The sequence below is a fragment of the Rhizobium sp. BK399 genome (genome assembly GCF_014194695.1).
GTDB lineage: Bacteria > Pseudomonadota > Alphaproteobacteria > Rhizobiales > Rhizobiaceae > Rhizobium.
In genome coordinates this window covers 1-55,706 of the sequence record NZ_JACIAH010000005.1, presented here as the reverse complement: position 1 = coordinate 55,706, position 55,706 = coordinate 1, and the positions used below count along the sequence as shown (strand labels likewise).

Annotated in this window: 58 protein-coding genes and 2 riboswitches (1 of these 60 running past the window's edge); of the genes, 29 read left to right on the top strand and 29 right to left on the bottom strand. The window is 59.9% G+C overall.

Translation table 11 applies throughout. The features are described 5' to 3' along the window. Nucleotides 1-1,870, bottom strand: the 5' portion of a protein-coding gene (gene purL / locus FHT97_RS12820) for a phosphoribosylformylglycinamidine synthase subunit PurL (protein WP_183862617.1). Its footprint begins 365 nt before the window's first position; the window shows 1,870 of its 2,235 coding nt (coding positions 1-1,870); the start codon lies at nt 1,868-1,870; its stop codon lies off the left edge, out of view. 314 nt (nt 1,871-2,184) lie between these two features. Continuing rightward, a complete protein-coding gene (locus tag FHT97_RS12815) occupies nt 2,185-3,603 on the bottom strand; it encodes a PLP-dependent aminotransferase family protein (RefSeq protein WP_016554130.1) in 1,419 nt (472 codons plus the stop codon). A gap of 78 nt (nt 3,604-3,681) precedes the next feature. Here FHT97_RS12815 and FHT97_RS12810 point away from each other — a divergent pair, with 78 nt between their 5' ends. Further along, nucleotides 3,682-3,939 carry a DUF1127 domain-containing protein gene (locus FHT97_RS12810; RefSeq protein ID WP_183862615.1) on the top strand — a complete coding sequence of 86 codons (258 nt, stop codon included), beginning with the start codon at nt 3,682-3,684 and terminating at the stop codon, nt 3,937-3,939. On the opposite strand, the gene FHT97_RS12805 is transcribed toward FHT97_RS12810, so the two are convergent. The 7 genes from FHT97_RS12805 to FHT97_RS12775 all read right to left on the bottom strand — a co-directional run bounded on the left by FHT97_RS12805 (nt 3,940) and on the right by FHT97_RS12775 (nt 9,845). Beyond that, nucleotides 3,940-4,338, bottom strand: coding sequence for a hypothetical protein (locus FHT97_RS12805; RefSeq protein ID WP_183757452.1), 399 nt, complete (start codon nt 4,336-4,338; stop codon nt 3,940-3,942). Nucleotides 4,339-4,385: 47 nt separating this feature from the next. Beyond that, nucleotides 4,386-5,057, bottom strand: coding sequence for a phosphoribosylformylglycinamidine synthase subunit PurQ (gene purQ / locus FHT97_RS12800; RefSeq protein WP_183862613.1), 672 nt, complete (start codon nt 5,055-5,057; stop codon nt 4,386-4,388). A gap of 8 nt (nt 5,058-5,065) precedes the next feature. Continuing rightward, complete coding sequence (locus tag FHT97_RS12795) at nt 5,066-5,311, bottom strand: hypothetical protein (RefSeq protein ID WP_183757450.1); 246 nt, start codon at nt 5,309-5,311, stop codon at nt 5,066-5,068. 21 nt (nt 5,312-5,332) lie between these two features. Continuing rightward, nucleotides 5,333-5,575 (bottom strand): phosphoribosylformylglycinamidine synthase subunit PurS, encoded by a 243-nt coding sequence (gene purS, locus FHT97_RS12790; RefSeq protein ID WP_007789552.1) that lies wholly within the window; start codon nt 5,573-5,575, stop codon nt 5,333-5,335. Between the two features lie 34 nt (nt 5,576-5,609). Continuing rightward, entirely contained in the window at nt 5,610-6,374 is a 765-nt protein-coding gene (purC, locus tag FHT97_RS12785; RefSeq protein WP_007532892.1) for a phosphoribosylaminoimidazolesuccinocarboxamide synthase, read from the bottom strand. 230 nt (nt 6,375-6,604) lie between these two features. Then, on the bottom strand, nt 6,605-8,899 hold the full coding sequence (locus FHT97_RS12780) for an EAL domain-containing protein (protein ID WP_183862611.1): 2,295 nt from the start codon (nt 8,897-8,899) through the stop codon (nt 6,605-6,607). 391 nt (nt 8,900-9,290) lie between these two features. Beyond that, a complete protein-coding gene (locus tag FHT97_RS12775; RefSeq protein WP_183757448.1) occupies nt 9,291-9,845 on the bottom strand; it encodes an alpha/beta hydrolase in 555 nt (184 codons plus the stop codon). A 158-nt stretch (nt 9,846-10,003) separates the two neighbouring features. On the opposite strand from FHT97_RS12775, the gene FHT97_RS12770 reads away from it, so the two are divergent. Together FHT97_RS12770 and FHT97_RS12765 are read left to right on the top strand one after the other, a co-directional pair. Further along, complete coding sequence (locus FHT97_RS12770; RefSeq protein WP_183862609.1) at nt 10,004-10,807, top strand: DUF2189 domain-containing protein; 804 nt, start codon at nt 10,004-10,006, stop codon at nt 10,805-10,807. Between the two features lie 70 nt (nt 10,808-10,877). Further along, on the top strand, nt 10,878-11,366 hold the full coding sequence (locus FHT97_RS12765) for a low affinity iron permease family protein (RefSeq protein WP_183862607.1): 489 nt from the start codon (nt 10,878-10,880) through the stop codon (nt 11,364-11,366). Between the two features lie 6 nt (nt 11,367-11,372). Here the strand turns inward: FHT97_RS12765 and purB are convergent, their stop codons facing one another. The 4 genes from purB to FHT97_RS12745 form a co-directional block, all read right to left on the bottom strand. Then, nucleotides 11,373-12,680 (bottom strand): adenylosuccinate lyase, encoded by a 1,308-nt coding sequence (gene purB / locus FHT97_RS12760; protein ID WP_183862605.1) that lies wholly within the window; start codon nt 12,678-12,680, stop codon nt 11,373-11,375. A 63-nt stretch (nt 12,681-12,743) separates the two neighbouring features. Then, a complete protein-coding gene (locus FHT97_RS12755) occupies nt 12,744-13,235 on the bottom strand; it encodes a hypothetical protein (protein ID WP_183862603.1) in 492 nt (163 codons plus the stop codon). A gap of 16 nt (nt 13,236-13,251) precedes the next feature. Next, nucleotides 13,252-13,932: a ribulose-phosphate 3-epimerase gene (rpe, locus tag FHT97_RS12750; protein ID WP_183862601.1), complete on the bottom strand. Its 681-nt coding sequence runs from the start codon at nt 13,930-13,932 to the stop codon at nt 13,252-13,254. Nucleotides 13,933-13,971: 39 nt separating this feature from the next. Continuing rightward, nucleotides 13,972-15,054, bottom strand: a complete 1,083-nt coding sequence (locus tag FHT97_RS12745; RefSeq protein ID WP_183862599.1) for a branched-chain amino acid ABC transporter substrate-binding protein — start codon at nt 15,052-15,054, stop codon at nt 13,972-13,974. Nucleotides 15,055-15,223: 169 nt separating this feature from the next. On the opposite strand from FHT97_RS12745, the gene FHT97_RS12740 reads away from it, so the two are divergent. The 7 genes from FHT97_RS12740 to FHT97_RS12710 are packed head-to-tail and all read left to right on the top strand — an operon-like array spanning nt 15,224 to nt 20,914. Then, the gene (locus tag FHT97_RS12740) at nt 15,224-15,718 is read left to right on the top strand and encodes a flavin reductase (RefSeq protein WP_183862597.1); all 495 of its coding nucleotides are present in this window, start codon (nt 15,224-15,226) and stop codon (nt 15,716-15,718) included. Nucleotides 15,719-15,739: 21 nt separating this feature from the next. After that, nucleotides 15,740-16,669, top strand: a complete 930-nt coding sequence (locus tag FHT97_RS12735) for a MoxR family ATPase (RefSeq protein ID WP_183862595.1) — start codon at nt 15,740-15,742, stop codon at nt 16,667-16,669. A gap of 3 nt (nt 16,670-16,672) precedes the next feature. Continuing rightward, the gene (locus FHT97_RS12730; RefSeq protein ID WP_183862593.1) at nt 16,673-17,932 is read left to right on the top strand and encodes a VWA domain-containing protein; all 1,260 of its coding nucleotides are present in this window, start codon (nt 16,673-16,675) and stop codon (nt 17,930-17,932) included. Beyond that, nucleotides 17,929-18,258, top strand: a complete 330-nt coding sequence (locus tag FHT97_RS12725) for an XdhC family protein (RefSeq protein WP_183862591.1) — start codon at nt 17,929-17,931, stop codon at nt 18,256-18,258. Before FHT97_RS12730 ends, FHT97_RS12725 begins: the two co-directional genes overlap by 4 nt. Next, on the top strand, nt 18,258-18,962 hold the full coding sequence (locus FHT97_RS12720) for an XdhC family protein (protein WP_183862589.1): 705 nt from the start codon (nt 18,258-18,260) through the stop codon (nt 18,960-18,962). The genes FHT97_RS12725 and FHT97_RS12720 overlap by 1 nt, the downstream gene beginning before the upstream one ends. Then, nucleotides 18,959-20,593, top strand: coding sequence for a molybdopterin-binding/glycosyltransferase family 2 protein (locus tag FHT97_RS12715; RefSeq protein ID WP_183862588.1), 1,635 nt, complete (start codon nt 18,959-18,961; stop codon nt 20,591-20,593). Before FHT97_RS12720 ends, FHT97_RS12715 begins: the two co-directional genes overlap by 4 nt. Before the next feature lie 3 nt (nt 20,594-20,596). Then, nucleotides 20,597-20,914, top strand: a complete 318-nt coding sequence (locus FHT97_RS12710) for a TfoX/Sxy family protein (RefSeq protein WP_016554111.1) — start codon at nt 20,597-20,599, stop codon at nt 20,912-20,914. A gap of 3 nt (nt 20,915-20,917) precedes the next feature. Here the strand turns inward: FHT97_RS12710 and FHT97_RS12705 are convergent, their stop codons facing one another. The 5 genes from FHT97_RS12705 to FHT97_RS12685 form a co-directional block, all read right to left on the bottom strand. After that, complete coding sequence (locus FHT97_RS12705) at nt 20,918-21,340, bottom strand: NUDIX domain-containing protein (protein WP_183862586.1); 423 nt, start codon at nt 21,338-21,340, stop codon at nt 20,918-20,920. 7 nt (nt 21,341-21,347) lie between these two features. Beyond that, a complete protein-coding gene (locus tag FHT97_RS12700) occupies nt 21,348-22,835 on the bottom strand; it encodes a DEAD/DEAH box helicase (RefSeq protein WP_114712783.1) in 1,488 nt (495 codons plus the stop codon). A 157-nt stretch (nt 22,836-22,992) separates the two neighbouring features. Continuing rightward, nucleotides 22,993-24,291: a M23 family metallopeptidase gene (locus FHT97_RS12695; protein ID WP_183757434.1), complete on the bottom strand. Its 1,299-nt coding sequence runs from the start codon at nt 24,289-24,291 to the stop codon at nt 22,993-22,995. Nucleotides 24,292-24,387: 96 nt separating this feature from the next. After that, on the bottom strand, nt 24,388-25,212 hold the full coding sequence (locus FHT97_RS12690) for a ferritin-like domain-containing protein (RefSeq protein ID WP_183862584.1): 825 nt from the start codon (nt 25,210-25,212) through the stop codon (nt 24,388-24,390). Then, nucleotides 25,209-25,682, bottom strand: a complete 474-nt coding sequence (locus FHT97_RS12685; RefSeq protein ID WP_183862581.1) for a peroxiredoxin — start codon at nt 25,680-25,682, stop codon at nt 25,209-25,211. The genes FHT97_RS12690 and FHT97_RS12685 overlap by 4 nt, the downstream gene beginning before the upstream one ends. A gap of 119 nt (nt 25,683-25,801) precedes the next feature. On the opposite strand from FHT97_RS12685, the gene FHT97_RS12680 reads away from it, so the two are divergent. Further along, the gene (locus FHT97_RS12680) at nt 25,802-29,194 is read left to right on the top strand and encodes a DUF3971 domain-containing protein (RefSeq protein WP_183862579.1); all 3,393 of its coding nucleotides are present in this window, start codon (nt 25,802-25,804) and stop codon (nt 29,192-29,194) included. Nucleotides 29,195-29,245: 51 nt separating this feature from the next. Here FHT97_RS12680 and tyrS read toward each other — a convergent pair whose 3' ends face one another. Beyond that, nucleotides 29,246-30,502: a tyrosine--tRNA ligase gene (gene tyrS, locus FHT97_RS12675; RefSeq protein WP_183862577.1), complete on the bottom strand. Its 1,257-nt coding sequence runs from the start codon at nt 30,500-30,502 to the stop codon at nt 29,246-29,248. A 116-nt stretch (nt 30,503-30,618) separates the two neighbouring features. Here tyrS and FHT97_RS12670 point away from each other — a divergent pair, with 116 nt between their 5' ends. Further along, the gene (locus tag FHT97_RS12670) at nt 30,619-31,737 is read left to right on the top strand and encodes an anhydro-N-acetylmuramic acid kinase (RefSeq protein ID WP_183862575.1); all 1,119 of its coding nucleotides are present in this window, start codon (nt 30,619-30,621) and stop codon (nt 31,735-31,737) included. Nucleotides 31,738-31,775: 38 nt separating this feature from the next. Beyond that, nucleotides 31,776-32,258: a GNAT family N-acetyltransferase gene (locus FHT97_RS12665; protein WP_183863012.1), complete on the top strand. Its 483-nt coding sequence runs from the start codon at nt 31,776-31,778 to the stop codon at nt 32,256-32,258. On the opposite strand, the gene FHT97_RS12660 is transcribed toward FHT97_RS12665, so the two are convergent. After that, nucleotides 32,255-32,932: an alpha/beta hydrolase gene (locus FHT97_RS12660; protein ID WP_016554101.1), complete on the bottom strand. Its 678-nt coding sequence runs from the start codon at nt 32,930-32,932 to the stop codon at nt 32,255-32,257. The genes FHT97_RS12665 and FHT97_RS12660 overlap by 4 nt on opposite strands. Before the next feature lie 203 nt (nt 32,933-33,135). On the opposite strand from FHT97_RS12660, the gene FHT97_RS12655 reads away from it, so the two are divergent. From FHT97_RS12655 to FHT97_RS12615, 9 genes are all read left to right on the top strand, one after another. Beyond that, nucleotides 33,136-34,302, top strand: a complete 1,167-nt coding sequence (locus FHT97_RS12655) for a cysteine desulfurase family protein (protein ID WP_183757428.1) — start codon at nt 33,136-33,138, stop codon at nt 34,300-34,302. Nucleotides 34,303-34,446: 144 nt separating this feature from the next. Then, nucleotides 34,447-35,916, top strand: a complete 1,470-nt coding sequence (gene sufB, locus FHT97_RS12650) for a Fe-S cluster assembly protein SufB (protein WP_183862573.1) — start codon at nt 34,447-34,449, stop codon at nt 35,914-35,916. A 73-nt stretch (nt 35,917-35,989) separates the two neighbouring features. Beyond that, a complete protein-coding gene (sufC, locus tag FHT97_RS12645; RefSeq protein ID WP_114713814.1) occupies nt 35,990-36,745 on the top strand; it encodes a Fe-S cluster assembly ATPase SufC in 756 nt (251 codons plus the stop codon). 23 nt (nt 36,746-36,768) lie between these two features. After that, on the top strand, nt 36,769-38,043 hold the full coding sequence (gene sufD / locus FHT97_RS12640) for a Fe-S cluster assembly protein SufD (protein WP_183862571.1): 1,275 nt from the start codon (nt 36,769-36,771) through the stop codon (nt 38,041-38,043). Nucleotides 38,044-38,055: 12 nt separating this feature from the next. After that, nucleotides 38,056-39,297, top strand: coding sequence for a cysteine desulfurase (locus tag FHT97_RS12635; RefSeq protein ID WP_183862569.1), 1,242 nt, complete (start codon nt 38,056-38,058; stop codon nt 39,295-39,297). Between the two features lie 11 nt (nt 39,298-39,308). Next, nucleotides 39,309-39,689 carry an SUF system Fe-S cluster assembly protein gene (locus FHT97_RS12630; RefSeq protein ID WP_016554095.1) on the top strand — a complete coding sequence of 127 codons (381 nt, stop codon included), beginning with the start codon at nt 39,309-39,311 and terminating at the stop codon, nt 39,687-39,689. A 77-nt stretch (nt 39,690-39,766) separates the two neighbouring features. Further along, nucleotides 39,767-40,159 (top strand): Fe-S cluster assembly scaffold SufA, encoded by a 393-nt coding sequence (gene sufA / locus FHT97_RS12625; protein ID WP_016554094.1) that lies wholly within the window; start codon nt 39,767-39,769, stop codon nt 40,157-40,159. A gap of 135 nt (nt 40,160-40,294) precedes the next feature. Beyond that, nucleotides 40,295-40,912, top strand: a complete 618-nt coding sequence (locus FHT97_RS12620; protein WP_183862567.1) for a LysE family transporter — start codon at nt 40,295-40,297, stop codon at nt 40,910-40,912. A 311-nt stretch (nt 40,913-41,223) separates the two neighbouring features. Beyond that, nucleotides 41,224-42,006 carry an alpha/beta hydrolase gene (locus tag FHT97_RS12615; RefSeq protein WP_183863010.1) on the top strand — a complete coding sequence of 261 codons (783 nt, stop codon included), beginning with the start codon at nt 41,224-41,226 and terminating at the stop codon, nt 42,004-42,006. Nucleotides 42,007-42,062: 56 nt separating this feature from the next. Here the strand turns inward: FHT97_RS12615 and FHT97_RS12610 are convergent, their stop codons facing one another. The 5 genes from FHT97_RS12610 to FHT97_RS12590 all read right to left on the bottom strand — a co-directional run bounded on the left by FHT97_RS12610 (nt 42,063) and on the right by FHT97_RS12590 (nt 47,421). Next, entirely contained in the window at nt 42,063-42,335 is a 273-nt protein-coding gene (locus FHT97_RS12610; RefSeq protein WP_183757422.1) for a DUF982 domain-containing protein, read from the bottom strand. A 70-nt stretch (nt 42,336-42,405) separates the two neighbouring features. Next, nucleotides 42,406-45,270, bottom strand: a complete 2,865-nt coding sequence (gene gcvP / locus FHT97_RS12605) for an aminomethyl-transferring glycine dehydrogenase (RefSeq protein ID WP_183862565.1) — start codon at nt 45,268-45,270, stop codon at nt 42,406-42,408. Then, nucleotides 45,270-45,632, bottom strand: a complete 363-nt coding sequence (gene gcvH / locus FHT97_RS12600; protein WP_183757420.1) for a glycine cleavage system protein GcvH — start codon at nt 45,630-45,632, stop codon at nt 45,270-45,272. The genes gcvP and gcvH overlap by 1 nt, the downstream gene beginning before the upstream one ends. A gap of 23 nt (nt 45,633-45,655) precedes the next feature. Continuing rightward, complete coding sequence (gene gcvT, locus FHT97_RS12595; protein ID WP_183862563.1) at nt 45,656-46,792, bottom strand: glycine cleavage system aminomethyltransferase GcvT; 1,137 nt, start codon at nt 46,790-46,792, stop codon at nt 45,656-45,658. A 74-nt stretch (nt 46,793-46,866) separates the two neighbouring features. Beyond that, nucleotides 46,867-46,947: riboswitch (glycine riboswitch) on the bottom strand. 3 nt (nt 46,948-46,950) lie between these two features. Beyond that, nucleotides 46,951-47,038, bottom strand: a riboswitch (glycine riboswitch). A gap of 113 nt (nt 47,039-47,151) precedes the next feature. Then, nucleotides 47,152-47,421: a hypothetical protein gene (locus tag FHT97_RS12590; protein ID WP_183757418.1), complete on the bottom strand. Its 270-nt coding sequence runs from the start codon at nt 47,419-47,421 to the stop codon at nt 47,152-47,154. 118 nt (nt 47,422-47,539) lie between these two features. On the opposite strand from FHT97_RS12590, the gene crcB reads away from it, so the two are divergent. The 7 genes from crcB (at nt 47,540) to FHT97_RS12555 (ending at nt 53,049) form a co-directional block, all read left to right on the top strand. Further along, nucleotides 47,540-47,917, top strand: a complete 378-nt coding sequence (gene crcB, locus FHT97_RS12585; RefSeq protein ID WP_183862561.1) for a fluoride efflux transporter CrcB — start codon at nt 47,540-47,542, stop codon at nt 47,915-47,917. 89 nt (nt 47,918-48,006) lie between these two features. After that, nucleotides 48,007-49,002 carry an RluA family pseudouridine synthase gene (locus FHT97_RS12580; RefSeq protein ID WP_183862559.1) on the top strand — a complete coding sequence of 332 codons (996 nt, stop codon included), beginning with the start codon at nt 48,007-48,009 and terminating at the stop codon, nt 49,000-49,002. Beyond that, on the top strand, nt 48,999-49,667 hold the full coding sequence (locus tag FHT97_RS12575; protein ID WP_183862557.1) for an HAD-IA family hydrolase: 669 nt from the start codon (nt 48,999-49,001) through the stop codon (nt 49,665-49,667). Before FHT97_RS12580 ends, FHT97_RS12575 begins: the two co-directional genes overlap by 4 nt. Beyond that, nucleotides 49,660-50,445: an ATP12 family chaperone protein gene (locus tag FHT97_RS12570; RefSeq protein WP_183757415.1), complete on the top strand. Its 786-nt coding sequence runs from the start codon at nt 49,660-49,662 to the stop codon at nt 50,443-50,445. The genes FHT97_RS12575 and FHT97_RS12570 overlap by 8 nt, the downstream gene beginning before the upstream one ends. 70 nt (nt 50,446-50,515) lie before the next feature. Further along, nucleotides 50,516-50,971: a hypothetical protein gene (locus FHT97_RS12565; protein WP_183862555.1), complete on the top strand. Its 456-nt coding sequence runs from the start codon at nt 50,516-50,518 to the stop codon at nt 50,969-50,971. A 32-nt stretch (nt 50,972-51,003) separates the two neighbouring features. Next, nucleotides 51,004-52,536, top strand: coding sequence for an acyl-CoA carboxylase subunit beta (locus tag FHT97_RS12560; protein WP_183862553.1), 1,533 nt, complete (start codon nt 51,004-51,006; stop codon nt 52,534-52,536). A 126-nt stretch (nt 52,537-52,662) separates the two neighbouring features. Further along, on the top strand, nt 52,663-53,049 hold the full coding sequence (locus FHT97_RS12555) for a DoxX family protein (protein ID WP_183862551.1): 387 nt from the start codon (nt 52,663-52,665) through the stop codon (nt 53,047-53,049). A gap of 41 nt (nt 53,050-53,090) precedes the next feature. Here the strand turns inward: FHT97_RS12555 and FHT97_RS12550 are convergent, their stop codons facing one another. From FHT97_RS12550 to gfa, 4 genes are all read right to left on the bottom strand, one after another. Continuing rightward, nucleotides 53,091-53,405, bottom strand: a complete 315-nt coding sequence (locus tag FHT97_RS12550; RefSeq protein ID WP_183757411.1) for a multidrug efflux SMR transporter — start codon at nt 53,403-53,405, stop codon at nt 53,091-53,093. A 133-nt stretch (nt 53,406-53,538) separates the two neighbouring features. After that, nucleotides 53,539-54,372, bottom strand: a complete 834-nt coding sequence (gene fghA, locus FHT97_RS12545) for an S-formylglutathione hydrolase (RefSeq protein ID WP_183862550.1) — start codon at nt 54,370-54,372, stop codon at nt 53,539-53,541. Then, nucleotides 54,369-54,836: a YaiI/YqxD family protein gene (locus FHT97_RS12540; protein ID WP_183862548.1), complete on the bottom strand. Its 468-nt coding sequence runs from the start codon at nt 54,834-54,836 to the stop codon at nt 54,369-54,371. The genes fghA and FHT97_RS12540 overlap by 4 nt, the downstream gene beginning before the upstream one ends. A gap of 103 nt (nt 54,837-54,939) precedes the next feature. Next, nucleotides 54,940-55,518 (bottom strand): S-(hydroxymethyl)glutathione synthase, encoded by a 579-nt coding sequence (gene gfa / locus FHT97_RS12535; RefSeq protein WP_183862546.1) that lies wholly within the window; start codon nt 55,516-55,518, stop codon nt 54,940-54,942. Nucleotides 55,519-55,706 lie beyond the last annotated feature (188 nt).

The window sequence follows — 55,706 nt, the reverse complement described above, 5'->3', positions numbered from 1 at the left end:
CATTACGGATGACCGAGCGTACGAAGTCGCCATTGCGGCGCTCCGCAAAGAGATCGACCTCAGGGGCCGGGCCTTCAATGGTGCCAACGATATCCCGCAGATAGGCCGACGAGCCGAGATGGCTGCCGTCCGTACCGATCATGATGACCTTGTCGCCATTGGAGGCGCTGCCGATACGCGCCATCTTCTTCCAGTCAGGCAGAAGACCGACGCCGGCGATCGTCGGGGTCGGCAGGATCGCAACGCCATTGGTTTCGTTATAGAGCGAGACGTTACCCGACACGATCGGGAAATCGAGGACGCGGCAGGCTTCGCCGATGCCTTTTACTGCCAGGACGAACTGCCCCATGATTTCCGGCTTTTCAGGATTGCCGAAGTTCAGGTTGTCGGTGGCCGCCAACGGCTCTGCCCCTGTGGCGGTGATATTACGCCAGCACTCTGCGACTGCCTGTTTGCCGCCTTCAAAAGGATCGGCCTCGACATAGCGCGGTGTGACGTCAGAGGAGAACGCGAGGGCTTTGGTCGGATGGTTCTCGACGCGAACGACGCCGGCATCGCCACCCGGAAGTTGGAGCGAATTGCCCTGGATCAGGGTGTCGTACTGTTCGTAGACCCAGCGGCGGCTTGATTGATTCGGAGAACCGACAAGCTGCAACAGCGCCTGACCGTAGTCTGCCGGTTCGGCCACGAGATTTGCGGGCAGGGGCGCGCGTTTATCCGACTCGCGCCACGGACGATCATATTCAGGCGCCTGGTCGCCGAGATCCTTGATCGGCAGGTTTGCAACTTCCTCGCCCTGATGAACCACGCGGAAACGAAGGTCGTCGGTCGTCTTGCCGACGATCGCGAAATCGAGGCCCCACTTGACGAAGATCGCCTTCGCGACGGCTTCCTTTTCCGGTTCCAGAACCATGAGCATGCGCTCCTGGCTTTCCGACAGCATCATTTCATAGGCCGTCATCTGCTCTTCACGCACCGGCACGGTATCGAGATCAAGGAGAATACCCAGATCGCCCTTGGCGCCCATTTCGACGGCCGAGCAGGTGAGGCCCGCAGCACCCATGTCCTGGATGGCAATAACGGCGCCGGTCTGCATCAGTTCGAGGCAGGCTTCCAGCAGGCACTTTTCGGTAAAGGGGTCACCGACCTGGACGGTCGGGCGCTTTTCGTCGATCGACTCGTCGAATTCGGCCGAAGCCATTGTCGCCCCGCCGACGCCATCGCGGCCCGTCTTTGCGCCGAGATAGACGACCGGCAGGCCGACGCCCTTGGCTTCTGACAAGAAGATCGCGTTCGACTTTGCGAGGCCAGCCGCGAAGGCGTTGACCAGGATGTTGCCATTGTAGCGGGCGTCGAATTCGACTTCGCCGCCGACCGTGGGCACACCGAAGGAATTACCATAACCGCCGACACCCGAGACGACACCGGAGACGAGGTGACGAGTCTTCGGATGGTCCGGCTCGCCGAAGCGCAGCGCATTCATTGCAGCGATCGGGCGTGCACCCATGGTGAAGACGTCGCGCAGAATGCCGCCGACGCCGGTTGCCGCGCCCTGATACGGCTCAATGTAGGAGGGGTGGTTGTGGCTCTCCATCTTGAAGACAACGCAGTCGCCATCATCGATATCGACCACACCGGCATTCTCGCCGGGCCCCTGGATGACGCGCGGGCCTTTGGTCGGCAGGGTACGCAACCACTTCTTGGAGGATTTATAAGAGCAGTGCTCGTTCCACATCGCCGAAAAGATGCCGAGCTCCGTGAAGGTCGGTTCGCGGCCGATCAGGTCCAATATCCGCTGATACTCGTCTGGCTTCAGGCCATGGGCGGCAATCAGTTCGGAGGTGATCGGGCGGGTATTGGAAATGGTCATGAGCTCTCGGAAGTCCCTGCCGTTGCGCGATTGCGGTGTCTTTAGCCTAACTGGATGGAACGCGCGACAGGAAAATGCCCGCTGTTAACAGACAGCGGGCACCGAATGGTAACTACCATGGTAGCTTAGAACTTGTAGCCGACCTGAATACCGGCGCGCGTCATGCCGTTGGAAATTCGATCGCCATTCAGATTCCCTCATCCGACTCGCGTCAGGGTCCGTCTGAATTCGTAGCATCGATCGGGGCTTGATAAAGCGAGTTTGAGAGGGGCTTGGGCCTTTTACTTCGGATGTGCGGCTAATCTAGCGCAGTCTCAGATCTCACCGTCATAACCCGCGCCGCCGCTTTCTAGCAGGCGTCGCAATGTCGTGAGGCCCGCAACCAAATCGTCGCGGTTTCGGGGCGAGGAGAAGCCTACTCGAACGCGATGATAGACTTTCTCGGCTCGCGCAGCCTTGAATTCGTCCTCGTCGTCGATCAGCACTCCCTCTCCGTAAGCAGCGTTCTTGAACGTTCCCGACAGCCAGGGATCCGGCAGCTTCAGCCACAGGAAGGGGACATGCGGATGCGATACGAAGTCGTATCCTTGCAACTGCTCCCGTGCGAGACGCTCACGGACGGCGAGTTCCACCGTGCTGGCCTTACGGATTTCGTGCGCCTGACCGCTCTCGACGAGACGCGCGCAAGCCTCGGCCAGAATGAATGGTAGTCCGCCGGTGATCATCTTGTGTGTCACCTTGATCCGCTGAGCAAAATGCGGCGGGCAGGCGACCCAGCCGCCCCGCACGCCGGCAGCCACCGATTTCGAAAGGCCACTGATCAGGAACGTGCGATCGGGTGCGAGCGACGCAAGCAAGGGGTTTTCGTCGCCAGTCATACCACCGTAGAGATCGTCTTCGATTAGCCAGACACCGTGGCGGCGCGCTATCTCGGCGACGCGTGCCCGGCGCTCGTGCGGCATCGTCGCCAGGGTGGGATTGTGCGCGGTCGGCATGAGGAATGCGAGCTTTGGGTGCTGCTGAAGGCACAGGCGCTCGAAGTCATCAGGAATCACGCCATTTTCGTCGGACTCGACGGTGATCGTACGGCGGCCGAGAATACGTGCGCTGCGGCTCACCTGCGTATAGCTCAACTCTTCGAAGACGATCTTGTCACCGGGCGACGACACCGCTGAGATGACGGCGACAGCAGCCGCGTGGGCTCCAAGGGTAGGGACGATGTTTTCCGTTTCCGGCATCCAATCGTTTCTGGCGAGCCAACGCCGGCCGGCCGCGTACCAGTTCTTGGGAAACACACGCGAATAGGACGAAATCTCGGAGAGCTGCTCCTCGCCGATCGCGGCAAGAACACTGCCGATAATCTTGCCCTGGCCAAGATCCGGCGCAGCCGTGGTGTCGAACCGTATCTTACCGGCGGGCGCATCGATCGGGCGTGTTCCGCCGAGCGCAACCGTCAGCGGGTCCGGTTGATTCCCGGGTGCTGTCTCGGCGCGATCGAGCACGTAAGTGCCGCGGCCGACTTCTCCGGCGACGAGGCCGCGCTCGTGCACGAGCGCATAGGCTCGGCCGATTGTCCCAATTGTTACGCCGATATCATAGGCGAGGTTTCGTTGCGGCGGCAATTTGCTGCCAGCTGCCAAGGTGCCACTGGCTATGGCTGATTCAATGCTGTCCGCGATCCGGAGGTAAACCGGGCCTGAGCCGCGCGAAACATCTGGGAGCCAATTTGTCATCATGACAATTATCTATATTGTCACCCTCCATACGTCAACATTATCTCCACGACAGATACAATTCATTTGGAGAATGATATGTCTGTCGTTCCAGAAAGCGAGACCCGGATTGCATCTCTACCTTCCGGGGTGCAATCGATTCAATACCGTGTTTCGCGAGAGTTGCCTTTTGGCCGGGCAGTGCTTCAATCCACATGGCGATGGCTCTTATATCGACATGAGAAACGGCAAAGCCGTAGGGCTCTGCTCGATCTGACGGATGACGCGCTGTTAGATATTGGCGTCACGCGTGCGGACGCGCGTAAGGAAGCCGGCAAGTCGTTCTTTTGGGACTGATCAGCCGCAGGCCTTGTTGCCCGAGGCCCAGCGGGTGACATCGTTGACAATGCGCGGTCCGGTGGCGCTTTGCATCATCGGACCAAAGGCGTCGAGCTTTGAGGGATTGCCTTCCGCTTGAACGACGAGCAACGGGCGGCTCTCGGGGCTTCCCTTGTGCACGACGAGAATGCGAGGGCGACCGGAAAAGGAATTCAATTCCGGCGCCAGCCTGTATGCGGCGAAGGCCGCGTCGCCGGATTTGAACCAGCAGGAGTTCGCCCCAAGAGCAACGCGCTCCATGGTAGACAGCGCGCTGCGGTCAGGACCCTTCGCCGGCGTATTCGATTGGCAGGACGCAACCAGCGCCGCGGTTGCGGCAATCGCGAAAACACGTGTCGTCGTAAGGCGAGGGCGCATCAACTTGCTCCAATGGATCGGATGAATGGCCTCTTACGTGCCGAAGGTTAAGCAGCGATTACCTCGAGAGCAGAAGCGAACAGGCCACGGCCGTCGGAACCGCCATGTGCTGCTTCGATGAGGTTTTCCGGGTGCGGCATCATGCCGAGGATGTTGCCTTTGTCGTTCATAACAGCGGCAATATCGTTGAGGGAGCCGTTCGGATTGGTGCCTTCCGCATAGCGGAAAACGACCTGGCCGCTGCCTTCGATCGTTGCCAGGGTCTCGGCATCGGCGAAGTAGTTGCCGTCGTGATGGGCGACTGGGCTACGAATGATCTGGCCCTTGGAATAGGCGCGGGTGAAATCGGTGTCTGCGTTGACAACTTCGAGCTTGATCTCACGGCAGACGAACTTGAGGGAGGCATTACGCATCAGCGCGCCGGGAAGCAGACCGGCCTCGAGAAGGATCTGGAAGCCGTTGCAGACTCCGAGAACCTTGACGCCCTTGTTTGCCTTTTCGATGATTGCCTGCATGACCGGCATGCGCGCAGCGATGGCACCGCAACGGAGGTAGTCGCCATAGGAAAAGCCGCCGGGGATGACGATGAGGTCGACGTCTGGAATGTCCGTCTCCGTTTGCCAGATGGTCACCGGCGCGTGACCGGAGATTTTCGTCAGTGCAGCGATCATGTCGCGATCGCGATTGAGACCCGGAAGTTGAACGACGGCTGATTTCATGAGTGCGACTAAAACCTTGTTTGTGCTTCTGCAAGTTCTCGAAGGACGAGACGCTTTTCAATTCGCTCCAGCCGGCCTTCATGCCGGCCGAGGACGCCGTAAATACTATGTATTTCCTGCTGCATCGAGGTCATCGTGTCGCGCATGCAGTGCATTTCGCTCCGGATTTCGTCGAGTGATGCATCCAGCGTATCGATGTGCTCGTGCATTTTCGTCAACAACTCAAGCACGAGCTCTTGCGTCAATTCAGCCATCGAGTGCGCTCCACGACTAGGTTAGTCGACGGAAATATTATAGTTCTCGATCACCGTATTTGCGAGGAGTTTTTCACACATTGCCTTGAGGTCACTCTCCGCTTTCGCCTTGTCAGCGCCTTCGAGTTCGACGTCAAAAACCTTGCCCTGACGAACATGGCCCACACCATCGAAGCCGAGTGCGCCAAGGGCGCCCTCGATTGCCTTGCCCTGCGGATCGAGAACGCCGTTCTTCAGCGTGACGGTTACACGAGCCTTGATCACTTTATCGTCCCTGTCTTTGCTTAGCCTGAAAGTCTTACTTCACGAGCACCGGACCGGTGCCGCGCACAGGTTCGTTCTCGTTGATGATGCCGAGGCGGCGCGCAACTTCCGAATAGGCTTCGAGAAGTCCACCCATGTCGCGGCGGAAGCGGTCCTTGTCCATCTTTTCGCGGGTATCGATATCCCAAAGACGGCAGGAATCCGGCGAGATCTCGTCGGCCAGGATAATGCGCATCATGTCGCCTTCATACAGGCGGCCGCATTCGATCTTGAAATCGACAAGCTGGATGCCGACGCCGAGAAAGAGACCGGTCATGAAGTCGTTGACGCGGATGGCGAGCGCCATAATGTCATCGAGCTCGGCGGGGTTGGCCCAGCCAAATGCCGTAATGTGCTCTTCGGAGACCATTGGATCGTCGAGCGCGTCGGACTTGTAGTAAAACTCGATGATCGAGCGCGGCAGCACTACGCCTTCTTCGATGCCGAGGCGCTTCGACAGCGAGCCCGCGGCAACGTTGCGGACGACGATCTCAAGCGGGATCATTTCCACTTCGCGGATCAACTGCTCGCGCATGTTGAGACGGCGAATAAAGTGCGTCGGAATCCCGATCTTGTTCAGATGGCTGAAGATGTATTCCGAAATGCGGTTGTTCAGGACGCCCTTGCCATCGATGACTTCGTGCTTTTTCTTGTTGAAGGCGGTGGCATCGTCTTTGAAGAACTGGATCAGCGTGCCCGGCTCCGGGCCCTCATACAGAATCTTTGCCTTGCCCTCGTAAATACGGCGGCGACGGTTCATTGCAATTGTTCTCTATCGTTGGCGCTCTTGGGATAGCGCGAGTGGATCGATCTCGTGGCGTCCCCTTAAAGGAAAAGCGAGGGTTTCACAATCCGCCTGTCACTCCTTCCCCGGAATCCGGATTGCCGGAGTGCCGCTAAGAGAATCGAAGACTTTCTGCGAAGGAGTTTACAGGTTTTTTGCGATCAACGGAATGTGAGCCGCCCCCATCGAGGCAGTCATGCAGACCTTTATCTTTGGCCGGAGCCGTTGACCGACTTGCGCAGATCCTGCTGGAGGCCCCTGGCAGGGCCTTCCACGCCCCGCCAGGACGCTGCTCGTACGAAAGGAGCTATCTGCATCGCGGGCATGGGACGGGCCAGCGCATAGCCCTGAAGCATATCGCAGCCGAGGTCGTAGAGAATGCGGACGTGATCCATCGTCTCGACGCCCTCGGCCGTGACCAGAATGTTCAGCGAGCGGCCGATATCGATGATCGAACGGACCAGTTTTCGCTGCTCTGCCGAATGCGGCAGCATGCGGATCAGTTCGCGGTCGATCTTCAAGGTCTTGGGGCTCAGCTTCAAAAGGCTGACGATCGACGCGTGGCCCGTGCCGAAGTCATCGATCTCGATATCGATGCCGAGCCGGCGCAGGTGCCGGAGGTTGGCGATCACAGCATCGTCGCAGTCGTCCAGCGAGATCGATTCCAGCAGTTCAAATGAAATCGTCCGAGGTTCGATCTTCAGGCCACGAAGCTTCTTCGCGAGGTTCGGATCTGCGAGACGACGTGACGAGACGTTGACTGCGATCTTGGGGATGCGGAGGCCTTCATCCGTCCATCGCTTGCGATCAGCCAGCGCCTGCTCGAGGATAAGGCCGTCGATCGTCGAGACAACATCCAGATCCTCGGCGATCGCGAGGAAGCGATCGGGCGCCAGCAAACCATGTTCCCGATGCTGCCAGCGCGCCAGGGTCTCGACGCCAGCAACTTCTAGCGTTCGGGCATGGAACTGCAACTGGTAAAACGGAACAAACTCGCCGCGTTCGAGGCCCAACAGGATTTCATCAGCCAAGCGCTTGCTGGCGATGATGCGCCGCCGCTCATCGGTCGAGAAGAATTCGTGCCGGTTGCGGCCGCCACTCTTGGCGCGGTAGAGGGCAATATCTGCATTCAGCAGAAGCTGCTTGGCGTCGAGTGTCGGGCCGCTATCCGTCGCAATGCCGATGCTTGCGCCGAAACGGCAATCGTGACCCTCGTAACGTATAGGCTTGCAGAGTTCGCGAATGATGCGCTCAGCGAGATTGGAGATTTTCTTTGGGGTGACGTCCAGCGTGCATAGGACGACGAATTCGTCGCCGCCAATACGAGCGACGAAATCGGTGGAACGGACATTTCTCTTCAATACCTGCGCGGCATGCTTCAACATCGCATCGCCGGCGCGGTGGCCAAGCGTATCGTTGATCTGCTTGAAGCGATCGAGATCGATGTGGAGGATTGCGAGCGTCAGCCCCGTGCGGCGACATTCGGTCGAACGTTCGTCCAGCATCCGGTCCAGATATCGGCGATTGGGTAGCTCGGTGAGATAGTCATGCAGAGCCAGATGCTCGATGTTCTCCTTGGCGCTTTCGAGTTCCTTGTTGCGGGCTTCCGCGAGATCCTTGGCGCGCTGCAACTCGTTATTGAGCCGAACTTCGGCAGTGACATCCCAATTCGCACCGATCAGCTTGCGACGTCCGTCGCTGTCAAGAAAGAAAGCAGCCTTTGCGCGAATGACGCGCTCGATACCGTCCTGCCTGATGATGCGGAACTCGTGCTCGAAATCCGTGTTGTTGGCGACGCTGTCATTGATCGTTGCCAGCACGCGCTCACTGTCGTCGGGATGCAGCGAAGCCTCCCAGGCGTTGCCGGTGTTCGCCGGTGACGTGTCTGCAATGCCGTAGATCGCCAGAAGGCGGTCGTCCCAATCGACTGTGCCGTTTTCGATGTCCGCCTCGAAGACGCCGATGTTGGAGATATCGAGGGCGAGATCGAGGCGCCGCGACACGTGCGCGAGCCGCTCTTCCGCCTCCTTGCGCTCGGTGATGTCCGTATCGGTGCCGACGAGCCGGGCAGGGGCACCGGTTTCGTCCCATTCGACACAGGCGCCACGGCATTCAATCCAGATCCAATGGCCGTCTCTATGCCTCTCGCGATACTCGAAAATCTGATAATCCGGGTCGCCGGCATTCTGACGATCGATAGCCTTTACGACGAATTCCCGATCGTCCGGGTGGATGAGCTCGATCCACGCATCATAGTCGCCGTCGGCTTCCTCATCGGGCGCCATGCCGCGCATGACTTTCCACGTGTCGGAATAATAGCGCTTGCCAAGACGAAGATTGTGATCCCAGACGCCGAGGCCCGATCCCACAAGAGCGTAGTTCCAGCGGCTCTCGCGCTCCGAGAGTTCAGCACCATTCTGCGGCGCCATGCTGCCGTCAAACGCTGCAGCTTTGACCTTGGCTTTAGATTTGGCCCGTTTATCGGGAGTTGCTTGCTTCAAACTGCATACTCGCTCTTTTAGCGTGTATATATTTTGCATTTATTGAATTAAACAGCCCTTAATGTCGCCAAAATAATAATAATGTGAAAACAAAGGCTTAGCCGCACCTTCATCGCGCGACTACTGGGACGCGGCTAATTTTTCCAAAGTCTGCCTACACTTGCACGGCGGCACCCTATATCGCCCGGATCGGGGGGGGAGGAAGTGACATGTCTCCAGAATGGCCGATGTTCATACTGCAATGCATCGTTCTCGTGGGCCTGGCGGGCGTTCTCTTCATTCGCGGCGAGGGCGATTAGCCGACAATCAGCCGCCATGGTGCTTGTTTCCGCGACGCGTCTCCTCGCGCCGCTGCCGATCTCATTGATGCTACCCCGGCAGGGCGGCTAGGCTATGGCTTCAAGCGGCTGAGAAACTGCGCAAACACCATGGTGCCTTCCGGCCAAGGGCCGTGGCCGGACTCGCTGTTGATGTGGCCGGCTTCCCCGGCGTCGATGAGGAGTGATCCCCAGCTTGCAGCGATATCATCAGCATGCTCGTAACTGCCGAAGGGATCGTTGCGACTGGCGATCGTAAGAGTGGGAAACGGAAGGGGATCGCGCGGGTACGGGCCGAACGTCATCAGATGCTTTGGCCGTATGGCCGGATTCGCGACGTCGGGCGGTGCGACGAAAAATGCCCCGGCAACCTTGTTGCGAAAATGCGGAATGGCATGGATAGCCGACGGGATGCCGAGCGAATGCGCCACGAGAACCACCGGCTGCGTCGCGGCATTGACTTCTTCGGCGATGCGGCGAACCCAATCGTCGCGGACCGGCTTCGACCATTCCGCCTGTTCGACGCGGCGAGCCGTACTGAGCTTGGCCTCCCAGCGGCTTTGCCAGTGGTCGGGACCGGAGTTCGTGTAACCGGGGATGATGAGAATTTCGGCGTCTGAAGCTTTCATGATCGCCGGATTTGAGAAAGCTTGGCTGCGATGTCAAGGGAGGGTGGGACAAGGCCGCCGAAATTTGTTATGTTTTTCGGCAGTGCCGGTTGCGTCTCGTATCGGCGTCGTCGCCGATCCTTTCGCTGCCGGCCATCTTGGCTGAGGAGGAGAAAGCCATGACGGCATTCCATGTTATGTCGGGTGCGAGCGATGTCTACACACGCCCGGTCGTCAACAAGATCAGCGTTGCAGATGTCTTCGATGCGCTACGGCGCGGGCTCGATGATTTTCGAGAAAAACCATCCCACTATGTCTTTCTATGCCTGATGTATCCTATCGCCGGGATTTTTCTTGCGCTCGCAACCTCGAGTGCCAACCTCCTGCCGATGATTTTTCCGCTTATCTCGGGTTTCGCGCTGATCGGTCCGATTGCCGCGATTGGCCTCTATGAGATCAGCCGCAGGCGTGAAGCCGGTATGGACACCTCCTGGACGCATGCGATCGAAGTAACGAGATCGCCGGCGTTCCCATCGATCATTGCCGGCGGATTGCTGCTGTTCGGCTTCTTCATTGTCTGGCTGGTCGCCGCGCAGACACTTTATGCCAACGTCTTCGGCGACGTCTTCCCTCGCTCGGTCTCGTTGTTCTTCTCGGAGATCTTCGACACCCCTGAGGGATTGCAGCTAATCATGTGGGGACATGTTCTCGGTCTCGGCTTTGCCATCGTCGTTCTCGCCACGACCGTCGTGACCTTCCCCTTGTTGCTGGATCGAGACGTCGGGCTCGTCTGCGCGATGGAAACTTCCGTCAGGGCGACTGTCGCCAATCCGATCCCTGTGTTGAGCTGGGGCCTGATCATCGCTGTTTCGCTCATTGTCGGTACGATCCCGTTGTTCGTTGGGCTGGCGCTGGCGATGCCAATCCTCGGTCACGCCAGCTGGCATCTTTACAGGAAGCTTGTCGCGCCACCGGTGGTCTGAAAACCAAAAGACCGGGAACTGCTAGCCTCCCTTGGAGTTTCGCTGAGGCGGATACCGAGGGAGGTTAGATATGGCTACACCGCAACATCTGTTTACCCGCTTTGCCAGCAAGACGTCCGAATGGGCAGGCCGGCCGGCAACGTTCGTGCTTGCCGTCGTGCTGGTCGCAGCCTGGGCAGGGACCGGCCCAGTTTTCGGGTTCTCCGAGACTTGGCAGCTTGTCATCAATACCGGCACGACCATCATCACGTTCCTGATGGTCTTTGTACTGCAGAATGCCCAGACACGGGACGCTCGGGCTGTACAGGCCAAACTCGACGAAATCATTCTCACCAGTCACGCGGAAAACCGCTTCATCGGCATCGAGCATCTTGACGAAGAGGACCTGCAACATCTCGATCGCCTCGTCGCCAAGGCGGCGAAAGGCGCTCGCAACGAACGGTCAGCAAGATCGTCGAATACCGAGACTGACACTGACGAGGCGAGCGACGACAGCGCATCGACAAAGTCTACAAGAGCGAAACGAAAAACGGCGCCTGCGAAGGCGCCGACTCATTGATCCAACTCAGGCGGCGCCGAAGACGCGCCGGAAGATCGTATCCACATGTTTTGTGTGGTAGCCGAGGTCGAACTTTTCTCGGATTTCTTCCTCGGACAACGCAGCCCGGACCTCTGCATCGGCCAGTAGCTCCTCGAGGAAGTCCTTGCCTTCCTCCCAAACCTTCATCGCGTTGCGCTGAACGAGTCGGTAGGCATCTTCACGCGACACGCCCGCCTGCGTCAGCGCCAGAAGCACGCGCTGGGAATGCACGAGGCCGCGGAACTTGTCGAGATTCTTCATCATGTTGTCAGGATAGACGACGAGCTTCTCGATGACACCCGCCAGCCGGTTCAGGGCGAAGTCGAGCGTGATCGTCGTGTCGGGCCCAATGGCGCGCTCGACGCTGGAATGGCTGATATCGCGCTCGTGCCAGAGGGCAACGTTTTCCATGGCCGGAACAACCGACATCCGGACCAGCCGCGCCAGACCTGTGAGGTTTTCGGTCAATACCGGATTACGCTTGTGCGGCATCGCGGAAGAGCCTTTCTGGCCAGGCGAGAAGTATTCCTCAGCCTCCAGAACTTCCGTGCGCTGCATGTGACGGATCTCGATCGCGACGTTTTCTATGGAGGACGCGATCACGCCGAGCGTAGCGAAGAACATCGCGTGCCGATCGCGCGGAATGACCTGTGTCGAAACGGGTTCTGGAAGCAGGCCGAGCTTGGCGCAAACGTGTTCCTCGACCCGCGGGTCGATATTGGCGAAGGTGCCGACTGCGCCAGAAACCGCGCCGGTGGCGATTTCGGCACGCGCGGCCACGAGACGCGCGCGGTTGCGGCTCATCTCGGCGTAGAAGCGCGCCAGGGTCAGCCCCATGGTCGTTGGCTCGGCATGAATGCCGTGGCTGCGCCCGATGCGGATGGTGTCCTTGTGTTCAAACGCACGTGCCTTCAATGCCGCAAGCACCCGGTCCATGTCGGCGAGCAGGATGTCAGCCGCGCGCACGAGCTGGATATTCAGCGTGGTGTCGAGAACATCCGAAGAGGTCATCCCCTGATGGACGAAGCGGGCATCAGGGCCGACGATTTCAGAAAGGTGCGTCAGGAAGGCGATGACGTCGTGCTTGGTGACGGCTTCGATTTCATCGATGCGCGCAACATCGAACGTGGCGGCACCACCGCGTTCCCATATCGTCTTGGCGGCGGATTTCGGAATGACGCCCAGTTCGGCGAGCGCATCGCAGGCGTGAGCCTCGATCTCGAACCAGATGCGAAATTTGGTCTCAGGCGACCAGATGGCGACCATCTCAGGTCGGGAGTAGCGCGGGATCATGGCTTCCTGCTTTCGTTCATAAAGGGAATGCTGGCGCCCCTGTAGCAAAGACAGGCGGCAATCTCAACGCATCCGTTTTGCAAGCGCAAAGCTGGTGCCGAAAAGGCAGACAAGGCCGAGCGGAAGAAACAGCCGCAGCCCCAGCACCGCGAACTGATAGACGGCGCTGGCGCCGGTAAAGGCGAATTGAAATACCCATGTCAGAGATCCGAATGGCGCATGCCATGCGGAGTAGAAGACACGGTAGTCCATGGCAAAGAGAAAGGCTGTCATCAGAATGGTGCCGGCGGCCAGTGCTACGAAGAATGCGGCAAAGCGTGTCTCCAGGGATCGTCGATGCGCAAAGAAGCGCGCCAGAGGCAACACGAATGGCCATGCCAGCAAACCGCCCGCAAAGTAGAGTATTGCGAGGTCGCGGACATGCGCCGTCTCCATCCCGTTCCTGAGATAGAGGGCGGCCATTGCCGATATCAGCATCTGCGTGCCCCAGAGGGGAGCGCCGACAAAGAGCTCGGGGAAAGATGGGCGAGCCGCCTTCAGCCGCTCGGAGATCAAAGACGGCCTGCTTTCGTCACGACTTCGATTTGCCTTCCGCGGCAGCCCGCAGCGCACTGATCGCTGCCTTGTAGGACTCCACCGAGCCTCCCTTGAAAATCGCCGACCCTGCCACGAGAACGTTGCCGCCGGCCTTGCCGATGACCGGCGCGGTTTCTACCGTCACGCCACCATCCACCTCAAGATCGATCGGCCTATCACCGATCAGTGACCGTGCGGCGGCAATCTTGTCGGCCATGGCAGGAATGAATTTCTGCCCACCGAAACCGGGGTTGACGGACATGATGAGGATCAGGTCAACGTCATCGAGTACGTTCTCGATCGCCGAAAGTGGCGTCGCTGGATTGATCGTCACGCCGACTTTCTTGCCGAGCCCTCGGATAGTCTGAAGCGAGCGGTGGAGATGTGGACCGGCTTCGGCGTGGACGGTGATGCGGTCGCAGCCAGCCTTTGCGAATGCCTCGAGATACGGATCGACCGGCGCGATCATCAAATGGCAATCGAATACGGCATCCGTGTAGGAGCGCAACGACTTGATCACGTCGGGGCCGAAAGAGATGTTCGGGACAAAGTGACCGTCCATAACGTCGAGGTGGATCCAGTCGGCTCCAGCCGCGGTTACATCGCGTACTTCCTGGCCGAGCTTGGCGAAGTCGGCAGCAAGGACCGATGGCGCGATCCGAATGGGCGTGGTCATTGTAATCTCTCCCTAAAACTCATGCCGAAGCGCACGACGCTACTCGATCGGTGTACTTGCCGGGACGAACGAACCGGCCTGCCACTGCAGCAGGCGGTATGGGTTGTCGGCCAGTTCGTGGCCGGCATTGAAAGCAATTTTCCCGATGACAGTTTCGAAGGCTGTTCCGCCAATGTGCTGGGCGATCGGCCTGTCATCCGCGCCAGCATCGCTGGCCGCCTTCGTCGCGATTTCCACGGCCGCATAGGCAGGCAGCACATAGCCTTCAGGCTCGACACCGCGCGCTCGGAACGAGTCGACCACAGCCTTTGCCTCCGGGCGCGCCGCGTAGTCGGGCAGGGCGACGGCGAGAACGCCATCCGCCAGCGCGAGCGGCTGGTCGGCAGCCTGCATTGCGTCACCACCCAGAATATCGAGGTGGATTTTCTCGGCCGCAGCATCCCGTGCGATGACCGCAACGTCGCTACGGTCTCCACCGACGAAGACCTTAGTCGCCCCGGCCTTCCGAAGCCGTCGCACGAGCGCGACCTGTTGCTCCTGGCCGGGTCGATATGTGTCGGTAAAGACCGGCTTGAGACCCTTTTCCTCGAGCGCATTGCGGATCGCTTCCGTCAGTTCGCGACCATGGATAGTTCCATCCTCGATCAGCGCGATCGGCGCGGCGGCCCACTCGCGCAGGATTACGTCGATGATCTTTTCTGCCTCGGCTCCATCGGCAGGCGCAAGCCGGTAGAGTGGCCAGCCGTTCTTCAGCGCATCTTCCATAAGGATGCGCGAACGCACAGAGACGGTGATCGCCGGGATATTTGCGTCCTTCAGCTTCGGCAGCGCGCCTTCAAGAGTCTCGCTGCAGAGAAAGCCCACGGCAACCTGAACCTTGGCATTGATCAGGGCATCGGCGATCGCTGCACCGCTGTTTTCCGCGCACGTCTCATCGATCGTGACGATCGTGTCGCCGTCCTGCTGGACCTTGGCACTCGCACCGGCGATGATCTGAGCACCAATTGGCGCGAGATTGCCATTCTGCGGCGCTACGATACCAACGATTAGGCCGGCAGCATGGCATTCTCCGGCCGCAAGGAGCAGCATCGGCAGAAGTGCTAGGCCACGCAAAGTATTCATTAAAGATGCCGGTTCCTGTCGTTTGTCTGCTCTTTTATCCGTCCGGCATCGATCGTCAAAGAAAAACGCACAATGAGGAAGCTTTTCGCCCGGCTTTTGTAGAAAACGTAAGAGATCACCTTCATATTAAAGGAAACGACAACCCGGCAATGCCGGATGGAGAATGCATTTGTTGAACAAACAACCGATCGATCCGCGCCTCTACCGGGATGCGATGAGCCGCTTTGGGGGCCATGTGCAACTCGTGACGACGGCAATCGGCGAGGAGCGCCGCGGCGTGACGATCACCGCCGCTTGCTCCGTATCGGATGACCCTGCGACCGTTCTGGTATGCTTGAACAACAGCAATCCGAAGAATGACATTTTCTTCCGGAGCGGCATCTTTGCGTTGAATACGCTGGCGGCGCACCATCAGGCGCTTGCTGATGCCTTTTCCGGCCGCGCCCAACTGACAAACGACCAACGGTTCCAGACGGGCGCCTTCGACAGGCTCGTGACCGGGGCGCCCGTTCTTCGCGATGCGCTTGCCTCCTTCGATTGCCGTGTAAGCGAGATCAAGGAAATGTCGACGCACCACATCATTTTCGGTGAGGTCGTAGCCGTCCGCTACAACGAGGCGAAGCCTGCGCTTGTCTATATGAACCGCGACTATCACACGCTATAACTTCCCGAAATGGGAGGAAACATGTCGGATCAAGCTCATCCGCCGCTGCCGTCGTCGATCGACGAAACGATCGCGATGCTGGGCAATCAGAATTATCTGGCGGGGCGGGCCCTCGGTACGGTCCTTTTCCTGGCCCTGAAAATGAAGCGCCCCCTGTTCCTGGAGGGCGAGGCGGGCGTTGGAAAGACGGAGATCGCCAAGGTCCTGTCGAAGGCCTTGGGACGACCGCTGATCCGCCTGCAGTGCTACGAGGGGCTGGATATCGCCTCAGCCGTCTATGAGTGGAACTATCCGGCGCAGATGCTGGAAATCCGTCTCGCTGAAGCGTCCGGGCTTACCGACAGAAACAGGATCGAATCGGATATCTTTTCCGAGCGTTACCTGATCCGCCGGCCCGTGCTGCAGGCTCTATCCAGCGCGAATGGTCGGGCACCGGTATTCCTCATCGATGAACTCGACCGGACCGATGAGGCCTTCGAGGCCTTTCTGCTAGAGGTTCTTTCCGACTTTCAGGTTACGATCCCTGAGCTTGGCACGATCCGGGCGACCGAACCGCCGATTGTCATCATCACCACGAACCGGACGCGCGAGGTCCACGACGCCCTGAAGAGGCGCTGCCTGTATCATTGGGTTGATTATCCCGATGCTCCGCAGGAACTCGAGATCATTCGCCGGAAGGTGCCGGGCTGCAATGCCGCCCTGTCCGCCCAGATCGTCGCCTATGTGCAGCGGCTTCGGACGCTGGATCTCTTCAAGAATCCGGGGGTTGCCGAGACGATCGATTGGGCGACAGCGCTAACCGAACTCGATCGCCTGGCGCTCGATCCGGAAACGATCTCCGACACCATCGGGACGCTATTGAAGTATCAGGATGATATCGCTCGAATCCAAGGCAGCGACGGTGCGCGGGTGCTCGAAGACATCAAAAGCGAACTGCAGGCGGCTGGGTAACAAATGGATCCGAGAAGCGGGCAGGATGAGATCGTCGCTCCGCCTCCTCCGGTAGGCGGTCGATTCGCCGACAACATCGTTTTCTTTGCTAGAGCGCTCCGCAAGGCCGGCCTGAAGATCGGACCGGCGGCGATCGTCGATGCGATCGAGGCTGTCGAGGTGATCGGCATGGGATCGCGGGAGGAATTTCACGCCGCACTTTCTGCCGTTTTCGTCAAGCGCCACGAAGACAAACCGGTCTTCGACGAGGCGTTCCGCCTCTTCTGGCACTCGCGCGATCTCGTCGCAAAGATGATCGCGATGATGTCGCCCCGTGCGCCGGATACCCGTGACCGTGAAAAGGCGAAACCCGGCGCGAGCCGCGCTGCGGACGCGCTCCTTGGGAACCGAGAGAATGAGAAGCCGCCACGCGATGAACCTGACATCGAGATCGATGCGCGCTTCACCATGTCGGGCAACGAGGTCTTCCGACGTATGGACTTTGCCCAGATGTCCGCGATGGAGATTGCCGCTGCCAAGAAGGCGCTCGGGAAACTGCAGTTACCCCTGGACACGGTACGGACTAGGCGCTTCCGACCGTCGCATGTTCATTCGCGCGTCGATCCCCGCGGGACGATGCGGGCTGCCCTGCGCAGCGGAGCAGGGCTGATTTTGCCGCGCTATCGAGAGATTCGGGAGGTGCAGCCACCGTTGGTGGTTCTCGCCGATATTTCCGGCTCCATGAGCCAGTACACCCGCATTTTTTTGCACTTTCTGCACGTGCTGACGGAGAAGCGCAGGCGGGTTCATACCTTTCTATTCGGCACGCGGCTCACGAACGTCACCCGCCAGATGCGACACAAGGATCCTGACGAGGCGATGGACGAATGCGCCGCCGCCGTCAAGGATTGGTCCGGAGGAACGCGGATCGGCGAAACGCTGCAGGAATTCAATCGGCTGTGGGCTCGGCGCGTGCTCGGGCAGGGCGCTGTCGTTCTTTTGATCACGGACGGCCTGGAACGCGAAGGAACCGATTTGCTCTCGGCTGAGATGGATCGCCTGCACCGTTCCTGCCGGCGATTGATCTGGCTCAATCCTCTGTTGCGTTTCGACGGCTTCGAGCCAAGGGCGCGCGGCGTGCGCGCAATGCTGCCGCATGTTGACGAATTCCGACCGGTCCACAATCTATCATCATTGAACGATCTCGCAGCAGCACTCGGTGCAACCAGGTCGACAACATACGATCCGCGCCGGTACCTCGGAACATTGAAAGGCATCGCATGACGGGGACATCATTTGACCTTGATCCGTTGATGATGGCGGAAGCTTGGAGGAAAGCGGGGCGAGATGTCGCGGTAGCGACGGTAATCGAGACGTGGGGATCGGCCCCGCGGCCCGCCGGCAGCCATTTGGTGGTCGACCGCGACGGCAATTTCGAAGGGTCTGTTTCAGGAGGATGTGTCGAAGGCGCTGTCATCGCTGAGGCCCTGGACGTTATTGCCGAGGGCAAGGCGAAGATGCTCGAGTTCGGCGTCGCTGACGAGACCGCGTGGCGCGTCGGCCTTTCCTGTGGCGGCCGGATCCGGGTCTACGTCGAAAGGCTCGATTGATGGATGCCACAAATCTTGGACAGCTCAACGATGCGCGCCGGGCGCGCCGGGCCGCCATCCTGCTCACCGACCTCGAGACCGGCGACGATAGCGTCGTCCTCGAGGGGGATTCCGTCTCCCCTTCCTTTGGACTGGCCATCGAGGCTGCTTTTCGTTCGGGAAGGTCGACGTCGATCGAGGCCGATGGCCGCCGCTACTTTCTAAACGTGCATCTGCCACCGGCGCATATCGTCGTTATCGGCGCGGTACACATCAGCCAGATTCTGGCACAGATGGCATCTCTCGCCGGCTTCGATGTCCGGATTATCGATCCACGAACGGCTTTCGCCACGCCCGAACGGTTCCTCGGCATCGATTTGACCGCTGATTGGCCGGTGGACGCGCTCAAGGAGCGTCCGCTGGATGCCTATACGGCGCTTGTTGCCGTCACGCATGACCCGAAGATCGATGATTTTCCGATCACCGAGGCGTTGCGAATTGGCTGTTTCTACGTCGGTGCGCTCGGCAGTCGCAAGACGCACGCGGCTCGCCTGGGAAGACTGCGTGCCGAGGGCGTGGACGAGGCTGCACTTGCCAGGATCAGCGGACCCATTGGGCTCAATATCGGTGCAGCGAGCCCGGCGGAAATTGCGGTCGCCATTCTCGCCGAGATCGTCCATACGCTGCGGACCCGCGAAATATCACCTACCGGTGATAACAAATGAAATTCGGATCGTTTTCCATCGACGTTGCCGAAGGCGTGATTCTCGCCCATGCGGTGAAGCTTGCAGGCGGCAACCTGCCCAAGGGGCACAAGATCGAATCTGCCGACATTGAGCGGCTGATCGGCGAGGGTATCGAGCATGTGATCGCGGCACGCATCGAGCCCGGCGACATCGGTGAGGATGAGGCGGCAGGGCGACTTGCGGGAGCCGTCGCTCCTGATCACCTGCGCTTCTCGGAAGCGTCCACCGGGCGCGTGAATGTGTACTCGACCGTGGACGGCCTGTTCGTCGCGAACCGAAGCACCGTTGATCGGCTGAACAGGATCGATCCCGCCATCACGCTTGCCTGCCTGAATGACCACGTACCCGTCCGCAACGGGGACATGGTCGCAACGTTCAAGATCATTCCGCTCGCTGTTTCGGGCGCTAAGCTTGACATGGCCTGCGAAGTGCTGCGGGCCACATCCGCTTTCGAGGTCAAGCCCTTTGCCAGCCGATCGGTGTCATTGATCGCAACGGTACTGCCTTCGCTCAAGCCCACGGTGATGGACAAGACTGCGCGCGTGCTTTCTCGCCGGCTTACCGCATCCGGAAGTCAGCTTGTCAGAGAGGCACGGGTTGCGCACGATGTGGAGCCGGTCGCCGAGGCACTTCGGACAGCATCACGCTTGCCCGACGCCGCGGCGAAACTAATCATTCTTTTCGGTGCGTCTGCGGTCATTGATGATGAAGACGTGATTCCCGAAGCGATTCGACGGGCGGGAGGTGAGGTGGTGCAGGTTGGCATGCCTGTCGATCCAGGCAACTTGCTCGTGCTCGGACGTATAGGCGATGTGCCGGTGATCGGCGCGCCAGGTTGTGCACGCAGCCCCAAAGAGAATGGCTTTGACTGGGTGCTCGATCGGATCCTCGCGGGTGAGAAGCCGAGTGCGCTCGATATCAGCGGCATGGGCGTAGGAGGTCTCCTGATGGAAATCCAAGCACGGCCACGCCTGCGTGAAGCGGAAGCGCAAACGGCCCCGGCCGGCGAGGTCGTGATCGTGGTTCTCGCTGCTGGCAAGGCCAGCCGGATGGGCGAGGGCGGGCCGCACAAGTTGCTCGCTGAGTTTGATGGGGTGCCGCTCATTCGGAGATCCGTCATGACGGCGATCGGCAGTCAGGCATCGTCTGTCGTCGTAGTGACCGGCCACCGGAAGGACGCTCTGGAAGCGGCTGTATCCGGATTGAACATCACGACTGTTCACAATCCGGACTACGCCTCCGGTATGGCCTCGTCGCTCGCGACCGGATTTTCCGTCGAACAAGCGCGGAGCGCGGATGGTATCTTGGTCATGCTCGCTGATATGCCGGGTGTTTCCACTGGTGATCTCGATGCGCTAATCGGAGCATTCCGGCAATCGAGCGGCCAATCGATTATCCGGGCCGTGTCGGGCGGCAAGCGCGGCAATCCGGTGGTTCTGCCCAAATCGCTGTTCGATGCCGTCCTGAGGCTGGAAGGTGACGTTGGGGCCTGGCACATCATCGAAACCTCGGGAGTGCCTGTGGTCGATGTCGACATAGGGGACGCGGCGCATCTGGACGTGGATACGCCAGAGGCCGTGATCTCCGCCGGCGGAATTTTGAAGGGTTGAGGAATGGATTCGGCGGCGATCGAAGAGATGTTTCAAGGGCTTGGCCCCGTTACCATCAAGCGGATGTTCGGTGGCAAGGGCATCTATCATATGGGCCGGATCGTTGCGGTCGAGGTGCGCGGAGAAATGCTGCTCAAGGCCGACGAGCGGAGTGCTTCCGAGTTCGCGGCAGCGGGAGCCACGCAATGGGCCTATGAAGGGAAGAAGGGAAGCCCTGTGAAAATGCCATATTGGTCGATCCCGGACGATGCCTATGATGACCCTGATCTCATGGCGCGATGGGTACGGCTTGCCTATGAAGCGGCGCTCCGTGCGGAATAAGTCTTAGAGAAATTCGTCCGCGTTCAGCCGCTCCATGGCAGCGGTTGCAAAGGCGGAAAGCGGCCGCGGGAGGTCGGCACGACCGAACCACCCGAAGTCCGAGAGCTTTTCCGGCTCAGTAAGCTGCGGTTCGCCGTCAAATTCGGACGCGATGTAGAGCAGAGAAACCCAATGCTGCTCGTCTGTCGTACTGATAACTTCGGCAGGGCCGAGGAGATTGATACGGCCGATCGAAAGTCCCGTTTCTTCTTCCGCTTCCCGGCGCGCCGCTTGCTCGGCCGGTTCCATATGATCCACCTTGCCGCCCACGATACTCCAGTGGCCGGCCTCAGGGGCCCGAATACGCTTGTAAAGTAGGATCTTGCGATCCCGCAAGATCACCAGGCCAACGCCGACGCCCGGAAAATCGATGCCCGGCGTACCCATGGGCTCGTCAGATCTTGGCGTTTGCCGTGATCAGCATGAAGGCGGGAATCTCATCGCCGAAGCCGACAGGTGTCGGGCCGTCATCGTGGTCACGGTAGCGCCGGCGGTCGCGATTGTCATCGTTTGCCGGATAAGGACGAGCGGCGCGCGTGTTGTGGTGCGGCTTGTTTTGTTCTGCTTTGCGCTCTTGCTTCACGCTTTCGACCTTTGCTGGTGCTGCTGTTTCCATCGTCTCGACGTCATTATCTGCGACGGCGATATCAGATTTATGACCTCCACGGCCCTTGCCGCGACCGCGGTCCTTGTCCCGGCCCTTGCGGCGCGAACGATCGTCGTCACGGCTCGGCTCGGGAGGGGGCAAGGCGGTGAGGTCACCGTTCAACCACTCGACCTTCTCGCCGATAAGTTTTTCGATCGAGTCGGCATGTTTCTGGTCATGGCGGGTGACGATGGTGAATGCAGCGCCGGAACGGCCTGCGCGGCCAGTGCGGCCGATGCGATGCACATAATCCTCGGAATGGATCGGAACATCGAAGTTGAAAACGTGGCTGACGTCAGGAATGTCGAGACCGCGGGCGGCGACATCGGAAGCCACGAGAAGCTGGAGGTTGCCATCCTTGAAGTTCTGCAGCATGGCCATGCGCGAGCGCTGGTCCATGTCGCCGTGTAGGGCGCCGGCGGAAAAGCCGTGGCGGTCCAGCGAACGGAAGAGCTCGGAAACATCCTTCTTGCGGTTGCAGAAGATGATTGCGTTCTTGAGATCGCTCTGTGCCTTGACGAGATCGCGAAGGACAGCACGCTTTTCGTAGTCCTTGCCATGCGAGGCGACGAAGCGCTGCGTCACGGTCTTCGCCGTCGACGCCGGCTTGGCGACCTCGATGCGCTCCGGATTTTGCAGGAAGCGATCGGCGAGCTTCTGGATTTCAGGCGGCATGGTGGCCGAGAAAAACAGCGTCTGGCGGGTAAACGGAATGAGTTTGGCAATGCGCTCGATATCGGGGATGAAGCCCATGTCGAGCATGCGGTCAGCTTCGTCGATGACGAGAATTTCAACGCCGCTCATCAAGAGCTTGCCACGCTCAAAGTGGTCGAGCAGGCGGCCGGGGGTGCAGATTAGAACGTCGGCACCGCGCTCAAGCTTGCGGTCCTGATCTTCGAAGGAAACACCGCCGATCAAGAGGGCGACGTTCAGACGATGATTCTTGCCATACTTTTCGAAGTTTTCGGCAACCTGCGCAGCTAGCTCGCGGGTCGGCTCCAAGATGAGCGTACGCGGCATACGTGCACGGGCACGGCCCTTTTCCAGCAGCGACAGCATCGGCAGAACGAACGACGCGGTCTTGCCGGTTCCGGTCTGCGCAATTCCGCAAATATCGCGACGTTCGAGCGCAAACGGGATCGCGCCAGCCTGGATGGGGGTTGGCGTCGTATAGCCCGCGTCGGTCACAGCGGAAAGCACTTTTTGGCTCAAGCCAAGATCAGCAAATGTCGTCAAAGGGAAAACTGTTTCCGTTCCGGTTCGGCCGCACTCTGATTGAGTCGGCGTGATTGCATGCCGCAATGCAGCGCGACATAAGCCGAAACTGTCCTTAAGTCAAGGAATACAGGCCTTGCAACCAGTGCAGAGGTAAAGACGTGGTTAGCGCGCGTAGTTACTTCATGTAACTGGCAAGCTTCAAGCCGGCATTCATGAAGTAAATGGGGTCGATGGCACGACCATTCTGGCGGACTTCGTAGTGCAAATGCGTGCCAGTGGACCTGCCGGTGCTGCCGGCCAGGCCGATCACGTCGTCGCGGTCAACCCTGTCGCCAATTTTCGCAAGAATTTCAGACATATGGCCGTAGCGCGTGGAAATGCCATTGCCATGGTCCACTTCGACCATGTTGCCATAACCACCCGTCCAGCCAGCCGCGATCACCTTGCCGGGCGCTGTCGGGCGCACTTTCTCGCCGGGCGTAAAGCGGAAGTCGATGCCCGAGTGCAGCGCCAGGCGCCCAAGGAACGGATCACGCCTGTTACCGAACGAACTCGTAATCTCCTTGCCAACTGCAGGGTTCTGGAACGGCAGCGATTCGGCGGTGCTTCGTACCGTCTCCAGGCGGGTGAGGGCATCATCGAGTTGCGTAAGCGAACTGTCGAAATCATCGGCGCTTTCGGGTTCAACATAGGGGCCGCCGACGGCGCTGTCGTCTTGTTTTGCGCGTTCTGCCGGCACCGAAATGCGGAAGCGCGTCAAGACCTTGGATATGGCATCGGCTGTACCGCCGGCATCGCTCGTCAGTTGGGCGATGCGATTGCGCTGCTTCTGTTCAATGTCCTTCAGCGACAGCGTCACTTTGGAGAAAACGCGATCGGCGCGATCGCCGACAGTCTCGTGCGCCGGGACATCTGTGGGCGAGGCATTGTCGGTCGTCACGTCGGCCGGTTCGTCAGCGCCAGCAAGTTCGTTTTCGATCGCCTGAACGGCACCCGAAAGCGACGCACGCTTGTTCTTCACCTCGGGAGCATACGACTGCAGCGGTGTCGTTTCTTTGCCGCCCAGCCCGGAATTTTCAGCGCGATCCAAGAGGGAGCCCAACTTGCCGTGGCGTGACGTCAGGGCCAGTTGCTGCTCCATCAGCTTGTCTACCTTGTCTTCGACAACTTGCTGATCAAGCAATTGACGCGACGTGACACGATCCACTTGAGCACGCAGAGCGGCGATCCGGTCTTCGTAATCATGTTGCATACGCGCCTGCCTGGCCATCGTCGCGCCGATCAGGTCGTCACGCAGGACGAGGTAGGAGGTGGCCAGCAGATAGCCGATCGAGAAGACGCCAACAAAACAGAAGGCGAGTGCTGCCATCCACGGCCGGACCGTCAGGTGACGGACCCGATCGCCGCTCGCCAGGATCAGGATATGCTCTTGTTTTCTTTGGCCGAATACGCGGCTCTGCTGTGCATGCGTCACGGAGAATCTCCCAATTGACGGCCAATGCCTCAATTGCCTTAATTACGCATGACTATGGTTAATATTTACTTAGGTCAGCATTGCTGTCGCTGCAGATCAGGCGTTGCTAGTCGATGTCAGCGAGCGGTAGAAGGACGGCGTCAGGCCCGCCTCGGCCCGCGCAATGTCGTTGAAGGGCGGCTTCAACGGACCGCGAAAATTCGCGCGCACCAATTCGTGGAACGTGCGAGCCGGATCCCGCCTTTCGCGCGCGCAGAGGAAGCGGAACCATTTGGCGCCAATGGCAACATGACCCTTCTCGTCATTGTAGATGACATCGAGCACGGCCGCACTCTCCATGTCCCCAGTCTCGCGCATCTTGGCCTGCAACGAAGGCGTCACGTCCAGGCCCCGCGCCTCCAGGATCAGCGGAACAACGGCAAGCCGCGCCGTCAGGTCATTCCGGGTCGAATGCGCGGCCTGCCACAGGCCATCGTGGGCGGGCAGATCGCCATAATCCGCGCCGAGGTCGTTCAGGCGGGCGCGCACCATGCGGAAATGCTTCGCTTCCTCAAAGGCAACCTGCATCCAGCCGTCGAAGAATGAGTTCGGCACCGGTTCGGTCGCGAATCGCGCCACGATATCAAGTGCGAGGTCGACAGCGTTAAGCTCGATATGGGCGATTGCATGGAGCAGCGCAATGCGTCCCTTCACTGTGTGCAGGGAGCGCCGTTCGACCTGCGTCGGCGGTATTAACTCCGGCTTATCGGGGCGGCCTGGCCTATCGGGCAGCGACGCGTCGAGCGGCGAACGCAGCGACAAGGTCCGGCCAAACCATCGCGTGGCAGTCTCTTGGGCAAGGGCAGTCTTCTCGTCGAGATCGGTCGCTCGGATGGCGTCAATCGCTCCGCCGCGCAACGATGTGATGGAGCGATGCGTCATCGTGAGAGGTTTTGCACTGCTGCAAGCACGATTTCAGCGTGACCGGACACCTTCACCTTCTGCCAGATCGTGCCGATCGTCCCGTCGTCGCGAACGAGAAACGTGGTGCGTTCTACACCCATGAAATTGCGGCCGTACATGGTCTTCTGCTTCCACACGCCATAGGCCTTAAGCGTCGTCTTCTCTTCGTCGGACGCCAAGACAACCGAAAGATTGTGTTTCTTGATGAAGCGATCATGACATTTGACCGAATCGGGAGACATGCCGATGACTGCGGCGCCGGCTTTTTCAAAGTCGTCGGCCAGTGCCGTGAAGGCGAGCGATTCCGCCGTACATCCCGTCGTGTCGTCCTTGGGATAAAAGAAAAGCACCAGCGGCTTACCACGGAATTCACCGAGCGAAACACGGCCTCCGCCGTCTCGCGGAAGATCAAAGTCCGGCGCTGCGGTGCCGATGCTTATATCCGCCATGGAGAAACCTTTCTTTTGCCGAGTTTGTGGATAACAGGTGATTTGCCAGATATATATTGGACGAACAATCGTCCAGCCAGTCTGGTCCAGACCACAAAATAAGGAGTTAGGCGAGGCGCATGTCGGCGATCCGCGGCGAAAAAATTAGATTCCGCAAGAAAGATATCGTCGCACTGCATGAGCTTCCCTCCGCGCAGGCCGAGGATCCCATCATTGTCAGCTGCCCGCCGTCGCGTTCGCGCATGCGCCGAACCGCGGGCGTCACTGGTGGTTGCGTTGCCGTTATCCTTTTCGTGCTCGCGGCGATCGCCTTCGCGGTGGAAAGCGGCATGTTCGACGCACTGCTTTCGCGACAGGCGCAGGTTGCATTGAACTCCGCCATCGGACCCCGCTATCGAGCGGAGGTCGGTTCGACCGTCATTCGCTTTACATCAAACCTGCGGCTTGCGCTCGAGGCGCGCGACGTCAGCATGATCGACGAGAAGAGCGGACAGCACCTATCGACAACGCATGCGATGCGCATCGCGCTTGACCCGCTGCAACTCTTCCGTGGCCGCATCGCGATTGCGCAGATCGAGGCGCAGGATATAGCGCTCGACACAGCGCTGCTGCCATCCGGAAAGCCGCTCAAGCTCGACGATGTTCGCGTCGACCAGATTCCCGCTGCGATGGAAGCCGCGTTCGCTCAGCTCGATATGGTCGACGGTTTTGTCGAGCGGGGCGGAACACGGTCGGTAAAGCTCTCGGGCATCGACATCAAGCTTGCCGATACTGCAAACGGTCCGCTTTCGATCGTGGTCAACAACGTGGCTTTCTCACGAACACGCCAGGGGGCACTGGCGCTTGATGGCGAGGTCGCGATCAACGGCAAAGCAGCAACGCTTAGCATCCTCACCGAAAGGACTGATGGACGCACCTCGAAACTGACCGGCCAGGTCGCGGGCGTCGATCTGGGGCCGTTCACGCTGAAGCGGAACGTTCAGGGTCAGATTCGACAAGGCATCGATGCCGCCAGTGATCTGACGATCTCTGCCGTTCGCGCCGGCGATCAAGAGCCGCCGGCGCTCGCTGCCGCAATCGAACTGAAGCCGGGACAGTTCTACATGGACGGCGACGAGCAAGAACTGAACGGCGGTCGCATCAATCTCGCCTATGATTTCTCCAAGCAGACGCTCGAGATTGCAAAGTCGCGCGTTCAGTTCGGCGCCACATCCGTGCCGCTCAGCGGCGCCCTTATCGATCTGGACAAAGTCGATGCGTCGGCAGGAAAGGGCTTCGGGATTGATCTCCTTGTCAGCGGCGGCACCGCGGCGCCGTCAGGGTCCGGCGAGCAACCTCTCGCCTTCGACATCCAGGCGACGGGTCGCTACCTCGTTGCCAGCCGTGAGCTCCAATTTCCAAACATGCGGGTTTCAAGCCCGGCCGGCGGTCTCTTTGGCTCGCTCCATGTCCGTCTCGCAGATGTGTCACCGGAGATCAGTTTTGCTGGTCAGTCACAGCAGCTGCAGACCACGGCGGTCAAACAGCTATGGCCGTTCTGGATGGCGTCGAAGGGTCGCGAATGGGTCCTTCGCAACCTCTTCGGGGGCACAGTTACCGACGCATCAATCTCTGTCTTCATTCCGTTCGGACGTCTTGATGAGGCGGTCGGCAAGGGGCTGAAACTCAATAAGGACCAGATCCGCATTGCGTTCGATATCGCCGATACGCGGATGAACGTCGCCGGTGACATCCCGCCGATACGCGATACGAGTGCTCACTTTGATCTCAGCGGTCCGCGCGCAACAATCTCCATCAAGGGCGGGACTGCATTCTTCCCTTCGGGACGATCTGTCAACGTCGGCGAGGGTACGTTTGTCATGCCGTCGACCTATGACAAGCCCCTCATGGCCGAGATCAATCTTCCCGTTTCCGGCGCGGCGGACGCCGTCGGCGAACTGCTGACCTACAAGCCGATCCAAGTACTCCAACGCGCTGGTTTCGTGCCTGAGGACCTCAAAGGCAAGGTGTCGGCAAAGGTGCAGGCACGCATCGGGCTGATCTCGTCCCAGAATCCTCCGCCGGCCGAGTGGAAGGCTGTGCTGCAGCTGCAGGATCTCGATATTGCCAAGCCAATTTCTGGCCGCAAGATCACCGGTCTCGACGGGGTTCTGAACGCCGACCCGAAACAGGTAAGCGTTGACGGCAAAGGGCTGATTGACGGGATTCCCGCTGGCATCAAACTCGTTGAGCCGACCGACAAATCGTCGGACGTCCAACCGCAACAAACCATCACAGCCACGCTCAACAACGACCAGCGTGAAAAAGTGCTACCCGGCCTCAACGACATCATCGATGGCAGCATCGATGTCGAGCTCAATCGTATCGATCAGGACCGGCAGGCGGTGTCGGTCGACCTTGGAAGGGCACGGCTGTCTCTTCCATGGATCGGCTGGTCGAAAGGAGGCGGAATCGGCGCGACGGCGACATTCGAGGCATCTGGCCCCGCCGACAATACTGAGTTGAAAAACTTCGTCCTCAAGGGGGATGGATTCGGGGCGAACGGCTCCCTTGTCATCGGCAAGGGCAACCTCATGAAAGCGGATTTCGACAGCGTCAAACTGTCGTCGCTCGATGATTTTGCGGTGTCGGTGAAGAGGAACAAGGGAGGGCTTGATGTCTCCGTATCCGGCGACAGCGCCGATGCGCGCCCGATCATCGCCCGGGTAAAGTCCGCCGGCGGCGGGGGCGGTGACTCCGATCGCAGCGGCAGCGTATCCGTCCGTGCCAAGCTCGGCCGCATCATCGGCTTCAATGACGAGAAGATGCGGAATGCCGACATGCTGTACGTTTCCGCCGATGGTCGGCTGCAATCGTTGAACTTCACCGGCGTCACCGACAGCGGCGAGGCGTTCGTAGCCCAGACGAAGGGCAATGGCGTTATCAACGTCACCAGCGGGGATGCCGGCTCGGTTTCGCGCTTCGCCGACCTCTATCAGCACATGATGGGTGGCTTGCTCAACATGCAGATCCGCCTTGGCGCTGGAGATCGCTGGGATGGCTCGATCGACATCAGGCGCTTCTCCCTGGTCAATGAGCAGCGTCTGCATTCAATTGTGTCGACGCCCGTCGGTCAGGAGCAACGAAGCCTGAATTCGGCGGTCAAGCGGAACATCGATACCTCCGCACAGCGGTTCCAGCGCGGTTTTGCCAGAATTGTTTCGCAGAACGGCGTGATCGGCATTGAGAACGGTGTTGTGCGTGGAGATCAGGTCGGCGCTGTATTCCAAGGCACGGTACGCGACCAGCGCGGCAATATGGACATGACCGGCACTTTCATGCCTGCGTACGGGCTCAATCGCCTGTTCGCCGAGTTGCCGTTAATCGGATTCATCCTCGGCAATGGCACGGATCGCGGCCTGATCGGCATTACCTTCAAGCTGACGGGCAAACTGGAATCCCCGGCTCTCATCATCAATCCGCTGTCGATCATTGCGCCTGGCGTCTTCCGCAACATCTTTGAATTCCAATAGGCACAAAAAAGCCGGCTCGAGGCCGGCTTTCGGTTTCCGATGTCGTCCGTGTTATGCGGCGCGGCGGATCAGAATGTGCTTCTTCTTGCCAAGCGAAAGCTTGATGACGCCATCGGCGGTAACTTCGCCACTGCCGATCACCTTGCGCTCATCACTGACGGCCTGGTCGTTGATACGTACGGCACCGCCCTGAACATGGCGGCGCGCCTCACCATTCGAAGCAGCAAGGCCAGCGCGGACGATCAGCGACAGAAGGCCGATGCCGCCGTCGAGTTCGGCAGCCGGTACGTCGACAGACGGAAGGTTTTCTGCAAGGCCGCCTTCCTCGAACGTCTTGCGGGCGGTTTCGGCAGCTTGTTCAGCGGCTGCACGGCCGTGCAGGATGGCGGTGACTTCCGTGGCGAGGATCTTCTTGACCTCGTTGATCTCGGAGCCGGCGAGCGCCGAAAGTCGTGCGATTTCGTCCATCGGTAGGGTTGTGTAGAGCTTTAGGAAGCGCGAAACGTCGGCATCCTCTGTATTGCGCCAGTACTGCCAGAAGTCATAGGCCGACAGCATGTCTGCGTTGAGCCAGACAGCGCCGGTGGCAGACTTGCCCATCTTCGCACCTGACGCGGTCGTCAGCAGCGGCGAGGTGAGGGCGTAGAGCTGCGGCGTCCCCATGCGGTGACCGAGATCGATGCCATTGACGATGTTGCCCCACTGGTCCGAACCACCCATCTGCAGACGGCAGTCGTAACGCTTCGCCAATTCGACGAAGTCGTAGGCCTGCAGGATCATGTAGTTGAATTCGAGGAACGACAGCGACTGTTCGCGATCGAGGCGCGTCTTGACGCTATCGAAAGCTAGCATGCGGTTGACCGAGAAGTGCCGGCCAACATCGCGCAGGAATTCAAGGTAGTTGAGAGATCTCAGCCATTCGGCATTGTTGATCATCAACGCGTCCTTCGCCTCTTCGCCGTAGGTCAGGTAATTCGAGAAGACGCGCTTGATCGAAGCGATGTTGCTCTCGATCGTATCGACGGTCATCAGCTGCCGCGCCTCCTCCTTGAAGGAGGGGTCGCCGACCATGCCGGTGCCGCCGCCCATCAGCGAAATGGCGCGATGGCCCGTCGCCTGCATCCAGTGCAGCATCATGATCTGGATCAGCGAGCCAGCATGCAGGCTAGGCGCGGTCGGGTCAAAGCCGATATAGGCTGTTACCGTTTCCTTGGCGAAGAGTTCGTCGAGGCCGGATTCATCGGAAATTTGATGAATGAAGCCGCGCTCTTTCAGCGTGCGGAGGAAATCGGATTTGAACTCGGACATGACCTTTTGCTCTCGGATGCGGATTTTCGGATTGGCTATTGTCGAAGTGACGCGGCGCGTTTAGCACTGTTTTGCCGAACAGTCACCATTTGGCAGGAATCTTCCAGCGAGGCTCCATGGAGAAGATCAGAACCGCGATCGGTTTGATGAGCGGAACGTCGATGGATGGTATCGATGTGGCGCTGCTGCGCACCGACGGCCGTACCGTCGTCGAACGCGGGCCCTCCCTTGGTGTCCCGTATGAGCCCGCCTTTCGCGACCGGCTGAAGGTTGCGCTGGAGCAGGCGAAAATTATCACGCGGCGTGAGCAGAGACCGGGCGAACTGGCATCAATCGAGCGAGAACTGACGTTGCGTCATGCAATTGCCGTTAGGCAATTTCTGGACGCGAACGCGCTGGATGCATCCGCGATCGACGTCATCGGCTTTCATGGGCAGACGGTGCTGCATCGGCCGGACGAGGCGCTGACGGTCCAGATCGGTGACGGGACGCTGCTCGCCCGCGAGACGGGGATACCTGTCGCCTATGACCTCCGCGCCAATGACATGGTCCACGGCGGTCAGGGCGCACCCCTGGTCCCGGTTTACCACGCGGCGCTTGCTGCTAACGTCGCTGATGCGACCTTGCCGGTCTGCTTCGTCAACATCGGCGGGATTTCCAACCTGACCTATGTCGGTGCTGATGGCATCATCGTCGGATATGATAGCGGGCCGGGCAATACGTTGATCGACCAGTGGGTTGAGACCCATGCGGGGGTGCCGTTCGATCAAGGCGGCATGATTGCCTCGGAGGGACGGGTGATCGACGATCTCGCGGATCGCTATTTGAGCAGCCCGTTCTTTACAGCGGAGAAGCGGCGCTCGCTTGACCGCAACGACTTTCCACCACCTTCAGGCTCGGACGCAGAGCTTGCGGATGGTGCGCGCACCCTTGCGCATGTCGCCGCCGCGTCGATCATCAAGTCCGCGGGTCACCTGCCAGTGATGCCGACGCTGTATATCATCTGCGGAGGTGGGCGCCTCAATCGCGTGCTGATGCAGGATCTGAAGGATCTGGCGCAAAGACGGGGCGCCGAGGTGATTGCAGCGGAAGAAGCGGGGTTCAACGGTGATTCCATGGAGGCGGAAGCCTGGGCTTATCTCGCTGTTCGGTCGCTGGACGGCCTGCCTTTAACATTTCCGGGAACGACGGGAGTTGGTACGCCTGTCAGCGGCGGTGTGGTGGTGAAGCCGTGAGGCAGGTCATTCTGGAGACGCCCCGGCTTGTCGCCGTCATGTGGGAACCCGACGATGCCGGTCTCATTCAGGAGCTTCACTCGACGATCGAGACGACGCGATATCTTTCCGGCGCAGCCCCATGGTCGCGAGAGAAGGCCGACGAGCGACTGCGCAGCTGGTTCGGCGAGCAGGCGCGGGACGGAACGACGAAATACAAGGTTATGAGTCGTGAGGATGGCCGCTTCATCGGTCGCGCGGGCTTTTCGCTGTTCGGCGGCGACAGGCAGGATTTCGAACTCGGGTACTCGCTGAGGCAGCAGGAGTGGGGCAAAGGCTATGCGACGGAGATTGCCAGCCGCCTGATGGACTGGTTTTTCCGGCGGAACTTTGCGCAACAGTTCATCGCATTCACCCATCCTGACAATGCCGCGTCCCAGCATGTCCTGACGAAAATAGGCATGCGAAGCCGCATGCCTATGATCATTGACGGATTGTCCTGTCCGACGTTCGAAATGACCGCCGGGATGCGATCGGCCTAGCGGATGCGCTTGGCGGCCGGCTCAGGCACCAGTTCGCCATTCAGGCGGCGATCGAGGTAATCCTCGCATTCGCCCATCAGCGTCTCGACCTGGCCGTTGAAGAAGTGGTTGGCGCCCGGCACCGTGCGGTGCGTGATCAGGATACCCTTCTGCGTCTTCAGCTTCTCGACGAGGCCGTTCACATCCTTTTCGGGCGCGACCTTGTCGGCTTCGCCGTTGATGATCAGGCCGGACGACGGGCAGGGTGCGAGGAACGAGAAGTCGTAGGTATTCGGCTGCGGCGCAATCGACATGAAGCCTTCGATCTCAGGACGACGCATCAGGAGCTGCATGCCGATCCAGGAGCCGAAGGAATAGCCGGCAACCCAGCATGTCTTCGAATCGGGATGCAAGCTCTGCACCCAGTCGAGGGCCGAGGCCGCATCGGAAAGCTCGCCGGCGCCGTGGTCGAATTCGCCCTGGCTGCGACCGATTCCCCGGAAGTTGAAGCGCAGCGTCGTGAAACCGCGCTTCTGGAACATGTAGAAGAGCTGGTAGACGATCTGGTTGTTCATCGTGCCGCCGAACTGAGGGTGCGGGTGCAGGATGAGGGCAATCGGCGCGCTCTTTTCCTTGGAGGGCTGGTAGCGGCCTTCAAGGCGGCCTGCGGGGCCGTTGAAAATGACTTCGGGCATCGGTACTCCGGCGTTTATTTCTTCGCGTTCACGCTGCGCAGACTTGACGAACGTTGTCAGCTTTTCTAAAACGCAGTTTAGAACAATTCGAAACTTGCATGGCGATCCACGCATTGTGGGATGTGTCATAAGGCAAGCCCGGCCGAAATTTCAAGGAAAATGAGCCGAGGCGTCGTGCAAGCTTAAAGCGCAGGACAAAGATCATGGCGCCGCCACGCCTTTATCTCGACTGGAACGCGACTTCGCCGCTGCATCCACATGCGCGCGACGCGGTTCTGCGCGCGCTGGATCTGTTCGGCAATCCGAACTCGGTGCATGGCGAAGGCCGCAGCGTCCGAGCTGCGATCGAACACGCGCGGCGGCAGGTCGCTGTCCTTACGGGTGCCGATGCCGCGCATGTGATCTTTACCAGTGGCGCTACCGAAGCAGCCAACATGGTGCTGACGCCTGATTTCAAGATGGGGCGGACGCCAATAGCCATCGGTCGGCTCTATTATTCGGCGGTCGAGCATCCGGCCGTGCGGGAGGGTGGTCGGTTTTCGAAGGAGCAGACGACGGAAATTCCGGTGACAGAGGCCGGTGTCGTCGATCTTGACGCTCTTGGCGCTCTGCTTGCTGCTCACGACAAGTCGGCAGGGTTGCCGATGGTCGCGGTCATGCTTGTCAACAACGAGACCGGCATCGTTCAGCCAATTTCCGATATTGCAAAGATCGTGCAGGCGCAGGGCGGGCTGCTTGTTGTCGATGCTGTACAGGCCGCGGGCCGACTGAAGCTCGATATCAACGAGCTTGGCGCCGATTTCCTGATCGTATCGTCGCACAAGATTGGCGGCCCCAAGGGCGCCGGCGCGCTCGTTACACGCGGGGAAGTGTTGATGCCACTGCCGTTGATCCACGGCGGTGGCCAGGAGAAGGGTCACCGCTCGGGGACGGAAAATTCATTGGCGGTGGTCGGCTTTGGCGCTGCCGCGGAAGCCGCTGTCGCGGAATTCGAGGCCCGCAACGCGGCAATTTCGGCGCTGCGTGACCGGCTGGAAAGCGGTATGCGTGGGGCTGCACCCGATGTTGTCGTCTACGGCGCCGAGGGAGCACGCGTTTCCAACACGACTTTCTTCACCCTTCCGGGGCTGAAGGCTGAAACGGGCCAGATCGCCTTCGATCTCGAAGGCGTTGCGCTTTCCGCCGGCTCTGCCTGCTCGTCCGGCAAGGTGGGCGAGAGTCATGTTCTGGTCGCCATGGGGCGTGATCCCAAGCTCGGTGCTCTGCGGATTTCGTTGGGCTTTGCCACGACCGAAGAGGAGGTCGACCGAGCGATTTCCGTCTTTGCGAAAATAGCCGCTCGGCGCAAGCCGGCCGGAGAGGCGGCGTGACCGCTTCATAAATTTGCGGAAAGGCAATTTTCCGCTTGCCATTCGGGCTGAAAAGTCCCTTTTGGCCACCTACATACGGGGCAAACCTATACTGCCCGAACGACAAGCTGCCGGACCTTTTCTCCGGCGAGATTGGAGAATGACATGCCCGCCGTCCAGGAAACGGTTGATCGCGTCCGCGAGATTGACGTCGATCAGTATAAATACGGTTTCGAGACCATCATCGAAATGGACAAGGCACCCAAGGGCCTGTCCGAAGATATCATCCGTTTCATCTCCGCCAAGAAGCAGGAACCGGAATGGATGCTCGAATGGCGTCTGGAAGCCTACAAGCGCTGGCTGACGCTGGAAGAGCCCACCTGGGCGCGCGTCGACTATCCGAAAATCGATTTCAACGACATCTACTACTACGCCGCGCCGAAAAGCACGCCCGGCCCGAAGTCGCTCGACGAAGTCGACCCTGAAATCCTCAAGGTCTACGAGAAGCTCGGTATTCCGCTCAAGGAGCAGGAAATCCTGGCCGGCGTCGAAAGGCCGAAGATCGCAGTCGATGCCGTCTTTGACTCCGTTTCGGTCGTCACGACCTTCAAGGAAGAGCTGAAGAAGGCCGGCGTGATCTTCATGTCGATCTCGGAAGCGATCCGCGAGCATCCGGAACTGGTGCAGAAGTACCTCGGCTCCGTCGTTCCGACCTCCGACAACTATTATGCGACGCTGAACTCGGCTGTCTTCACCGATGGGTCGTTCGTGTTCGTTCCGAAGGGCGTTCGCTGCCCGATGGAGCTGTCCACCTACTTCCGCATCAACGAGAAGAACACCGGCCAGTTCGAGCGGACGCTGATCATCGCGGAAGAGGGCGCCTACGTCTCCTACCTCGAAGGCTGCACCGCCCCGCAGCGCGACGAAAACCAGCTGCATGCGGCTGTCGTCGAGCTCGTGGCTCTCGATGATGCCGAGATCAAGTATTCGACTGTCCAGAACTGGTATCCTGGTGATGCGCAGGGCAAGGGCGGTATCTACAACTTCGTCACCAAGCGCGGCGACTGCCGTGGTCACCGGTCGAAGATTTCGTGGACGCAGGTCGAAACGGGTTCGGCTATCACCTGGAAGTACCCGTCCTGCATCCTGCGCGGCGACGACTCCAGAGGCGAATTCTACTCGATCGCCGTGTCGAACGGCCACCAGCAGATCGACTCGGGCACGAAGATGATCCATCTCGGCAAGAACACGTCGAGCCGCATCGTTTCCAAGGGCATTGCCGCGGGCGTGTCGCAGAACACCTATCGCGGACAGGTCTCGGCCCACCGCAAGGCGTCGAACGCGCGTAACTTCACGCAGTGCGACTCGCTGCTGATCGGCGACAAGTGTGGCGCGCATACGGTGCCGTACATCGAGGCGAAGAATTCGACGGCGCAGTTCGAGCACGAAGCGACGACCTCGAAAATTTCCGAGGACCAGCTGTTCTACTGCCTGCAGCGCGGCATCCCGACCGAAGCGGCGATCGCCCTGATCGTCAACGGCTTCGTCAAGGAAGTCCTGCAGGAACTGCCGATGGAATTTGCCGTCGAGGCGCAGAAGCTCATCAGCATCTCGCTCGAAGGCAGCGTCGGCTGACGCAACACGACAATGAATGCGCGAGGGCGCGTGGATCGCGCCTTTCTCCGATTGCTTTTTATGGGACAAGACCATGCTTGAGATTAAGAACCTGCACGCCCGCATCGCCGAAGACGGCACAGAGATCATCCGCGGCCTGAACCTCACCGTGAAGGCCGGCGAAGTTGCCGCCATCATGGGCCCGAACGGCTCCGGCAAGTCGACGCTCTCCTACATCCTGTCGGGCCGTGAAGACTACGAAGTGACCGAAGGCGACATCCTCTACAACGGCGAGAGCATCCTGGAACTCGACGCTGCCGAGCGCGCGGCCAAGGGCATTTTCCTCGCCTTCCAGTACCCGGTCGAAATTCCGGGCGTTGCCACCATGCAGTTCCTCAAGGTCGCGATGAATGAGCAGCGCAAGGCTCGCGGCGAAGAAGAGCTGAAGACGCCTGACTTCATGCGCCTCGTGAAGGACGCTGCTGGCAAGCTGCAGATCAACACTGAGATGCTGAAGCGCCCGCTGAATGTCGGCTTCTCCGGTGGTGAGAAGAAGCGCGCCGAAATCCTGCAGATGGCATTGCTGCAGCCGCAGCTTTGCGTCCTCGACGAAACCGACTCCGGTCTCGACATCGACGCGCTGAAGATCGTCGCCGATGGCGTCAACGCGCTGCGTTCGCCTGATCGCGCCGTCATCGTCATCACGCACTACCAGCGCCTGCTCGACTATATTGTCCCGGATACGGTTCACGTTCTCTACAAGGGCCAGGTGATCAAGTCGGGCGACAAGACGCTGGCGCATGATCTGGAAGCCAATGGCTACGCCGACATCATCGGTGCGGCAGCCTGATTACGGCGGAAAGGACGAGTCTCATGAACATGCAGACGACGAGCCGCCAGACCGCCGCGGAAGCGGCGCTCATCGAGGCTTTCAATGATCAGATCGGCGAACTGCCGGGCGACGGTTCGGTTATCGCCATCCGCGACCGCCTGCTTGACGACCTGAAGAAGGCCGGCCTACCGACGCGTCGCGTCGAGGCCTGGCACTATACCGACCTCAAGACCCTGCTTCGGACCATTCCGGACCAGGCAGGCGACGCCGGTTCGGAAGCCCGCGACCCGCTGGTCGAAGAGTCCTCGGTTCTCTCGGTCATTCAGGGCGTTCCCGACCTCAAGCGTTCGGTAGACGGGTTGGAAATTTCGGGCTACGCGGCCCAGCTTTCAAACGGCACGGCTGCCACCAGCCTTGGGGCGCTCGGCAGCGACGACGCGATCGGTCGCATCAACGGCAGCTTCGTGCGTGATGGCTATGTCCTCGACGTTCCCGCCGAGACTTTGCTCGAAGAACCGCTGGAGATCCAGTTCGTTCACGCTGGTGGTCAGGCGCATACGCGCCTGCCGGTCAGCTTCGGTGCCAACATCAAGGCGACCGTTATCGAGCGTCACCTTGCAGTGACGTCGGATGCGGCATTCGTGTCGCATGTCAGTGACATCACGGTCGGAGAGGGCACCGAGCTTACCTGGATCATCGTCCAGCAGCAGGGTGCCGAGGATACACATCTTGGCCAGATCCGTGTCGACCTCGGGGCCGATGCCAAGCTGAAGCTCTTCATCATCAACGCCGGTGGCAAGCTGGTTCGTCAGGAACTGCACATCAAGGTGACGGGCGAGGGTGCCGATCTGACGCTGCGCGGCATCAACCTGCTGGGCGCCGAAACACATACCGACGTGACCATGGTTCTCGGCCACAACGTTCCGCATACGGGTTCCACCGAAGTGATCCGCAACGTGGTCTTCGACCGCGCCAACGGCGTCTTCCAGGGTATGATCCGGGTTGCGCCTGATGCGCAGAAGACTGACGCGAAGATGGCATGCAACACGCTGCTGATGTCCGACGACGCCGAATTCTCGGTGAAGCCGGAACTCGAGATCTTTGCTGACGACGTTCAGTGCGGTCACGGCGCGACCGTTGCCGACATCGATCACAACCATCTCTACTACCTGATGGCTCGCGGTATTCCGGAGAACAAGGCGCGCGCCATGCTCGTCAACGCCTTCGTTGCCGAGATCGTCGAGGAACTGGAAGACGAAGCCCTGGTCGAGTCGCTGGAAGGCGTCATCTCGGCCTGGCTCGAAAAGCACGCCTGATCGGATAGCGTCATGGACAAGATAGTTCCGGCCACAGCATACGACGTCGAAGCCATTCGCAAGGATTTTCCGATCCTTGCGAAGGAGGTCTATGGCAAGCCGCTGGTCTATCTCGACAACGGCGCCTCCGCACAGAAACCGCAGGTCGTCATTGATGCGATCTCGCATGCCTATTCGAACGAGTATGCGAACGTTCATCGCGGCCTGCATTTTCTCTCGAATGCGGCGACGGACGCCTATGAGGGCGCACGCGAGAAGGTGAGGCGCTTCCTCAATGCGCCCGATGTCAACGACATCATCTTCACGAAGTCTTCGACGGAGGCGATCAACACCGTCGCCTATGGCTGGGGCATGCCCAAGATCGGCGAAGGGGACGAGATCGTCATCTCGATCATGGAGCATCACTCCAACATCGTGCCGTGGCATTTCATCCGCGAGCGGCAGGGCGCCAAGCTGGTCTGGGTACCTGTTGACGACGAGGGCGCTTTCCATATCGAGGATTTCGAGAAGAGCCTGACGGAGCGGACGAAGCTAGTCGCCATCACGCATATGTCGAACGCGCTCGGCACGGTCGTTCCGGTCAAGGAAATCTGCCGGATCGCACATGAGCGCGGTATTCCGGTGCTGGTCGATGGATCGCAGGGCGCCGTCCATATGCCCGTCGACGTGCAGGACATCGATTGCGACTGGTACGTCATGACCGGCCACAAGCTCTATGGGCCGTCGGGCATCGGCGTGCTCTACGGCAAGAAGGATCGGCTACGCGAGATGCGGCCCTTCCAGGGTGGCGGCGAGATGATCTTCGAGGTGACGGAGGATGCCGTGACCTACAACGATCCGCCGCATCGATTCGAAGCCGGAACACCGCCGATCGTGCAGGCGATAGGGCTCGGCTACGCGCTTGATTACATGGAAAAAGTCGGCCGGGAGGCGATTGCACGCCATGAAGCTGATCTCGCCGCCTACGCCGCAGAGCGACTGCAGGCGGTCAATGCATTGCGGGTGTTCGGTACGGCGCCGGGCAAGGGCGGTATCTTCTCCTTCGAGCTTGCCGGTCTGCATGCTCATGACGTGTCGATGGTGATCGACCGCCAGGGTGTTGCGGTTCGCGCAGGCACACATTGCGCCATGCCGCTCTTGAAACGCTTCGGCGTCACCTCCACATGCCGCGCGTCCTTCGGGATGTATAATACACGGGCCGAGGTCGATGCCTTGGCCGATGCGCTTGATTATGCGCGCAAGTTCTTTGCCTAAGGAGTGTCCATATGAGCCTGGACGAAAGCGAACAGAAGATCGACGTGCGCGAAGGCATCGTGCATTCCAGCATTCCGGCCGATGAACTGGCACGGCTTAGCGACGATGTGATTTCAGCACTCAAGACGGTCTATGACCCGGAAATTCCCGCTGACATCTTCGAGCTCGGGCTGATCTACAAGATCGACATCGAAGACGACCGCATGGTGAAGATCATGATGACGCTGACGGCGCCTGGCTGCCCCGTCGCCGGCGAGATGCCCGGCTGGGTCGAGAACGCCGTTGGGGCGGTCGAGGGCGTGTCAGGCGTCGAGGTCGAGATGACCTTCGATCCGCCGTGGACGCCGGACCGCATGTCGGAAGAGGCGCAGGTCGCTGTCGGCTGGTATTGATCGGTTAAGCTGCTGGCACTACATTTGAATCATGAAACGCCGGACCTTTAATCCGAGCGCGGAAGGAGAAGAGGCCAATGGGCTTTGCAATAATGAGCATGACGGACGCTGCCGCGAACCGCGTGAAGGCGATCGTCGAAAACTCCGGACCGGAAGCCAAGGGCGTCCGCGTCGGCATCAAGAAGGGTGGTTGCGCAGGGATGGAATATACCATCGACCTCGTGACCGAGCCGAACGCGAAGGATGACCTGATCGAACGCGATGGCGCCAAGGTCTGGGTCGAACCATCGGCTGTGCTCTACCTCCTCGGCACAGAAATGGGCTTCGAAAGCACGACGTTGCGCTCGGGCTTCATTTTTACCAACCCCAACCAGACATCGGCTTGTGGCTGTGGCGAATCCGTCGAGCTAAAGCCCGCGGACCTCGCAGCGCTAGCCGCCCAGGGCAATGCTGTCGTGCCGGCGCACTGATTGTCACAATCGATCGAATCATCGACAAGGCTGCCGTCTCGGCAGCTTTTTTCGTTTTACCTCCCTGCGGCTGCCGTTTATGGCCCGGTGTCGAGAGCTCGTGAAAGGCGCCAGCGAAAAGGAATCCGCGGAAGAATGCTACTACTGTTCCTGAAAGGCGCTTTGCTGGGTGTCATCATCACCGCGCCACTTGGGCCGATCGGGATGCTATGCATTAACCGCACACTCGAGCGCGGCTTTCTGGCTGGCTTTTCTTGCGGCTTCGGGACGGCGGTGGGCGACGCCAGCTACGCTCTTGCGGCGGTAACGGGCATTGCCGTTTTTGAGGAGTTGATGTCGGCCGCTACCCTGCCATTGGCATTCGGCGGAGGACTACTGTTGCTGGCGCTCGGTTATCGCGGATTGACCCACGATCCAGTTCGCGCTGCAGATGTCAGGGCGGGTGGGCTACTTGGCACGACGTTAGCGACATTCCTGCTTACGATTTCCAATCCGGCGACCATTCTCTCGTTCGGCGCTCTCTTTGCCGGCTTTGGGCTGACGGAGGAGACCCGGCGCTTCAGCTCGGCAGCCATCGTCGCTGGCGTATTCTGCGGATCGCTTGGCTGGTGGCTTTCTCTAAGCGGCGCAGTGAACCTTGCAAGGGGAAAACTGCCCAAGGACTTCACGACGAAGGTCGCGCGAGGAACGAGCCATCTTTTGATCCTCTTCGGACTTCTTGCACTCGCCTCGGCGGTCTATTCGCTTCTTTAGAGCGTCATTGCAGTTGATCCTGAGTCGTCGCGCAGGTTTGTGTCGCGACCTATACCTATGTCTAGCGCAGGATAGATTGACCGGTTGCCGCTTCCTGAATAGCTTCATTGGCGAACGAGTGCAGTGCGAGAGCGCTTGAGAGCTCTTCGCAAAGGTCGTTCCAAGGGAGTTACCCAGCGCCAACGGCGCCGGTCTAACAGCGACAAGAAAAGCCACTTCGAACGAGTTTTTCAGGCCCACATGGTTGTGTGCGCAGCCACAGCTGCGCGCCCATTCTGCAGACAGTTCAACGTTTAGGGACATCGATCATGATGATGATGAACAGACGAACATTCTCAGCAGCACTCGTGGCAGGCGCTGCAGCTTCCCTCATATCTCCGCGCAGCATGGCAGCGCCTACCTCCCCGACGAGGGCCCGAAACGTCGTATTGGCACACGGACTGTTCGCCGACGGTTCCTGCTGGACCGACGTCATTGCTCGACTGCAAGCTGCAGGGCTCAATGCGACGGCCGTGCAGAACCCGCTAACGACGCTCCCCGAAGCCGCAGCCGCGGTGCAGCGCGTGCTCGACCGGCAGGATGGTCCAACGGTACTGGTCGGTCATTCGTTCTCCGGCATGTTGGTTACCGAGACGGGGGTGCATCCGAGCGTATCGGCGCTCGTTTTTGTCGCTGCGCGTGCGCCTGACGCCGGCGAAGACTATACGGCCCTTGCCAAGACATTTCCGACACCGCCTGCTTCAGCAGGGATAGTCTTCGATGGCGACGAGGGGCGGCTGACCGAAGCGGCGTTCCTGCGTGATTTTGCCGGAGATCTCCCCGAGGCGAAGGCTAAGGTGCTCTATGCGGTGCAGGAGCCATTCCACAAGGCGCTCCTCACGGGTAAGACGACACAGGCGGCATGGCGTTCGAAGCCCAGCTGGTATGCCGTTTCCACTGAAGACCGAACGATCAATCCCGACCTCGAGCGTTTCATGGCCAAGCGCATGGGCGCCAAGACCATCGAGCTGGAATCGAGCCATTTGTCACTGATTTCGCACCCGGACGCCATTGCCGGCTTAATCCTGGATGCCGCGGGGCAACAGAGGGCATAGCAAAAATCCCCGTTGCTCGCTCTGGACGCTGACACAACGAAAGCACGGGCTGGCGGTCAGCTCTTGATGTCGATACCGGCCTCGACGGCGGCGGCTATGAACGCTTCGCGGGCGTCGTCGTTGGTGCGCTTGCCCTTGATGACGTCGGCGCAGACAAGCAGCGCCTTGTCGAGTGCCGTGCCGTCTTCTGTCGGCCAATCCTCGATCATGGCCCAGGAGGCTGCCTGCGTTGTCGCGATCGTCACATAGTTGCCGGGCTCTTCGAGCGCGAGCAGCACCGGCTTCGGCCAGGGCGCCTGCGTCACGGAATCGGCGTCGTCTTTTGGCATTCCGCTCGGACCTTTATCTTGTCGCGTTCGTGGAAAGGCCCTCCCTATGGAAGGAAGGGCCGTTTGCATATTATTCCGCAGCTTCAGCGTAGCTTTCGAGCGGCGGGCAGGTGCAGATCAGGTTGCGGTCGCCGAAGACGTTGTCGACACGGTTGACCGGAGACCAGTATTTGTCGACGCGGAAGGCGCCGGGCGGGAAGCAGGCCTGTTCTCTGCTGTAGGGACGGTCCCACTCGCCGACCAGATCTTCGACCGTGTGCGGGGCGTTCTTCAGCGGGTTGTTCTGCTTGTCGGAACGGCCTTCCTCTATGTCGCGGGCTTCCTGGCGAATTGCCAGCATGGCTTCGCAGAACCGGTCGAGCTCGGCCTTGGTTTCCGATTCCGTCGGCTCGATCATCAGCGTGCCGGCAACCGGCCAGCTCATGGTCGGCGCGTGGAAGCCGCAGTCGATCAGGCGCTTGGCGACATCGTCGACGGTGACGCCGGCGCTATCGACCAGCGGGCGGGTGTCGATGATGCACTCATGCGCCACGCGACCGGCCTCTGACTTGTAGAGCACGCCGTAGGCGCCCTTCAGCCGGGCGGCGATGTAGTTGGCGTTGAGGATCGCCACCTTGGTCGCCTGCGTCAGCCCTTCGCCGCCCATCATCAGGCAGTAGCTCCAGGAGATCGGCAGGATCGAAGCCGAACCGAAGGCCGCCGCCGAGACAGCACCGGGGCGTCCGTCGCTCTCCGGATGGCCCGGAAGATAGGGTGCCAGATGCGCCTTGACGCCGATCGGACCCATGCCCGGACCACCGCCGCCATGCGGGATGCAGAACGTCTTGTGCAGGTTGAGGTGGGACACGTCGGAGCCGATGTCACCTGGGCGGGACAGGCCGACCATGGCGTTCATGTTGGCACCGTCGAGATAGACCTGGCCGCCATGCTTGTGCACGAGGTCGCAGATTTCCTTGACGGTTTCTTCGAAGACGCCGTGTGTCGAGGGGTAGGTGATCATGCAGCAGGAGAGGTTCTCCGAATACTGCTCCGCCTTGGCGCGGAAATCATCCATGTCGATATCGCCGTTGTCGCGAACCTTGACGACCACGACCTTCATGCCGACCATCTGCGCCGAGGCGGGGTTGGTGCCGTGCGCCGAAGTCGGGATCAGGCAGACGTCGCGGTGACCGTTGCCATTGGCGATATGGTAGTTGCGGATCGTAAGCAGGCCCGCATATTCGCCCTGCGCGCCGGAGTTCGGCTGCATGGAAAAGGCGTCGTAGCCTGTGACGGCGCAGAGCTTTTCCGTCAGGTCGTCGATCATCTCTCGATAGCCGAGCGCCTGGTCAGCGGGCACGAAGGGATGGATATCCGAGAATTCCGGCCAGGTGATCGGCAGCATTTCGGCTGTCGCATTTAGTTTCATCGTGCAGGAGCCGAGCGGGATCATCGAGCGGTCGAGCGCCAGGTCGCGGTCCGAAAGACGGCGGATATAGCGGGTCATCTCGCTTTCGGCGCGGTTCATGTGGAAGATCGGATGCGTCAGGTACTCGCTGGTGCGGGCGAGGCCCTTGGGCAGGCGATAGCTGGGCTCGAAATCCGCCACGGCGAAATTGCCGCCGAAAGCGCGCCAGACGGCTTCCAGCGTCGCCGGGCGAGTGCGCTCGTCGAGCGACATGCCGATCTTGGTGGCGCCGACCTTGCGCAGGTTGACGCCTTCGGCGACCGCGGCGCGCAGGATGACGCCCTGCATGTGGCCGACATCGACGGTGATGGTGTCGAAGAAGGTTTCCGGCTCGATGGTGTAGCCGAGCCTTTCCAGGCCCTTGGCCATCAGCACGGCCTTCTGGTGGACCTGCTGGGCGATCGCCTTGATGCCCTTGGGGCCATGGAAGACGGCGTACATCGAGGCCATAACGGCGAGCAGCACCTGCGCGGTGCAGATGTTCGACGTCGCCTTTTCGCGGCGAATGTGCTGCTCACGCGTCTGCAGCGACAGGCGGTAGGCGCGGTTGCCGCGGGCATCGACGGAGACGCCGACAAGGCGGCCGGGCATGGCGCGCTTGTGCGCGTCCTTGACCGACATGTACGCAGCATGCGGACCACCATAGCCGACCGGAACGCCGAAGCGCTGCGAATTGCCGATGGCAATGTCAGCGCCCATCTCGCCGGGCGACTTCAGAAGCGTCAGCGCCAGAATATCCGCCGCGACGATGGCGATGGCGCCGGTCTGGTGCAGGCGCGAAATCAGGCCGGTGAAATCATGCACATGGCCATGCGTGCCCGGATACTGGAAGATGGCGCCGAAGACGTCGACCGGGTCCAGATCGGTGAAGGGGTTGCCGACGATGACGCTCCAGCCGAGCGGTTCCGCACGGGTCTTGATCAGCTCGATCGTCTGCGGATGGCAGTCAGCATCGACGAAGAAGGCTTTGGCCTTCGACTTGGAAACGCGCTCGGCCATGGCCATGCCTTCGGCAGCGGCAGTCGCTTCGTCGAGCAGCGAGGCGTTGGCGACGTCAAGACCGGTCAGGTCGCAGATCATCGTCTGGTAGTTCAGGAGTGCCTCGAGGCGACCCTGGCTGATTTCGGGCTGGTAGGGCGTGTAGGCAGTGTACCAGGCCGGGTTTTCCAGGATGGTGCGCTGGATAACCGGCGGCGTAATCGTGCCGTAGTAGCCCTGGCCGATCAGCGAGGTCAGGACCTTGTTCTTGTTGGCGGTTTCGCGCAGCTTGTCGAGCGCCTCGCGCTCCGTCATCGGCGCGCCCCAGACGAGTGGCGCTTTCTGGCGGATGGAGGGCGGCACGGTCGCGTCGATCAGCCCGTCGAGGCTGTTGTAGCCGATGACCTTCAGCATGTCGGTCATTTCGGCCGGCGAGGGGCCTATGTGACGACGATTGGCGAAGTCGTAAGGCTGGTAGTCGGTAAACTGGAATTCGGTCGGCGTCGTCATTACGCGGTGAGCTCCTTATAGGCCGCTTCATCGAGCAGGCCATCGGCATCGGCTGCATTGGCAAGCTTCAGCTTGAAGAACCAGCCAGACCCTTGAGGATCCGAATTGACCAGCGACGGATCGGCCACGATGGCGGGGTTCACTTCGGTGATTTCGCCGTCAAGCGGACAATAGACGTCAGAAGCAGCCTTTACGGACTCGACGGTGGCCGCATTGTCGTTCTTGGAGAAGGTGGCGCCGACTTCCGGCAGTTCCACGAAAACGAGGTCGCCGAGTTGCTCGACTGCGTAGGTTGTAATCCCAACCGTCGCGACGCCGCCTTCAATCTTCAGCCACTCGTGTTCTTCGGTAAACTTCAGCATGATTGTTCTCTCCGGAAAATGGTTTAGCGTTTGTAGGTCGGTGTAATAAAGGGAAGGGCGCTGACAGTGACGGGCAGGTACTTGCCGCGCACTTCGGCATAGACTTGCGTTCCAACGGCTGCCTGAGCGACCGGGACGTAACCCATCGCGACAGGACCGTCGACAGAAGGGCCGAAGCCACCCGAGGTCACTTCCCCGATCTCAGTCTTGCCCTCAGAATCGGCAAAGAGCTTGGCGTGGCCACGAACCGGGGCCTTGCCCTCGGGCTTCAGGCCGACGCGGCGGCGGGTAGCGCCGTTATCGAGTTCGGCGAGGATGCGCATCGCGCCCGGAAAACCGCCGGCACGAGCGCCGCCCGACTTGCGGGCCTTCTGCATGCCCCATTCCAACGCGGCCTCGACGGGCGTGGTGGTCGTGTCGATATCGTTGCCATAAAGGCAAAGGCCAGCCTCGAGACGCAGGCTGTCGCGGGCACCCAGGCCGATCGGCTGCACATCCGGGTGCTCAAGCAACCGCTTGGTGACATCCTCGGCCTTATCCGCGGGGATTGAGATTTCGAAGCCGTCTTCGCCGCTGTAGCCGGAGCGCGAAACGAGACAGGAAACGTCGTGCAATCGGCAATGCCGGACGTCCATGAACTTCATCGCGGCGACATCGGCCCAGAGTTCCGCCAGCACTTCCACGGCGCGGGGCCCCTGCAACGCGATCAGCGCCCGGTCGAGCACCGTGATGTCGCAGGTGGCGGCGAGATGCTTCTGGAGGTGCGCAAGGTCGGCATCCTTGCAAGCGGCGTTGACGACGACGAAGAGATGATCGTCGAGATGCGTGATCATCAGATCGTCGAGAATGCAGCCATTGTCATCGGTGAAGAAACCGTAGCGCTGGCGACCTTCCGCGAGGCCAAGAATATCAACAGGAACGAGGCTTTCTAGCGCTAGCGCGACGTCCTCGTACTTTCCCGATTTCGCCTTGATGACGACCTGGCCCATATGGGAGACATCGAAGACGCCGGCGGAGGTGCGGGTCTGGATGTGCTCCTTCATGACGCCGGCCGGGTACTGCACCGGCATGTCATAGCCAGCAAAGGGCACCATACGGGCGCCAAGCGACAGATGCAGCTGATGCAGCGGGGTTTTCTTGAGGGCAGCAGTATCGTCCAACGACGCCTCCGGGGTTTGCGCCTGGAATTCCATGCGCGGGCTCAAATCTTCAGGCGCGGTTGCGCCTTGCACTTCGAGCCCCCTCTGTCCCTATGCCTGAGATTGTTATCCCTTCGGCGAGCGTTTCGAGAACGCTTCTCTCCAGAGTTCCGTCTGCCCCTTGCTGGTCCTTTGGCCTGAGAGTTTCCGGGGCGGTTGCTCCTTCGGCACCGGTCGCAGATGACCGGCTTCTCCCAACAAGGTCGAGGCAATTATCTGGCCAGGACTGTACTTGGCAAGGGGGAATGTCGCCGCCGAGCAAATTTTTGTCGCGTGGCTTTTGCGTGCGGGGGCTACGTCGGAGAGGCGGCGGGCGAAACTCAGTTGTCGCTGTAAAGATCCAGGGCCTGTTGCAAACCTGCCTGTGGCTGCCGTTGGCCCATCGTCATCAGGTCCAGCGCGACCTCCGTCGACTGGATGATATTGGCCGCCTCTTCGACGTCTTGGCCGCTGGCGGCCCTGGTTTGACGGTCGGCGGCGCGGCGCGCTTCTTTGGCAGCCGTGCTTGCGGAGACGCGCTGAGGAATCCGCAGCGTTTCAAACGCTGCGGCAGCGGTGTTCGCGGATATGGTACCGACCAAGACTGTCATCGTTCCAAAATAGGCGTCCGATATTCTTAACTGGCTAAATTATTCGCTGGCATTTTATGCATCTTGATCTTCGCCGGAGATGGTTGGAATGTCCGGCGCGAGCAGAAAGAGACGACTCATGGTTCAGGCCCTCCTTGTCGCCGGCGGCGGCGCAATTGGTTCCCTCCTTAGATACTATGTCGGCCAGTGGGCTCTCAGGCTCGCCGGGCCGGCCTTTCCGTGGGGAACGCTAACCGTCAACGTCGTCGGCTGCTTCGTTATTGGCGTATTCGCGGAAATGATCGCTCGGCGCTTCGACGCATCGCCGGAATTGCGCTTGCTGCTGATCACCGGCTTTCTTGGCGGCTTCACGACCTTCTCGGCATTCTCGCTGGATGCGATCTCGCTGTTCGAACGTGGTGCGGCGGTCTCCGGCGCCGTTTATATCGTTGCCAGTGTCGGTCTGTCGATGGCAGCGGTCATCGCCGGCCTGGCGCTCATGCGCGCAATCTTGTGAGATTACGGTTTCCGTTTTCGGCAAAAATGCTCTAAAGGCAGCCGGAAAGGCCGCGTTTGGCGCGAGCGACATTTTCCGAAAGAGCACGAATGGCTGGGATTGAACATATAACGGTGGAACCCGATGAGGCCGGCATGCGGCTGGATCGCTGGTTCAAGATTCACTACCCCGGTCTCGGTTTTGGCCCGCTTCAGAAACTCATGCGTTCCGGGCAGGTACGTGTCGACGGCGGGCGCGTGAAAACGGATGCGCGGGTGCAGCCAGGGCAGGTGGTACGCGTGCCCCCGCTCGATGTCGATGCCAAGTCGAAAAACACGCCGATCGCTGCCCACGACCTGAAACACGGGGGTGACTACGAGCTTCTGCAGCGCATGGTCCTCCATGAAGACGACAAGGTGATCGTCTTGAACAAGCCAGCCGGTCTTGCCGTGCAGGGCGGGTCCGGTGTGACGCGGAATGTCGACAAGATGCTCGAAGCATGGACCAATCCAAAAGGCGAGAAGCCGCGGCTCGTGCATCGCCTTGACCGCGACACTTCGGGCGTCCTCGTTATTGCCCGTACCCGAGGCGCTGCACAAAAGCTGACGGCAGCGTTTCGCGAGCGCGATACCAAGAAGACCTATTGGTCGCTGGTGAGAGGCGTTCCGCGCAAGCACGAGGACAAGATATCGACCTGGCTGGTCAAGGAGGCGACCGCCGACGGCGACCGGATGCGTATCGCCAAACATGGCGAAGAGGGTGCCGATCACGCGGTATCGTACTATCGCGTCCTGGAAACCGCCGCGCAGAACCTCGCGTGGCTGGAGATGGAGCCCTACACCGGACGGACGCACCAACTGCGCGTCCATGCATTGCATATCGGCCACCCGATCATTGGCGACCCCAAATATTTCATCGACGACCCGAACTGGGATTTCCCGGGCGGCATCCAAAAGCGGTTGCACCTGCATGCGCGCAAGATCGACATTCCTCACCCCAATGGTGGGAGACTTCGCATAAGCGCGCCCTTGCCACCTCATATGGTGCAGACGTGGAACCTCCTTGGCCTCGACCTCGCATCCCAGGAGAGGGATGATGACGAATGAAACTCGCACTTTTCGATTGTGATGGAACGCTGGTCGACAGCGCGGCGCTGATCCATGAGGTGATGGCGCGAACGTTTGTGCACTTCGGCCATGAAAGGCCTGATGTTTCGTTGACGAAGTCGATCATCGGGCTGACGTTGGATATCGCGATCGCACGGATGCAGGGAAAGCCTCACGTTGACGATGAGGCGATCGCGATGACGGCGCACTACAAGGCAATCTATGCTGGCGTTCGCGACGAACCCGGAATGGATGTACCGCTTTTCAATGGCATCAAGCCGCTGATTCATGGGTTGGCAGAGAATGATGACATCCTGATCGGCGCGGTAACCGGAAAATCGCGTCGCGGTCTTGTCCATATTCTCGAAACGCACGGTTTTGCACCACATTTTATCGTGTCGCGCACCGCAGACGACTGCCCATCGAAGCCACATCCAGCTATGGTAGTAGAGTGCTGCAGCGAGACCGGCATGAATCCCGCCGATGCCATCGTCATCGGCGATGCCGTCTACGACATGCAGATGGCGAAGGCCGCCGGCGCCAAGGCCGTCGGCGTAAGTTGGGGCTATGCGAGCGTGGACGATCTGGTGGCTGCCGGCGCGGACAGTATTGTTCGGCAGCCGAGCGATATTTTGAAGCACTTTTCCGAGGTGAAGCATGCGTGATCTGTTAAACGACATAGCGGAAGGATTGAGCCATCCCGACCCGATCCGTCGCGCCCAGATCCAGATGAAGAAGCCATTGCCGAAGCGCTTCTACAAGGCGGTCACGATCGGGGAACTCGATGAAGGCTTTTCGATCGAGTTGGACGGCAAGGCAATCCGGACGCCGGCCCGAAAACTGCTGGTTGTGGCCACGAAGCCGCTCGCAGAACTCGTCGTGCGCGAGTGGGAAGCACAGACCGAGCTCATCGACCCGTCGACCATGCCTGTGACACGGCTCGTCAACACGGCTATCGACGGGGTTGCGACCGACACCCAGGCCGTCTTCGAAGATATCCTGCGTTTCTCCTCGAGTGACCTTCTTTGCTATCGCGCGGACGGGCCGGAAGCGCTCGTCGAGCGTCAGAAAGAGCTTTGGGATCCGGTGCTTGATTGGGCCGCAAACGCACTCGGTGCGCGCTTCATCCTGATCGAAGGCGTCATGCATCACGATCAACCAGGAGACGCGATTTCCGCATTTTCATCGGCATTGAGACGGCACGACGGCCCGACCGCACTGGCAGCCTTGCATACCGTTACGACGTTGACCGGTTCCGCGCTGCTGGCGCTTGCCTTTGCGGAAGGCATTCTGTCGGCAAAGAAGGTCTGGTCGCTCGCGCATCTCGACGAAGACTGGACGATCGAGCATTGGGGAAGCGACGAAGAGGCCGAGGAACGGCGCGAGAAGCGCTTCGAAGACTTCAAGGCTGCGACGGACGTTTTTTTAGCCCTGAAAGGCTGAAACATGTTGCGTTGCGCCGGGTTATCGCGAAAATCTGCGAGTCTATCGGGGGCGGATGCGGATTTTTTGAATGAACTGGCTCAGGTCGTGCTTTTTTCGGGTTGCGCTTATCTGTATCGCCCTGGCCTCGTGCTCGATTTTTGCAAGAGAGCAACCTGCGCCCATTTATGACGTCCGCAGCGCGGTTGTCGTCAGCCCGCAGAAGATATCGCCGACAATCCTTGCCGGTGTAGGCGATCGGGTGAATGCCGCGATCAATGCCACGGTGCGGACCGAGGTCTATCCGCGTGTTGTGTTGACCATCCGGATTCTCTCGGTCGAAAAAGGTCAAGGCTTCGACAAGAGCCGAAATGTCGCCAAGGTCAGCATCGATGCCGCGTCCGTTGACGACGGATCGGTCATTGCCGTCAGCGCGTTCGAGGTGACAAGCTTTTCCGGCAACCCCGCAGCAGCCGACGAGATCCTCGCCGAGGATATTGCCGCTCGCATTCGTTCCGCTTTCTCGCTGCGCGCTGGACGCGCCTGAACCAGCCGCGCGATCCGCGGCGAGGAGTATCCATGAAGGAAATTCTTGAAGAGCTCGAACGTCGCCGCGGCATCGCACGGCTTGGCGGAGGCAAGGCACGTATCGATGCCCAGCACCAGCGCGGCAAGCTGACGGCGCGGGAGCGGATTGATCTGTTCCTCGATGAGGACTCCTTTGAGGAGTTCGACATGTTCGTCGAGCATCGATCGAGCGACTTCGGAATGGAGAAGTCGCGCATTGCAGGCGACGGCGTGGTCACGGGCTGGGGAACGGTCAACGGGCGGACGGTCTTCGTTTTCGCCAAGGATTTCACGGTATTCGGGGGCTCGCTCTCCGAGGCTCACGCCGAGAAGATCATGAAGGTGCAGGACATGGCGCTCAAGAACAGAGCGCCTATCATTGGCATCTACGATGCCGGTGGTGCCCGCATCCAGGAGGGGGTGGCCGCACTGGGCGGCTATGCCGAGGTATTCCAGCGCAATGTGCTCGCATCCGGTGTCATTCCTCAGATTTCCGTCATCATGGGACCGTGCGCCGGCGGCGATGTCTATTCGCCCGCGATGACCGACTTCATCTTCATGGTCCGCGACACGTCCTACATGTTCGTGACCGGTCCGGACGTGGTGAAGACGGTGACCAACGAGACTGTTACCGCGGAGGAGCTTGGTGGCGCCTCCGTGCATACGACCAAATCTTCGATTGCCGATGGCGCCTACGACAATGATGTCGAGGCATTGCTCCAGGTTCGTCGGCTGATTGATCTTCTCCCGCAGTCGAACACGTCACCGGTGCCGGAAATCGAATGTTACCAATCGGTGACGGATGTCGATGCATCCCTGGACACTCTGGTGCCAGCGAATGCGAACAAGCCCTACGACATCAAGGAGCTGATCCTGAAGACGGTGGACGACGGCGATTTCTTCGAGATCCAGTCGAGCTTCGCCAAGAATATCGTCTGCGGCTTCGGCCGCATTGAGGGATCGACGGTCGGCTTCGTCGCAAACCAGCCGATGGTCCTGGCCGGCGTGCTCGACAGCGATGCCTCACGAAAGGCGGCACGGTTCGTCCGCTTCTGCGATTGCTTCAACATACCTGTTGTAACCTTCGTCGACGTGCCGGGCTTCCTACCGGGAACCGCACAGGAATATGGCGGTCTCATCAAGCACGGCGCCAAGCTGTTGTTCGCCTATGCGGAGGCGACGGTGCCGAAGCTGACGGTGATCACACGCAAGGCGTTCGGCGGTGCCTACGACGTCATGGCGTCGAAGCATCTGAGGGGCGACTTGAACTATGCCTGGCCGACAGCTCAGATCGCCGTCATGGGAGCGAAGGGCGCCGTCGAGATCATTTTCCGCAAGGACATTGCAGATCCCGAAAAGATCGCAGCGCATACCAAGATGTACGAAGACCGGTTCCTATCGCCGTTCGTTGCCGCCGAGCGCGGCTATGTCGATGAGGTGATCATGCCGCATTCAACCCGCAGGCGGCTGGCGCGGGGTCTCAAGATGCTCCGCAACAAAGATCTGAGCAATCCCTGGAAGAAGCACGACAATATTCCGCTCTGAGGAGTCTAAAGTGGGGAAAGCTAAGGAAAATCAACAGGAAGTGATCGCCCGTCAGCGATCCGTGTCTTCTTTCCTATTGGTGAAGCAGCTAACGCTCCGCTGTCTTTACTCAAAAGGAGAGTCTACATGGAACGACTGAGCGCATATCAGCCCTACGCGCTTGCCGCCCTGCGCATCATTGCAGCGCTGCTGTTTATTGAACACGGAACGATGAAACTTTTCGCGTTCCCGGCCGCGCAGATGGAAGGACCATTGCCGCCCTTGCTCTTGGCTGCTGCGGTGCTTGAAGTGGTCGGTGGGCTGCTTGTGCTGATTGGCCTGTTCACGCGACCAGTCGCCTTCATCCTGTCGGGCCAGATGGCCGTTGCTTATTTCATGGCACACGGATCAAAGGCATTCTGGCCGGCACTGAATGGCGGGGAAGCAGCAATCCTGTTTTGCTTCATCTTCCTGTTCATTGTCTTCGCCGGCCCCGGCGCTTTGTCGGTCGACCAGCGCAAGGCCGCGGCGTGATTTTTTGAGGACTGTGGCCGGGCAACCGGCCACAGTCCCGGTCATGCCGTCAACTTCAAGCCGCCGATCCCGGCGACAATCAGCACGATACACAGTAACCGCGGTGCAGTAGCGGGATCGCCCAGCAGCCACACCCCGAGCAACACAGTGCCGACGCTGCCGATGCCCGTCCAAACAGCATAAGCCGTTCCGATTGGCAGCGTCTTCACCGCGAGACCGAGAAGAACGACACTTGCCACCATGCAAATGGCCGTCAGCGTTGTCGGCACAAAACGCGTGAATCCATCGGTATATTTCAGACCGATCGCCCAGCCGCACTCGAATAGTCCGGCGAGAAAAAGTAGAAGCCAAGCCATCATATCTTCCTTGTTGAGAACAGAGCCCACGCCCTACACGGTCGGGATCCAGATGGAATCCGTTCCGTAACGGAAGCGGTTCAACTCAGGTAGGAATGCATGCCTTGGCCATACCACCCGTTTCTTGCTTGCCTTAGGCAAGTCGCTCAGCATGCCACTTCAGATGATCGTCCATGAAGGTCGAAATGAAGTAGTAGGAATGGTCGTAGCGCTCATGCAGGCGCAGGGTAAGCCTGATGTCGGTTTCCTTGACAACGTTTTCAAACAGCCAGGGACGCAGCCCATTTTCGAGGAAGCCATCCGCTTTGCCTTGGTCAATCAAAAACTCGGGAAAACGTGCTCCGTCGCTTACCAAAGCGCAGGCATCATACTTGCGCCACGCTGCACGGTCGGCGCCCACGTACTTTTCGAACGCCGGAGCCGACCAGTCCGCAGTCGACGGCTCCACAATCGGCGCGAACGCCGAGCAACTCTTGAAGCGTTCGGGGTTCCTGAGTGCGATCGTCATGGCCCCATGGCCGCCCATCGAATGGCCGAAGATGCCTTGGCGGCTCATGTCCATCCGGAAGTGCTGGCTGACATAGGCCGGAAGCTCTTCGGTAATGTAGCTATACATCTGATAGTTTTCCGACCACGGCTTCTCGGTGGCATCCAGGTAGAAACCTGCGCCTTTGCCCATCTGCCAGTTGGTAAGCTCGTCGGGAACATCATTGCCACGCGGGCTTGTGTCCGGGCAGACAATGATCAGGCCGAGCTCTGCAGCCATGCGCCGATATTCGCCCTTTTCCATGACGTTCGCATGTGTGCACGTTAAGCCTGAGAGATACCAGAGGACCGGGCAGGGCTCCTTGATTGCCTTCGGCGGAACAAAAACGGCGAAGGTCATCTCGCACTTGCAGGCCTCGGACTCGTGCGTGAAAACACCCTGCATGCCGCCGAAGGCGGTCGTCTGGGAAATGATGTTCATTCTTTGTCGTCCGTTCTTGGGGTAAGCGCCTTGGCCCGGCGGCACAGGCGATCGAAAGTTTCGAGGAAGCGGGAGCGATCCTTGGGGCCAAAGGCGGCGTTGTAGCCCTTGCTTTCGCCGGTCTCTCGCAAGTGGGCACCGAGATCGCGCATGGCACTGGCCATCCCGATATTCGTATCATCAAAGACGCGACCAGTCGGGCCGGTGACAAGCGCGCCAGTCGCCACGCAACGGACCGCGAGCGGAACATCGGCAGTGATAACCACGTCGCCTGCGCCGGCATGTTCGGCAATCCAGTTGTCGGCGGCATCGAAGGAGGCCGAGACGATGACATTGTGGACCATCGGGTCGCGGGAAGGGCGCAGACCGGAATTGGCCACGAAGGTCACTTCGATGCCGTGGCGTTCGGCTACCTTCAGAATTTCCGGCTTCACCGGGCAGGCGTCTGCATCGACATAAATCATGTACTTCAATCTGCTTTGACGGAAACGCTACGCGGCCCCGACGGTCGCGTAGCGACGGTTCGTTCAGGTCTCTTAGGCCAACGACTGCCATTCGTTCAAGACGTCAGGCTTCCCTGAGCGTGCCTGCCTTCTTCGCCACCCAGGTTGCGATGACATCCATCAGGGTCGGGTTCAGGCAATCGTAGGGCGTGAGGCCGAGTTCGTTCAGGCGGCCACGGACACCCGCCATTGCCGAAGGCGGTGTGCCCGATTCGATGATCGACGAGACGAAGGCGGCGAATGTCGGCTCCGCCCAGCCGCCTTCCTGAAAGCGTTCCGGATGAATGAAATCGAGCCCCTTGAACGCATGATCCCTCTCCACCGGTCCATACATGTGCACCCCGCATGCCTTGCAGGCATGGCGCAGGATCAGCGCGTCCGGATCGACGACCTGCAGCTTGTCACCATTTTCCAGCACGCTGACGTTTTCATGCGGGGTGACGGCGACGACCGAAAAAACGGCTCCCTTTGGCTTCCAGCATTTCGTGCAGCCGCAGGCGTGATTGTGGGCGACGTTGCCCTTGATCGCGACTTTCACGGGGCGGTCGGAGCAGGCGCAGACCAGCGTGCCGCCATTGAAATTCGCCTGGCCCTTCGTCACGCCGCCGTCGAGGACGGGGTGTATTGATACTTGACTTGGCATGTTCAGCTCCTCCTCCTTGGCTGCCCACAGCTCCCAAATCAGGGTCAATTTGCGAAAAAGCCGCAGGCCATTTCAAAACAACGCCGCATTCCCTCGTCCTCGTCTCAATACAGTACCACGCTTCGGATGCTTTCGCCGGAATGCATGAGCTCGAAGCCCTTGTTGATGTCTTCCAGCGGCATGGTGTG

Bases quoted from the DNA above. Each gene is read 5' to 3' on its own strand.
- FHT97_RS12765 (WP_183862607.1), top strand. From the start codon at position 10,878: ATGGCTACACCGCAACATCTGTTTACCCGCTTTGCCAGCAAGACGTCC.
- FHT97_RS12575 (WP_183862557.1), top strand. From the start codon at position 48,999: ATGAAACTCGCACTTTTCGATTGTGATGGAACGCTGGTCGACAGCGCG.
- FHT97_RS12770 (WP_183862609.1), top strand. From the start codon at position 10,004: ATGACGGCATTCCATGTTATGTCGGGTGCGAGCGATGTCTACACACGC.
- FHT97_RS12550 (WP_183757411.1), bottom strand. From the start codon at position 53,405: ATGGCTTGGCTTCTACTTTTTCTCGCCGGACTATTCGAGTGCGGCTGG.
- FHT97_RS12680 (WP_183862579.1), top strand. From the start codon at position 25,802: ATGTCGGCGATCCGCGGCGAAAAAATTAGATTCCGCAAGAAAGATATC.
- gcvH (WP_183757420.1), bottom strand. From the start codon at position 45,632: ATGCTGAAGTTTACCGAAGAACACGAGTGGCTGAAGATTGAAGGCGGC.
- FHT97_RS12620 (WP_183862567.1), top strand. From the start codon at position 40,295: ATGCTACTACTGTTCCTGAAAGGCGCTTTGCTGGGTGTCATCATCACC.
- FHT97_RS12710 (WP_016554111.1), top strand. From the start codon at position 20,597: ATGGATTCGGCGGCGATCGAAGAGATGTTTCAAGGGCTTGGCCCCGTT.
- FHT97_RS12795 (WP_183757450.1), bottom strand. From the start codon at position 5,311: ATGGCTGAATTGACGCAAGAGCTCGTGCTTGAGTTGTTGACGAAAATG.
- FHT97_RS12725 (WP_183862591.1), top strand. From the start codon at position 17,929: ATGACGGGGACATCATTTGACCTTGATCCGTTGATGATGGCGGAAGCT.
- sufA (WP_016554094.1), top strand. From the start codon at position 39,767: ATGGGCTTTGCAATAATGAGCATGACGGACGCTGCCGCGAACCGCGTG.
- FHT97_RS12665 (WP_183863012.1), top strand. From the start codon at position 31,776: ATGTGGGAACCCGACGATGCCGGTCTCATTCAGGAGCTTCACTCGACG.
- FHT97_RS12810 (WP_183862615.1), top strand. From the start codon at position 3,682: ATGTCTGTCGTTCCAGAAAGCGAGACCCGGATTGCATCTCTACCTTCC.
- crcB (WP_183862561.1), top strand. From the start codon at position 47,540: ATGGTTCAGGCCCTCCTTGTCGCCGGCGGCGGCGCAATTGGTTCCCTC.
- tyrS (WP_183862577.1), bottom strand. From the start codon at position 30,502: ATGTCCGAGTTCAAATCCGATTTCCTCCGCACGCTGAAAGAGCGCGGC.
- FHT97_RS12805 (WP_183757452.1), bottom strand. From the start codon at position 4,338: ATGCGCCCTCGCCTTACGACGACACGTGTTTTCGCGATTGCCGCAACC.
- FHT97_RS12720 (WP_183862589.1), top strand. From the start codon at position 18,258: ATGGATGCCACAAATCTTGGACAGCTCAACGATGCGCGCCGGGCGCGC.
- FHT97_RS12610 (WP_183757422.1), bottom strand. From the start codon at position 42,335: ATGCCAAAAGACGACGCCGATTCCGTGACGCAGGCGCCCTGGCCGAAG.
- FHT97_RS12660 (WP_016554101.1), bottom strand. From the start codon at position 32,932: ATGCCCGAAGTCATTTTCAACGGCCCCGCAGGCCGCCTTGAAGGCCGC.
- FHT97_RS12705 (WP_183862586.1), bottom strand. From the start codon at position 21,340: ATGGGTACGCCGGGCATCGATTTTCCGGGCGTCGGCGTTGGCCTGGTG.
- FHT97_RS12685 (WP_183862581.1), bottom strand. From the start codon at position 25,682: ATGGCGGATATAAGCATCGGCACCGCAGCGCCGGACTTTGATCTTCCG.
- FHT97_RS12580 (WP_183862559.1), top strand. From the start codon at position 48,007: ATGGCTGGGATTGAACATATAACGGTGGAACCCGATGAGGCCGGCATG.
- purC (WP_007532892.1), bottom strand. From the start codon at position 6,374: ATGAACCGTCGCCGCCGTATTTACGAGGGCAAGGCAAAGATTCTGTAT.
- purB (WP_183862605.1), bottom strand. From the start codon at position 12,680: ATGATCCCGCGCTACTCCCGACCTGAGATGGTCGCCATCTGGTCGCCT.
- FHT97_RS12745 (WP_183862599.1), bottom strand. From the start codon at position 15,054: ATGAATACTTTGCGTGGCCTAGCACTTCTGCCGATGCTGCTCCTTGCG.
- sufB (WP_183862573.1), top strand. From the start codon at position 34,447: ATGCCCGCCGTCCAGGAAACGGTTGATCGCGTCCGCGAGATTGACGTC.
- FHT97_RS12815 (WP_016554130.1), bottom strand. From the start codon at position 3,603: ATGACAAATTGGCTCCCAGATGTTTCGCGCGGCTCAGGCCCGGTTTAC.
- FHT97_RS12730 (WP_183862593.1), top strand. From the start codon at position 16,673: ATGGATCCGAGAAGCGGGCAGGATGAGATCGTCGCTCCGCCTCCTCCG.
- FHT97_RS12775 (WP_183757448.1), bottom strand. From the start codon at position 9,845: ATGAAAGCTTCAGACGCCGAAATTCTCATCATCCCCGGTTACACGAAC.
- gfa (WP_183862546.1), bottom strand. From the start codon at position 55,518: ATGCCAAGTCAAGTATCAATACACCCCGTCCTCGACGGCGGCGTGACG.
- FHT97_RS12635 (WP_183862569.1), top strand. From the start codon at position 38,056: ATGGACAAGATAGTTCCGGCCACAGCATACGACGTCGAAGCCATTCGC.
- FHT97_RS12570 (WP_183757415.1), top strand. From the start codon at position 49,660: ATGCGTGATCTGTTAAACGACATAGCGGAAGGATTGAGCCATCCCGAC.
- sufC (WP_114713814.1), top strand. From the start codon at position 35,990: ATGCTTGAGATTAAGAACCTGCACGCCCGCATCGCCGAAGACGGCACA.
- FHT97_RS12540 (WP_183862548.1), bottom strand. From the start codon at position 54,836: ATGATTTATGTCGATGCAGACGCCTGCCCGGTGAAGCCGGAAATTCTG.
- FHT97_RS12615 (WP_183863010.1), top strand. From the start codon at position 41,224: ATGATGATGAACAGACGAACATTCTCAGCAGCACTCGTGGCAGGCGCT.
- FHT97_RS12655 (WP_183757428.1), top strand. From the start codon at position 33,136: ATGGCGCCGCCACGCCTTTATCTCGACTGGAACGCGACTTCGCCGCTG.
- FHT97_RS12715 (WP_183862588.1), top strand. From the start codon at position 18,959: ATGAAATTCGGATCGTTTTCCATCGACGTTGCCGAAGGCGTGATTCTC.
- FHT97_RS12590 (WP_183757418.1), bottom strand. From the start codon at position 47,421: ATGACAGTCTTGGTCGGTACCATATCCGCGAACACCGCTGCCGCAGCG.
- rpe (WP_183862601.1), bottom strand. From the start codon at position 13,932: ATGACCACGCCCATTCGGATCGCGCCATCGGTCCTTGCTGCCGACTTC.
- fghA (WP_183862550.1), bottom strand. From the start codon at position 54,372: ATGAACATCATTTCCCAGACGACCGCCTTCGGCGGCATGCAGGGTGTT.
- sufD (WP_183862571.1), top strand. From the start codon at position 36,769: ATGAACATGCAGACGACGAGCCGCCAGACCGCCGCGGAAGCGGCGCTC.
- FHT97_RS12630 (WP_016554095.1), top strand. From the start codon at position 39,309: ATGAGCCTGGACGAAAGCGAACAGAAGATCGACGTGCGCGAAGGCATC.
- FHT97_RS12735 (WP_183862595.1), top strand. From the start codon at position 15,740: ATGTCGGATCAAGCTCATCCGCCGCTGCCGTCGTCGATCGACGAAACG.
- FHT97_RS12690 (WP_183862584.1), bottom strand. From the start codon at position 25,212: ATGACGCATCGCTCCATCACATCGTTGCGCGGCGGAGCGATTGACGCC.
- FHT97_RS12670 (WP_183862575.1), top strand. From the start codon at position 30,619: ATGGAGAAGATCAGAACCGCGATCGGTTTGATGAGCGGAACGTCGATG.
- FHT97_RS12565 (WP_183862555.1), top strand. From the start codon at position 50,516: ATGAACTGGCTCAGGTCGTGCTTTTTTCGGGTTGCGCTTATCTGTATC.
- FHT97_RS12560 (WP_183862553.1), top strand. From the start codon at position 51,004: ATGAAGGAAATTCTTGAAGAGCTCGAACGTCGCCGCGGCATCGCACGG.
- purQ (WP_183862613.1), bottom strand. From the start codon at position 5,057: ATGAAATCAGCCGTCGTTCAACTTCCGGGTCTCAATCGCGATCGCGAC.
- gcvP (WP_183862565.1), bottom strand. From the start codon at position 45,270: ATGACGACGCCGACCGAATTCCAGTTTACCGACTACCAGCCTTACGAC.
- FHT97_RS12555 (WP_183862551.1), top strand. From the start codon at position 52,663: ATGGAACGACTGAGCGCATATCAGCCCTACGCGCTTGCCGCCCTGCGC.